This is a genomic window from Novosphingobium kalidii (genome assembly GCF_040534015.1).
In the GTDB taxonomy this organism is placed as follows: Bacteria; Pseudomonadota; Alphaproteobacteria; order Sphingomonadales; family Sphingomonadaceae; genus Novosphingobium; species Novosphingobium kalidii.
Map to the genome: position 1 here is coordinate 1 of NZ_JBEWLY010000014.1, position 56,881 is coordinate 56,881.

Genomic DNA, 56,881 nt, shown 5'->3' on the forward strand with positions numbered 1-56,881 from the left:
CGGTCTTCCCCTTGAACGAAACGGCCCATTCCAAAGCCTCCCGCAAATGCGGGAAAACTCTAGCACAGCCTCGCGTTTTTACACAGCCTCGACCAGAGCTCGTCGTTCGCTGGCCGGGCTTGAACGGCAGCTTCTGTCGGAACCTGCCAATCGCGCTGCGAAGCTTTCCGGCAGTAACGCGCCCCAATTTCGATCATTAGAGACCGTTCTTACTACGCCAACCGGCTTTGCTGATCAGGCCATGCTTGCACAATGTTCGCGCGTCAGACGGGGGCTCGGCGGACTGCTGAGCATCGCCTGATCGTGTTGAAGCCGTGATGAACAAGGAACCTGAAGGACCGGGCTGGCCAGAGATCCTGACAGGAGTTGGGACGTTCGCAGTGCTGCTGATCCCGTTCGGACTGCTTCTTGCCCTCCTGCCGCAGGATCGGCCTGTTCTCATGGGAGTCGTTGGTTCAACGTTAGGCGGCTTCCTCGGTGTCGGCGGTTTCGCAGCGGCCTTCAGTCTCCGGATACGCGCTCTGCGGCCATTCGGGTTCACGCCCGTCGGCAACTGGTGGCTCATCATTGCCGCTGGCGTGGGTATTGGCGGCTATGGCCTGAGCATCATCATACAGTCTGCCTACCAGACGTGGTTCGGTAACGATGACCCTCAGGTCGTGCTGCATGCCGCGGCGCGTGGCGGCGCGCTCCCCTTCATCGCATCCTTGCTCGGCGGCGCGCTTTTCACTCCGTTCGGCGAGGAGATCCTTTTTCGAGGCGTCGTCGCCAATGCGCTCAATAGGTATGGTGCTTGGGCGGGTGTCGGCCTTAGCGCGGTGATTTTCGGACTAGCGCACGGCGTAAGCGTGATATTGCCGGTGGCGATTATGGTCGGCGTGCTCTCCGCCATTCTGTTTCGTCAGACCGGGTCTGTCTGGCCCAGCGTCGTCCTGCACTGCACCTACAACGGCGCCAACAGCGTCGCTTCGGCACTGGGCTTCGCACCAGTGCAGTGACCCCTTCCCCGCGGCCTTGGTTGTCTACGAGCTGGCTCGATATCCGGGTGAGCTGAGTGAAAGAAAAAAATGTCCAGCTTTGATGACAATTTGCTGCTGCGACCCGACAGGGTCATAGAAACACCCTGCGTGCCTGCGGATGTGGAATACCATCGTGTCTACGCAGGCGAGAGTCGCCGGATCGTCCGAGGCCTCGTGGCAATCGTGCTGCTATTTGTCGGCATGATCGGCTTCGCGCAACTGTGCCTCGTCAGCGCCTCGATAATCGACACTCAGCTACTGGGGCGGACCGGCTTCACACCTCTGCGACATGCTGCCGGGGCATTCTCGTTAGCCCTGCTTATTCCCTACAGCATGCTGCTCCAGCATCTGCTCTATGCGGTTCCCGCTCGCTCGTTGCACTCGGTCGCCGGATGCTTCCGGTTTGGGGTGTTCGGCCGCGCATTTCTCGCCTTCGGTCCACTCGTCCTCATCGTCATACCTATCGGTTTTTTGACGCCTGAAGACACGATCCCTTGGAGCACGGCTGACCTAGTCGCATTCTTTGTCATCGGCATGACGCTCACCCCGCTTGCGGCTGCGGGTGAGGAATACGGACTGCGTGGCCTGATGTTCCGCGTTGTGGGCAGTTGGACTCGTGGAACCCATTCTGGCGCAGTCCTAGGCATCATTCTCACGACCGTCCTGTTCTCTCTCGTTCATGGTTCGCTTGATCCCTACATCCTCGGCTCATATCTCCTGCTCTTCTGCGCCTTGGCGATCATAACCTGGAGGACGGGAGGCCTTGAGGTCGCCATCGTGCTGCACGGCGTTTACAACGTCAGCGCCCTCGTCCTTGGTACGACGCTCCACCTCGACCTCGGAGGCGCACTCAGCAGCCGGGGCGAGGTGGCCGGAAACCCCGCCAACCTAGTGCCCGGCGCTGCGCTTGCGGTCATCACCGCAATCGTCTGGTGGACAACGCGGAAAAGCGGGCCGGCGCGAACGCCGAAGGTGCCTAGCAACGAACCCGAAGGGCTGGGGAATGGCCAGCTGGGGCTTGGGCGTGCCGATCTGCCCAGAAGGTAACGGCCACAGGAACTATTTCCCAGGCAGAAGCGGAGCACCTGCGAGGCCGGATGGCAGATGCTGAGCAGGGTGCCGCAGTCCCGCACAAAGCACGTCAGCTTGGTTCAAGTTCTACCCGAACGATTGTGCCGCCGCCGGCTGCGGCATGGACGGACACCCGGCCGCCGTGTCGTTCGACAACCTGCTGCACCAGACTGAGGCCTAAACCACTCCCGGTGGAGCGCGGACGCAGACGGTGAAATGGCTCGAACACCCGCTCTCGCTCTTCGGGCGGTATCCCGAGGCCATCGTCCTCAACCTCGAAAGCGGACCCGACGACGCGGACCGTAACGTGGCGACCACCGTGCTCGATCGCATTCTGCACGAGGTTCGTCACCACTCGTTCCAGCGCAGCCGCATCGCCGCGAGCTGGGCGGCGTGCGTCAATCAGCACCTCGATGCTCCGGTCAGAAGCGATCAGCAGTGGCGCCAGATCGCCAACGACCTGTCGAACCAGGGCTGCAAGATCCAGCTCCTCGTCCTTACTGTCCGCGTCAAGCCGTTGGAGATCAAGCAACTGCTCTGCCAGGGTGGCCAGTCGCTGCACGTCATTCCCTAGCCTTCGGGTCGCTGTGTCCGAGGTCGCTTCGACCTTGGCGCGAAGAACCGCGATCGGCGTTCGCAGCTCGTGGGCAGCGGATGCGATGAACCGTCGCTGGCGCTCATATCCTTCGTCGAGACGGCGTAGCGCATCGTTCACGGCGCGGACCAGCGGCGCGATCTCCGCCGGGACATGTTCCTCGCTAAGTTTACGCCCGCGCCGGTCCGTGTCGATCTGCTCCGCTTCCTGGGCGATGCGGGAAACACCGGACAGCGATCGTCGGACGATCCATGGCGTGACGATGAGCGAAGTGAGTACAAGAAGCAGAAACGTCGGGATGAGTATGACGTTGGATGCCATCAGAACCATGAAGCTCAGCTCGGTGAGCTTGCCATGGCCGAGGATCGTCAGTGTCCCGGCCGGCGCAAGCTCGCGCCGAACCACGGCCACGAGGTCATAAGGCGCCTCGCGATCACGCAGCTGCGCGTAGGAAAGGTCACTTAGCCTGCCGATGAGTGATGCATAGTGCTGAGGCACGCGTCCGAACGATACGCTTCGACCTGCATCGTCCTCGGCCACAAACCAGAGGTCGGATGTGGTCGCGCGAAGCTCGGCGAGCCCGGGGGTCATCTGAACGGCAAGGCGGCCATCATGCTGACGAATTATGGCCCGGGCAATGATCGGCGTGATCTGTTCATCGACATACGGGCCACCGCTGTCCACGCGGAGCGCCACAGCTAGCAGGATGCCGAATGAGATCAGCAGCGTCACGAAATGAAAGGCGAGCGGGAGGACGATCAGCGGGCGTTTAAGCGAAGGATGCTTCGTCATGGCACTTCACGCAGAAGGTAGCCGACGCCCCTGATCGCATGAATTTCGACACCCGCTTCTGCCTCGGCAAGCTTTCGACGGAGCCGCGAAACGTGCGAGTCGAGCGCGTTGGACTGCACCTCGTCATCGAATCCGTAGACGGCTTGTTCGAGCGTTTCTCTCAAGACCGTTCTGCCCCGTCGCTTGACCAGTGTTGCCAGAACGCGAAGTTCGCGACGGGGAAGCTCCAGCCAGACCCCCTTCACGGAGACCTCGTCACTGGACAGATCGTAGACAAGTGAACCTGCGACGATCTCCTCACCCGCCATGTCAGCAGGACGCCGCCGCACGGCGCGGATACGAGCGAACATCTCGTCGAGCGAGAATGGCTTGATGAGATAGTCGTCGGCACCTTCATCCAGGCCGGCGATGCGGTCGGAAACCTCCCCACGCGCGCTCAGCACGATGATCGGCAGACCAGGATACCCGGCGCGCAGGGCTGGGATGAGCGACAGCCCGTCGCCATCAGGAAGGGTGCGGTCTAGCAGGACCAGATCGAAACTGGCCAGCAGCGCTGCTTCGCGGGCAACCGACAGCCGGTCGGCGTGATCGACGACGAAGCGTTCCCGCTCCAGAGCTCCTCGCAAAGTCTCGGCCAGCCCAAGCTCGTCCTCGATCAGCAGAACTCTCACCCATGCACCTCATGCGAACGCCGCCACTGGCCAGCAGGAGGCCAACTCCTGCAGCCCGGGCGGTTCACGACGAACCTGCGGAAGGGATATAGGCTCTTCATTGTGGCAACATTGCCTCGAGTGGTCGGGGGGGAACCGCCGTCCGGTCGCCAGGACATTTCCAAGCCCCATGCTTCCAGGTTGAGCGCGGCGCAAAGAGAAGCCGCACAAGATCGTTATAGTCGTGCAGCGTCGCGCTGTTCTAGCACCTGCGACAGAGCAGTGTGCGTCCTTCTTGGCCGGCTACGCGCCACGAACTGTATGCCTTCACTTCCAATTTCGCACCATGTTCGCGCAACCTTGGCCTGCTTTTTAGGCGCTTCGCTGATCACGGCGACATCCGGTGGACTGTCACAGGCGAACGTCAGGCCAGTGACCCACCAACGCTTCAAACTCAGGAGACAAACGCATGCTGCAACGCCCCCTTGCTAATCGCACTTCGCCCTCGTTGTCGCTAGGCATGGTTGCCGTCTTTGGCGTCGCCCTATCAGGGTGCATGTCAGGCGCCGAGCGGCGACACGTGAACCTTCAGGAAGATACAAACACGTGCGCCTCTTTCGGATCACGCTACGGCTCGCCCGCTTACAATGAATGCATGCTCACGCAGCAGCGGCGACGTGACGTCAAGGAACTTGAGTCGCTCGAGAAAACGCGACTAACGACCGAAATCGCCAGAGACGCTCAAGTCATGGCCGATCGCGCCCGCCGGGACCGGTGTCGCCGCGATCCCGACCGCCGCGAATGCGGACGGTAGGTCGCGCGCGTGAAGTCACGGCATCCGCCGAGGGCAGAGCGCTTGCCTGCCCCAGCCATGTTCGCCGGCTGAACCGATAAAGTCTGCCTCGCGGCCGGGGCGGTCATCGCAGCCCCATCGAGCGGCAAACCGGCTGCGAGGGCAGGTCCCCCATTCGCCCGTGGTGGAGCATCATCTGGAAGATGAGCGGTCACCATGCGTCAAGCGGTACGGCGTTCAACGGTTGGCTTCCCTCGCATGGGAGTCCAATAACGCGCCTCGGTCTGACGCGAGCGGTCTCCCGTTCCAAGGCGCTCAACTTTGCCAGTCACCTCGCTGCATGCACACGGCGACGCTCGATCTTGACGAGCAATACAAGACTCGTGGCGAGCACGAGCGCGCCGTTGGCAGGGTGATAGGCAAGGAACGGTTTGGCATTGCCAGCCGCCAGCACGAACTGGACGAGCATCAGCACGGCGAGGATTCCAGCCCACCAGCCGAAGCCACGCAGACGCGACACGAGCAGCGGCCCGAGAAGAAGCGCGAGCACGGGAAGTACAAGGAGCGTGCCGAGCACGGCGTGTACGCCGAAGCCGGTGTTACCGTAGAGTGCCTGCCCCGCCAGGAGGAACTGCGCGAGGACGCCAGCGGGAACCAGCCAACCGCTTGTCGTGAACCAGAGCGGCGTGCCGCGATGCAGGTCGCGCAGCGTGTCGTGAGCCTTCTCCATCATGTGGCCTTCGCGCGTGAGGACAATTCCGCGAAGCATGAAAGTGCGTCACGATAACCTTGTTCGGCTTCCGCAAGGGCGGGAGCGTCGAGTCCGTCGGCGTTGTAGACGAGGAAGGGATCGCACCAGTCCATTGCCAGGCGGTTGGCTGTTGCTCGCAGCGGCGCCAGGAGTTCCGGAACAGTGACCCGGTTGCGGCCGTCGCAACGGTATGTTTCCTCGGCGGCCCCCATGGTCGTAGCGATCATGATGGGCTTCCCGGCGAGACCGGCGCCTTCCGTTTCCGGGTAGATGTAGCCCATCCGGGTAAGCACCGCATCCTGCCAAGCCTTCAAAAGCGGCGGCGTAGAGTACCACTGCATCGGGAACTGAAGGACGATGCGGTCGGCGCCGAGCAGCCGAGCAGCCTCGCACTCGCCATCGCGCTCCATGTCGATCCCCATCGGGTAGAGGGCTGTCATATCGACGACCTCCAATCGTTGTTGGCCTGCAACAGCCTTCGCCAGCGCGGCATTGGCACGGGATCGTGACAAGTCAGGATGGAAGAGAAAGATCATGGTGGTCATCTGCGGTTCTCCTTCATCGATCCGCTCACGCCGGATCCGTTCGAACTCGTCCGCTGGGGACATGCGTAAAGATGCTCCTTCCAATCCTATGCTTCCAATCGATTACCGCTCTGATCTATTATCCGCCGTATGAATTTGAGATCCGTCGATCTGAACCTTCTCGTCGTGCTCGATGCGCTCCTCGACGAACGGCATGTCAGCCGCGCCGCTGACCGCGTCGGCCTTTCGCAGCCGGCAGCCTCCGCCGCACTTCAGCGTTGCCGCCACCTCTTCCGCGACGAACTGCTGGAGCGGGCACAGCGAAGCATGCGCCTCACGCCAAAAGGCGAAAGTCTACGGGCTCCGTTGAAGGCACTCCTCGCGTCCGCAACGGATCTCCTCGACCCGCCGGAGATCCCGCTTGAGGAGATCCAGACGACAGTCCGCCTCGTGATGGCGGACCTACCCGCGCTGCTAGTGATCGAGCCGCTATTGGCTGCCCTTGCTGGCTCATCACCCGGTATCGATATTGTGCTGCAGCCGTGGCATGGCGCCGATGCGGCCAAGCACGCCCTGACCGAAGGCTCGACGGATATCGCGGTTTCGGTGCTCGCTGCCTCGGAAGACGAACTGCGCCGTGAGACGGCCGGCGAGGAAACCTACCTCGTGGTCATGCGTGACGACCACCCCGCCGCACGGGACTTCATGCTTGACCGGTGGCTCGCATTTCCGCACGTCGTCGTCTCCGGTCGTGGCGAGGTGCGCACGCCGCTCGACGCGGATCTGGCGCGGCGAGGCCTCGCGCGGCGGGTCGGGCTTGTAGTCCCCAGCTTCGGCATGGTGCCGCCGGTCTTGTTCTCGACTTCCATGATCGCCATGCTGCCCACGCGCATGGCCGAAACCCTCCGCGGTTTCGCGACATTTACGCCGCCGATCGCTGTCGAAGGGTTCACACTCTCTGTGGTCTGGCACCGCCGGCGGGAACGCGATCGGGCCCTGCGGCATGTCGCTGACAGACTTTCAGCGTTCTTGCGCTGACCCGGCTACGAGCGAGAAAGTTATCTTCGGCTGGAGCCTTAACCGTGACCGGCCCAGCTCCCGTCGTCGGTGAGTGCCTGAACGAGGCAGCGTTCGAGGACCTAATCCGACCAATTCAAGTCGTTCTCGGACTGACGCTTGAATGACTGCTCGCGCCGGAACCAGTCATTCGCCCGCCGTGGAGCCGCGGGGCGGCTCTGCACCAGATCTCGGCCGTTCAGATTGTTCCGCTCCGCTCCTGTTACCGGAGATTCGCATAGCCGTGATGATTGCACATGGCACTCCTAAAATCCGCATGATGCGTGGATCCCGTCAGGTATCGAGGTTATCCCATTCGTCGCCGAGGACCCAGCGCAGCGCGCTGAGCTTTCCGCTCAACATGCCCCATTCGAAGTTGTCCCAAGGTCCGAGGTTTTCGAGACCGACCTCTTCTTCTACCCGCTTTGCAGCTGCGAGCGCACCGGTCCAGATCGTGTCAAGGATCTCGTTGGGTTTGTACGGATCACGCGAATACTCGCTTTCGGGCAGAACCTTGGTCTTGCCCTCGGCAATCATCTGCGCACGCAAGCCATGGCGGCTGTACCAAATCTGGCGCTCGAGCAGTCGTTCGGCAGCCAGAAGCTCGGACAGCTTGCGCGGCTCGATCTCGTCTTCGAATTCGGCACGGAGCTCCTCGACCCAGTCCGGCGCGATGTCGCCCAGCAGGTCGACCAGGTTGGTGGCATAGACCGATCGCTCGCCGTCGAAGAGGTCGGCGATGTCGGGATGCGGTGCGCGGTCGTCCGCGCCGACCGCACTGAAATCATGCTTGTTGTGGGTGACGAACGCGAAGACGTCGTCTGACATCACCTCATCGGCGGCGGCGGCAGCGTAGAGCTCGATCAGTACGGCATCCGCCATGCTGTTCTTGGGCTTGTGGAACGGCGCACGTTTGTCGATCGCGCGTTCGGCGGCGCGAAGCAGCGCGTCGTCGCTGGTAGCGATATGTTCGGCGCCAGCGAACAGCGCCTCGATCTGGGCGATCGACTCATTGACCGCTTCTCCCAGGATGGCAATGCGATGGTCGATGTCGCCGAGCTGGACGAGCGCGACATCCTTACCTTCGGCGTTTCCGAACCGGTCGACCGCATCGCGGACGCGGCGGAAAGTCGACGACAGGCTCTGCCCGCTTTCCCGGATAATGCGCTCCTTGTTCCGCGCAAACTCGGCCGAGACCTGGTCGGGCAGCAACAGGCGCAGGGCATCGGCCTTGATCAGTTGCTCGAGCGCGGCGAGCGTCGGCCGTTGCCGATAATCCTTGGCGAGATCGAGCCACACGCTGGTGTCGATCAACAAACGAACGACCCAGGTCTCTTCGGCACCGTCGACCGAGCCGCCCGAGTTACCCGTAGCCGAGACTGTCGGATCGGTCATTGCCCGGCCTCTTTCTTCCATTGGCGCTCGGCCTTGTAGTCGAAATGCCGGTCGATCGCGCCTACCAGCGGCATCTTAAGGAACGACCACCCCGGTGCGAACGCCGGCTCGAATATGTCGCCTACGAGGCCGTGATCGAACGCTTCGAAGTGGCTGGCGAGCGCAAGGTCGAGAACTTGGCGCAACAGGCGGGCAATGGCGTTCACGTCGGCGACGGTCTCGAAGGCAAAGTGCTTGCCCTTCTCGAAATTGGCGAGATCGCGCGATACATCGCGCGACGAGACATGGGTGGTCGTGGAAAGCGTGCCGTAGAGGCTTTTGGCAGATTGCCGATAGGCCGCGCCGGCGGCGGTATCGAGCATGCCGAAGCGCAGACTGTCGACCAGCTGATCGAACCGTTCGCGTCCCAGCCCGTCCAGCGCCGCGACCTTCTCGGCAACGTTGCGCGGCGGACGCTTCTGCGCGCCGTCTCGCTTGCCCGCAATGGCGGGGCTGCCCTGATCGAGCCAGAGCGCCTTGACCGAGGCCTCGACGAGGAAGCGCATTTCGCGCCGCGCAGGGTCGTGAAGCCCTTCACGGATCATGTGGCTGGCAGCGATCATCGACTGGACGAGATGCGGCTTGATCCGCAGCGAAATGCGTTCGTCGAAGAAGGCGTGCCAGCGCGTCGCCATCAGCTCGATCATGTTGATGCCGAGCCCGTAATCGAAAATATAGCGATCGAGCTGCCGCATGGCGCCACGATAGGGCGCGCTATCGCGCAGGGTCGCATGCGCGTCCGCCCGGCGGTTCCGATCGGCGCCCAGCTCGGCGAACATCCGTGCCAACGGATCGCCCTCGCCGGCCGTATTCTCGCTCTCGCTCATGCCTCTTCCTCGTCCGTGGCCGCCCGGCGCCGCGGAAGATACATTTCGGGATCCTCATGCAGATAAGGCGCGCGCTTGATCTCGATCCGTGCGCCACCGAAGCGTAGCTTATGCTCGGCGACAGCGCCAACGCCAGCCACGACCTTGAGCGTGGTGCGATAGCGGGCGAATGCCTGCGCCGTGCTGATCGCCGGGCCACCGCCATATCGCCACTCGGCCATCAGCTGCCAATTGGGGATGCCACGTAGGACGGTGCGCTTGAAGGGCGACGGGCCGTCAGGAAGGCTGTCGTAGAGGTGATAAAGATCGTGGCTTTCCTTGAAGCTGCCCGAGCGCTGCTCGGACAGCAGTTTCAGGGCGAGCTCGCAGGCCATCTGCAGATCCCATTGTGCATGTTTGCGCTCTTCGGGCCGGTCGCGCGCGATAAGCGATGCGGCGCGATCTAGATGGGGCAGGATCGCGTCGCGCATGCCTTTGACGCGCGTGGTCGGAAGTTCGATTGCCATGATCGAGGTCACGATCGCCCGAACGGCATTGGCGATCTCGATCGCCTGGCGGCGCGCTTTGAGGCCATCGCTGCGCGGCAGCTCGCGGACATTGGGGCCATCGACGATCCATTCCAGCGGGTCTTCGTCGTCTTCGACTTGCTTGGGGAAGCAGACCCAAATGGTCTCGCCGGGTTGGCCAGGCCGCTTCGTCACGACCGGGATGCGCATCGCAAACGGCGTGTCCAGCACGAGGGTGCAGCCTGTGTGGGATTTGCCGGACCCTGATTTCACCGCTTGGCCGTAGCGCGCGGTATACCAGCCTATGGTGCGGGCATAGATCGCCTTGAACCAGTCGCTCGCCATGTAGTCGAGGAATTTGCCGGGCTCGGTGATCTCCTCGCCCACCGCGACCTGCATCACGCAATAGGTCACGAAGTCTCGCGCTGCCCGCAAGGGCCGGTCGCGCAGCGGCACCTCGTCCTTCGCCAATTCGCGGTCGATGACGTCGAGCGACTCTCCGAGCGCGTCTTCGAAGTCCGGGGGCACACTCATCTCAGCCGCGTCCGCGATCCATCTGCCGCTTCAGCTCGGCCGACAGATCTTCGATCACCCCGGCATGCACGAAGTAGCGCATGCTGTTGTCCTCGGGATCTTCCGAATGCTGCGCGATATCGACGAGCAGGTCATACTGCTCATCGCCATAAGTGATCTGAAGGATGTCGCCGACCCGCGGCGCGACCTCGAACTCTCGCTCGACGGAGACCCCTCCGGCGCCAAACTGCACGCTGATCAATGGCATGATGCCCGTCCTTTCTTGCTCGCCCTGAACCATCAGGAAACCCGTGAGTGCGGCCCTGTTCGCCCCAAAATAGCAACCTTCGGCCAACGTTTGACGATTTATTGTCAAACTGGCCGTATATCTCTATATCTAATGCGCCACGGGAATGATACATGCTGTACGAACTTGAGATCGAGAATTTCTACTCCATCCGCGATGCGCAGCTGATCGACCTGCGCGTGGCGGCCAACGCGCCCGACCTGCCGGGACGTTTCGCGCCGTTATGGGCGGGGTCGAAGGATCGCGCACCCAAGGTGGTGGCGATCTTCGGTCCCAACGCCTCGGGCAAGTCCACGGTGCTGCGCGCCTTGTCGTTCATCGCCTGGTTCGTGCGAGATAGTTTCAGCATCGCACCCGGGGCTCGCCTGCCCTTCGAGAAATTCAACAGTGTCGGAGGACGTGAAGATGTGACGCGCCTTGCCGTGTCGCTCGCTGGACTCGTCGACCCGGCGGACTCGAGCGAGGATGCCCTGCAATGCCGCTACCAATATGAGCTGGAGATCGGCCGTGATCACACGGTGCTGGGCGAGGCAATGTATTATTGGCCACCCGACACCGGCCGCAAGGTGCGTCTCTTCGACCGCGACGCCGATGGCAAAGTAACGGCGGCCAGTGCGTTCGGCCTGTCAGGCTTTCGGCAGGCGCTGGAGAAGGTGCTGCGGCCCAATGCCAGCGTCATTTCGACGCTGGCGCAATTGAAGCATCCATTTGCAACGTCGATCTGGGAAGCTGCCACAACGGTCTTTTCCAACATTCTGATCGAGCGGACCGACGGGATCGAGGAGCAGATGGTTCGACTCTATGCCGATAATCCCGCCCTTGTGCAGGCGCTGAACCGCGAGATCGAGCGGATCGATCTGGGCATCCGGTCGATGAAGCTCGAGATGGGCGCGAACGGCCCGATCGCACTGTTCGCGCATGAGGGCCATGATGGTCTCGTGCCGCTGGTGCTCGAAAGCCATGGTACGCGGACCTTCCTGAAGCTCTATCCCTATCTGCTTCGCGCGCTGGAGACCGGCGGGATCGCAGTGATGGACGAGCTTGATTCCGCGATCCACCCGCTGGTGCTCCCGGAGATCCTGCGCTGGTTCTACGATCCGCTGCGCAACCCGCATGACGCGCAACTCTGGATGACCTGCCACAATGCGTCGCTGCTCGAGGATCTGGTCAAGGAAGAGGTGATCTTCTGCGCCAAAACCCATGAAGGGCGCTCGGAGGTCTACGGCCTGTCCGAAATTCAGGCTGTGCGCCGCGATGACAATTACTACCGCAAGTATCTTGGCGGCACCTATGGCGCGGTGCCACAGATCGGATGAGGCCGCCACGACGACACCCAGCCCGCCGGGCCATCCCGCAGCGCCGCCGGCTGTTCGTCGGATGCGAGGGTGAGAGCGAGCAGGCTTATGTCGCGCTCCTAGCGCGTCTTGCCGACGAAGCCCGACTGGCGGTCCATCTCGACACTGTACTGCTGCAACCGGGCGGGGGCGATCCGCTGGCGATCGTCGAGCGTGCGGCACAGCGCGCCGACGAACGTGAAGGCCGACGCGGCGAACCCTATGCCCGGCGTTTCGTCCTTCTCGACGATGATAAGCTCGGCCAGGCATCGCAACGCGACCAGCGTATCGCCGGCGTCTCCGCCGCCGCAGGCTTGCATCTGATCTGGCAAAAACCTTGCCATGAGGCCGTCCTGCTCCGGCATCTTGAAGGATGCAGCCAGTTTCAGCCGCCAACGACGGCGGTCGCGGGCCAACAACTCGTGCAACGCTGGGCGAATTACGAGAAGGCGATGCCCTCGGCGCGCTTGGCAGAGAGGCTCGATCAGGCCGCGATTGTCCGGGTGAGCGCGGTCGAAGCCGAGCTCGCGGCGTTCCTCCAGGATATAGGGTTGATCTGATGTCGCGTTCGCTCGCCGCGCTGGTGATCGGTAATTCGAAATACAAAAAGGCGGGTAAGCTCAAGAACCCGGCCAACGACGCCACCGACATGGCCGCGGTCCTCACCGCCTGCGGTTTCAGCGTGACCAGCGTCGTCGACGGCACGCACAAACAGATGGACAAGGCGCTCGGCGATTTCAAAGCCGCGCTCAAAGGCCATGATGTCGGGCTGTTCTTCTTCGCCGGTCACGGTGTGCAGATTGGGGGCGAGAATTTCCTCGCGGCGATCGATGTGAAGACGGCCGACGAGACCGAGGCGAAGCATTCGTCGCTCGCGCTCAACAAGGTCATCGATACGATGGAGGCGGCAGACACCAAGACCAACATCATCATTCTTGATGCCTGCCGCAACAATCCCTGGGCGCGGGCGTGGCGCGGGGGCGAGGAGCGCGGTCTTGCGCCGGTCTATGCGCCGCGCGGCACATTGATCGCCTATGCGACGTCGCCCGGGCAGCTCGCCGGCGACGGCAAGGGTCGCAACGGCGCCTATACCGCTGCATTGCTCGAACATATGGCCACGCCCGATGTGACCGTCGAAGCAATGTTCAAGCGCGTCCGTAACACGCTCAGCGCTACGACCGCGCAGAAGCAGATTTCATGGGAGCACACATCGCTCGCCGGCGAATTCTACTTCAACCTGAGCGTCGCCGCACGCATCACCGATTATGGTGCTGCGGCGCTCGGCGATGACCTGTTCGAGCTCGATACGTCCAAGAAGAGCCACAAGATCATCGCCTCGTTGAAGACGCTGACCTGGCCGCGTCAAAACCCGGCGATCGACGAGATTACGCCCGCGCTGATCGCCAAGGTCGCGGCCGACACGTTGTTTGTGCTTGGCCGCAATATCTACCAGTCGGCGGCCGGCAACGCGAATTCCGCGATCGCCTATATCAACGACTTCACCGCCAAGACGACCGGCACCGACAAGAATGACCGCAAGGCCCTGCTCGATGGCATGTTGTTCGAAATATTCTTCGACAAGACCGGGACGCTCCGCGATCAGCCCAAGTTCCGCCGGTTCAACGAGGTGTTCGATCTGCAACGTTTTGCGGCCTGCAAGCCGAGCTTTGATTTCATCGCCGCCTGCCTCCTGCCCTATGCCGGGCGCTATTATGCGATTCCCGGCAAGGGTCACAAGGTGATCGCCGACGTACGGTTGGGCGAGAAAGAGAAGGATGCGGTGCTCGAGGTGTTCGTCGCCGGCCAGCAGGTACTGCGCCGCGATAGCGACGATCTTCCGGCATGGGACGACGACGAGGACAAAATCTACTATCGCCAGCGCAGCAAGGCGCAATTCAAGGCATGGCTCGAGGAAGAGCTGATCGTGCCGGCGCGCCTGTTAAAGATCGGGTATAGTCGCGACGTCGCCAGCGGGGAGACTCTGCGTGTCCCGATGGGCTGGACCTGCCGCCTGCCCGCTTGAGCGCCGCGCTCAGCGGGAGCGCGCTCGCCGCGCTTCGGCGATCGCCTCCTGCTCGTCGTACCAGGCGTCGATGCGCCCGCGTTGAGCGCTTCACTCGATTGCACAATTGGTAGTCTTCTGAATGTCCGATCATGTCGATAGCGGTCGTCCCGGGGAGTAATCGGAAACGACAGTTTTTGTCCCACGATGCGGCGTTCCGTTTCCAGTGGCACCCGACCAGGCGCGGACGTTACGATCAGCTACCGCGAACGTCCGCTCTCGACAGAAGCTGCCGATGAAGTGTTCTGGAAAGGCCCGACAGGTCTCGCCCGGTGGCGTTTCCGCCCAACCGAACCTCGATTCCGAAGACCGCCGTCACTTTGCAGGTGTTTTCGACGCGGTTGTGGGTGCGTGAGTAGGCGGTCGGCCCGACCATGTTACCGTCTCGAAGGGGCTCCAGATTGCCGCTTGCCAGGGAGGATGCAGGATGTTCCACTACGGAGCGGGGAGAAACTGATGGCATCGCTGGATTTCGAAGCAGAAAAGGTAGCTTTTCGGACCTATTATCAGGACAACGCGGCGCTATTCGAACAGGGCAAGGAGGCATTTCTAACGCTTCTGCGGTCGCTGCTCGGCGACGCCGGACGGAACGCGGCCAGCTTCTCTGGGCGGATCAAGGACTGCGACGAATCGCTGAAGAAGTTCACCCGTAAATACCAGGGTGCGCTGGAGAAGAGCGCGACCCCGTACGAGATAAAGGACCACATCACCGATCTCATCGGTCTGCGTTTGGTCTGCCTCTACGAAGACGACGTCGACCCGACAGGGACGCTTATCCGCGATCAATTCGACGTGATTGACGTGACCAACAAGACCGCGCAGATCGAGGGAACTGAGAACGAGTTCGGCTACAAGGGGCTGCACCTCGATCTGCGCCTCAATCCGATTAGAGCGGTGATGCCGGAGTACCGGCAGTTCGCGCCACTGCGCTTCGAGCTTCAGATCAGGACAATCGTTCAAGACTCGTGGAGCACGCTCGACCACAAGATCAAGTACAAGAAGTCGATTCCTCCGGCGCTAAAGCGTCGCATCAATACGCTGGCCGCCTTGTTCGAGCTCGCCGACCGCGAATTCAAGCAAATCCGCGACGAGACTCAGAGCGAGATCGAAAAGGCGGTTGCCGAGGCGGTCGGCGACGCAGCGGGGGGCGCCGAAGTCGAGGGCGTCGCTGGGGAGGACGTGGAGCGCGGGCAATACGCGCCGCTTGACGCGTTCAGGCTCCTACGCATCGCTCACCACTTCTTCCCGGAGGTCGAATTCGAGCCGAGGAAAATCGATGGCTTTACTGCCGACATCGTCGATCGCGAACCTGCGATCAGCCGGGGGAAGTTCAACCATTACCTGCGGAGTACGATCGGCCTCGTGCGCCGGTACAAGGCTGATTTCCTTGCGGAAGGAAAGGGGGAGACCTTCAACGCGTTCACCGAGATGCGGCATTGCCTGTACGCCGCCAACCCGGAGATCTTTTCGGGAATGCTCACCAACGTCGCGCGCGAGAGCTTCGACGCTTGGGTAGCTCAGAAGGGTTCCGAGCCGGCTGAGATCGCCGCTTTACCGGCCGCGCCAAGGGGCCGTCCCAGGCGCCGCTGACATGAAAGCTGCGAAGTTAATCGGCGAGCCCTCCGCAAGGCAACGGGTCCACATCGCTCCGTAGTGTGCCGGTAAGCTCGTTGATGGCTGGCCCAACAGGCATAACGATCATGCCGACTTTTTCGCGCGCTGTTTAACCTTTTTTGCTGTGCTGCGGCTATCCCCCGAATCTCAGGACCCAAGCGCAACGCGCGGTCGCAAAAGAACGCCTTCGGCAAAAGCCGACGTTATCGGCTGCAGCTTGGAACGGCGGCTTCGTCCCACGACGCGACGGCAGTCGACCAGATCGAGCCGTTTCCGGCGGGCTCCAGAACGGCTGCTCTTGCTAGAACCCGTCATTCCCGCTTCATTAAGCGGACCGCAACAGTGCGCTTAATCTCGGTCATCCTCAGTCGCGCCAACTGATCGAGCGCGCCGCCTAACGCGCACGGTGCGTTGCTCGCAAAGCGAGCGCTACCGTGGCGAAGGCGAGCAGCATCGCAAGTGTCAACAGCGCGCGCTGCGGGTCCCGCACCAGCAGCCGCTACTGCCGGCGCATGACCACGGGTAGGAGTGAGGTCGCGATCAATAGCTGGCGCGCAACGTCAGCAGGAAATTTCTGGGCTCTCCATAGAAGTTGTACGTGTTGAGCGATCCCACGCGCTGATAATAGACCTTGTCGAACACGTTGTTGACGCTGATAAAGGCACGAAGATAGTCGTCGAAGCGCCAGCCTAGCTGTGCTCCCGCGATTGCGAACGGCCCCTGTTCGCGGACTCCCTCCACACCGGCGCCGACGACGCTGCTTTGCCCACTGGCGCTGATGGCGCCGAATGCCCTGCCAAGCGCGGCGGGCTCATAGCGAGCATAGAACTTGTACTGATGACGCGGCGTGAAGATATCGAACACGGTACCTACCTGCGCTTCCGGGCCCGCCTCGATCTCGGTCTTCACATTGGTGTAACTGGCGACCAGGTCTAGCCCGGGGGCCGGCCGGCCCGTGACTTCGAACTCGAAGCCTTTGATCGTCGCAATGCCGGACTGCACGAAGAATCCGGGGTTCGATAGATCCGTCACTGCACGATTACGTTCCGTGCTGCGAAACACCGCTCCGCTCGCGTTGAGCGCGCCGTTCAGGAAGCGGCCTTTCAGCCCAACCTCGTACTGCTCGCCGACCCGCGGATCCAGCACGCTGCCATCGCTGCGCTGGAGCGACTGCGGATTGAAGATGTCCGCGTAGCTACCGTAAAGCGTGACATCGCCGAGCAAGTGCAACACCGCGCCAACGCTGGGCGTGAATTGCCCGCGCTCGCGTTGGCTGACGCGAAAGTCAGTCGGCGTCGACGGCGCGATAGCACGGCTTTTGCTCGTATAGTCGCTGACGCGCCCGCCGACGACGATCGTCAGCGGTTCGAGCGGACGCAATCGCAGTTGCGCATGAAAGCCGCTCTGGCGCAAATCACTCTCGCTGCCCGAGGTAAACTCCGGCCCCGGTTGAGGGATTGCGTCGGCGTCGAAGATGGAGAAGCGGCCGACAGACCGCTGGCTACGTTGTTGGAAATCCGTCGTGCGCTTGTCGAAGCTGTACCCGAACGCGAGTTCGTGTTCGCGGCCCAGGAACGTGAACGGCCCCGCAGCATAGGCGTCAACGGCTGTCTTGCCGTTCTCGCCTCGGCTGCGGCGGTTAACATATTCCGCGGTCAGCGTTTCCGGGTCAACGCCGGTTCCTGGCCGGATGAATGCGTCCGCGAACTCGCGGGGAATGTCCCGATGCAGCGCGCGCACGACAATCGACCACTTGCCCAGGCGCTGCTTCACTTCACCGGCATATTCGACCGCCGTCTCGGTGAACAGGTTCCAACTCGGCAGATGTTGGGAATCGCGCGGGAAGTTGAGGAACTGCTGGTTGGCAAAAGCCGGCTGCCCCGCCATTGGCGTTTCGGCCTTGGTGTCCTGATAACTCAGGGAGCCGCCGACCGTGGTCGTAGGGGTCACGTCATAGTCTGCCGAAACGTAGGAGGTCAGCTTGCGTGTGTGTGACTTCTCCTGGAAGAAGTCGCGATCCTGTAGCGCGCCAACGGCGCGTATGCGCAGCCGTCCTGCGGCGTCGACCGGCCCCCCGATGTCGAACTCGCCGCGATAGTGGTTCCACGACCCGGCCGAGAGCGCCGTCGAGGCCGTAAACTCGGTCTGCCCGCGTTTGCGGATAAGGTTGATCGTGCCGCCAGGAGAGCCGGCCCCGCGGAACAGACCAGTTGGCCCACGCTGGACCTCCAGCCGCTCATAGATGACCAGGTCGAATTCGGGCACACCGGATGAGAAGGTGGAGGGCACGCCGTCATAGGCGTAATCAAGCACGAACCCGCGCGAGCGGTAATCGGGGTTGGTGCCGTCGAACGGCATCACCGTAACACCGGCAACGGTCTGTACCGCTTCGCCGATGGTGAAAAGGTTGCGGTCTTCGATCTGCGTCCGTGTGACTACGCTAACGGACTGGGGGATCTCCAGCAGCGGTGCCGGGGTCTTGCCTGCCACTGCGGCTGTTTCGGGCGCGTAGCTATCGTCCTCCGCGATACCGGCGACAACGATGTCGGAGCGCGAAACAGCTGCCGCACCGCTTGATTGCGCCTGCACCGGCGCTGCAAGCAAGGGCAAGCTGAGCGCCACTCCGGCGCTCAGCGTTCTTACAACAACCACGAGTAACCCCCCTACTGAATGAAATGATATACCATCTCTTCAGTAGAGCTTCTACCAAGGTTAGCAACGAAAAAGAGCGGGAGTGCGGCTCCGTCAGGCCGCGTTTTCTCGCGGCGGGTCAATTGTGAGAAGCAGCCTCCGCTCTCCAGTGGCTTCAATCGGTGGTGAACGATGAAGGATCGTCGGTTCCGTCATGAGCAGCCGCCCCTTGAGTACCGCGACTTCCCCCCGTTCAACCTGCTTTACAACTTCTGGCGACGCCGTTCGGAACCACTGCGTGGCAGGTCCGCGGTACGTCGTGAGAAGGCGCAAGGTCACATAGTCGGCGTGGAATTTGCGGCAGGCATCGGTCTCGACGACCTCAAGACGCATGCGAACCTGCTTTGCGCCTGCGAAAGACGCGAGCTGCCGCGCCATCCTCAACATGTCGTCGGCGAAACGCATGGCGGCGTCTTCCGGATAACCGCCTGCGAGCAAGCTGGCCGCTAGCGTTGAAATAGGGCCCGCGACTTCCATCATCACGTCCACATCATCGACACCGTTCAGATCGATCCGATCTATCAGGTGGAGAAGGCTGGAGGGTAGCTCCCGTTTCCACACTGCCAATGCGACGTGCGACTCAAGCACCCTTCGCGTGTCTTTCAGCGCGTGGACGACGGCAACTGCATCTTGCGTGTCCTGTTCCGAGCGAGACAGCGCGTCAGGCCATGCAGTCGCTGCATGAAGTTCGTTCTCTCTTGCCACACGCATCTCGATTGTTATGTGATAACATAACTCGAAGGTACTGGATGCCTGATGCGGTGTCCAGCGACTCCACAACCAGGATGCCAACCATTTCCAGTAAATTGACAACGTTCGACGCACTTGCGGTGGCAGCCTCGACATTGTGCCTAGCGCATTGCTTGATGCTGCCGCTCCTGCTCGTTCTGGTGCCAACGCTTACCGCGCTGATCGCCGTACCGGATAGCTTTCATCAGGGTATGCTGTTGTTCGCCCTTCCGATGAGCATGATCGCACTTGCAGCCGGCTTTCGAAGGCATCGCCAGCCTCTGCCTGCAATCGTCGTCGTACCTGGTCTTGGCCTTTTGATTCTGGGTGGGCTGGCGACGGAGGAAAGTTTGGAGGAGACGCTCCTCACTGTTGCTGGCGCACTGCTGCTGTCGATTGGCCATACAATAAACTGGCAAAGGTCCAGCCGTAGAGCAACCGACCGGCCTTCAACGTAAAGCAGCGCGCCGTCGAGCGCTGAACACGCACACAGATCGATGAGATCATTCTACGGCAACGTGCTTAAGCAAGCCGTCCAATGAGCGCCCACGAGCAAATACAATCGATAGCAGGGCCACTCGCCAAGCTTAGCAACCAGCCCAAGCCGGCAATCAATGATGGTCTTTTGCAGAGCCGGAGGCCGCTTCTGCCGAAAGCCGTCGTTTAAGCGGCAAGCGTGGAACCACGGCTCTGTCCCAGGTGCCCGTGTCCGGCCCTGTACCGGAAACGGGCACCCCAAGGTTCAAATCTCCGTGTTTTCGGCAAGGGCAAGCGCGTCCTCTACGTCGATCCCGAGATAGCGCACCGTATTCTCGATCTTGCTATGGCCGAGAAGGATCTGGACAGCCCGTAGATTGCCGGTCGCCCTGTAGATGATCGATGCCTTCGTTCGCCGAAGCGAGTGGGTGCCATACTCGCTTCGCATCAAACCGACTCCTGTCACCCATTCATCGACGAGCCGAGCATACTGGCGAGTGCTGAGATGCCCACTATGATCAACTCGGCTCGGGAACACATAATCGTCCACCGTGCCGCCCCGGCGTTCGAGCCATGCTAGCAAGCTCGCCCGAGCATCCGGCAGCAGTTCGAATTGAACGGGCCGGCCTGTTTTCTGCTGCATGACAATTGCCCGCGTTCGGATCTGACCGCCGCTGACAAGGTCGCCGATCTTCATCCGCACCAGGTCGCAGCCTCGAAGTTTGCTGTCGATCGCCAGATCGAACAGGGCCCGATCTCGCAGGCGGCGGCGCTGATTGAGGTAGAAGCGGATTTCCCAAATCTGCTTCGGTTTCAAAGCCCGCTTTGCACCCACGGTCCTTCCGGCATTCCAAACCGGGCGCTTGGTGGCGGTGAGTTCTGTTTCAGGCATCTCCATGATCGTTCTCCTATGGCTACATTGGCCATCTGAAGAACGCTTGCCGGCGACGATGCGTCGGAATGGCTTTGGGGCTCGTGCCGACCACTGCCGGCCATTCCAAGGTCGCTGCAGCAACGACTGTTTTGTTGAAACCGGCCATTCGCCTCACGCGATCCCGCCTGTCGGCAACGCGCCTCGACCTCAGCCGTTGGAACGTCGCGACGCCGGTCCTCAAAGCCGCCGTAAGTTCATTTCCGATGTCAGCTCGTCTCGAGCGAGCAACTTTGGCGCCACTGACGACGACGCGATCCGCACCTGCGGCTGAGGCCCCTCAGCAGCGTTCGCAACCAACCCTTACGGCCGCCGTTCCCATGGTGACAGAGGTGGTGAGCGCAATGGCCGGACAGGCACAAGCCGAGGCGGCTCATCCGCGTTGACCGGTTAGCTTGAGATGAGACGAAGGGATCACTGATGACCACAAGACGCAGCTTACTCGGCGCTGCAGCCGGACTTGTAGCCGCCGCCGGCGTAACACCTGCGCGGGCGCAGTCGGGCACCCCTGCACCGCTCCCCAGCAATGACCGTAGCGGTAGGCGTTTTCGTCCCAAGGGAAAGCTGGGAATGGGCGGAACCCAGGTCGGCAGCAACCATTTCCGCACTCCTGCCGAGCAGGCGGCCATGACCTTGCAAGCGTCATGGCACGAGGGCGTGCGCTACTTCGATACCTCGCCCTGGTACGGGTTGGGCTTGTCCGAACGACGCTTTGGCACGTTCTTTGACGAAAAGCCGCGCGACGAATGGGTGCTTTCCACCAAGGTCGGACGCGTGCTCGTTCCCGATGCACGCGTTGCGGGAACCAAGGTCGGCAACTGGGCACAAGTCCCGCCGATGCGCCACGAGTACGACTACACTGCCGCTGGAGTTCGCCGGTCGATCGAGCAAAGCCTCCAGCGCATGGGGCTTTCGCAAATCGACATCGTGTTCGTGCACGATCTGTCGCCGGACAATGGTGACATGGGCGAACGCTGGACCGAGTATTTCGAGCAGGCGCGCACCGGTGCCTTTCCCGAACTGACCCGGATGCGGGAAGAGGGCATTATCAAGGGCTGGGGCATGGGCGTGAATACGCTTGAGCCGATCCTGCGCTGCTTCGAAGTGGCCGATCCGGACATTCACTTATCGGCGACGCAATACTCGATTGCCAAACACGCGGACGCCTTGAACCGACTGATGCCGGAGGTGAAAAGGCGCGGCGTCTCGCTGGTTTCCGGCGCGCCGCTCAACGACGGTTTCCTCGCGGGCAAAGAGCGTTTCAATTACGGCCCCGTTCCCGCCGACATGCGCGCCAAAAGGGCCCGTATGGCGGCTCTGGCGCAGGAGCACGGGACCGATCTGCGCACCGCCGCACTCCAGTTCGTGCTGGCGAACCCGAATTTTTCATCCATCATCCCCGGTGCGCGGTCGCCTACCCAGGCGGTCCAGAACGCGAACGCGGTACGGGCGAGCATCGCACCCGAGTTCTGGGCGGCGCTCCGGCGGGAGCGGCTGATCGAAGCAAACGCACCGGTGCCCGCATGACCTTGTGTTGTTGTTCAGACGCGTCGCTCTGAAGCAGACGCGATCGGATCTGCAGGCGCCAGCTTCGGGATGCCCTGCTAACCCGGTCGTTCGTTCTTAAGGCGGCGCTCTTTACCCGCCGCGCCGGCACGACTGCTCTAGGGGATCATTCCGGTTGCAAACGACACCCGGTGCGCGGCAAGGCACGGCGGTGCAGATATGTAATCCCAGCGCAGGCCGCCGCCTCCTGTTCGTCTTGGTGATCCTGAGCGGCAGCTTCCTGCTCTTCCTGGTCCAGCCGATGGTGGCCCGCATCGCACTGCCACGGCTCGGCGGAGCGCCGGGCGTGTGGAGCAGCGCCATGCTGGTGTTTCAGCTGCTTCTCTTGGGCGGATACGCTTACGCTCACGCGATTTCCCGGTTCACCATTCAGCGGCAGGCGTGGATTCATCTGGGTCTCTTGTCGCTATCCGCGCTGACGCTGCCGATCACCCTAGCTCAAATCCCTCCGCCCGCGCCGGGTTGGGAGGTCCTGTGGGTGCCCGCGCTCTTTGCCGCGACCGTCGGGCCTGTATTCCTGCTGCTTGCTGCACAAGCCTCGCTGATGCAGCGCTGGTACGCGGCGGGTTCCGGCTCCAGCAACCCATATCGACTCTACGCCGCCTCCAACCTGGGCAGCTTCGCCGGCCTGCTGGCCTATCCGTTCTGGATGGAGCCGGAGATGACACTGGGCGAGCAGACCCGGGCTTGGGCGCTGGGCTATGTTGTCCTGATTGCCATGGTCGGCTTGGCCGCGGCCTCTTGCTGGACGGCGTGCGATCGCGCCGACACGTCGGAGCCAAACCAGAAGGTCCAGCCGATGACCCGGTCTCGCCTGCTGCTCTGGCTGGCGTTGGCGGCCGTGCCATCGGGGTTGATGCTCTCCACCACCACGCTGCTGACCACGGACGTAATGGCGATGCCGCTGCTCTGGGTCATTCCGCTCGGCTTTTATCTATTGAGCTTTTCGGTGGCGTTCTCCGACGCAGGCGATTGGGCGCGGATTCTCAGCCGCGCCGCGCCGGTTCCGCTGCTGCTGGCTGGCGGCCTGGCGATGATTTCGGGCGGGCAGGCAAATCCGGCGATCGCGATAGCCATGGTCGCCCTGCTGTTCGTGCTGGCGGTGGCGCTTCACGGGCGGCTCTATGCCCTGCGTCCGCCTGCGAGCCAGCTGACCTACTTCTACTTGGTGGTGGCCGCAGGAGGCGCTCTGGGCGGCACGTTCACCGCGCTGATTGCGCCGGTGCTGTTCGACTGGGTGTACGAGCATGCCATCCTGCTCCTCGCCGGAGCGTTGCTGATCCCTCAGTTCGCCCTGCTGCCGTTCCTGGGTCGGTTCTGGCAGACAGGGCAGTGGGCCGGTACAGTCGCGCTGCTGCTCGTGCTTGTCGCGGCGATCCTCGCCTGGCGCCTCGCCGCCGCCGTCGAAGTGGGCCTCGGTTCGCAGATCCTGCTGCTCGTCTGCGCGATGACAGTGGTGGGCCTTGTGCTGATCGGAAAGCGCTGGGCCTTCACGGCCGTACTGGCCTTGCTCATGCTCGGCCATGGCGGCCTCTCGACACTGGAACTGAGCGCGGCCGGAGCCCGGTCCCGCAGCTACTTCGGCGTCTATACCGTTCAGGTTTCCGACGAGGGCCGCACCATGCAGCTGACGCACGGCACGACGATGCACGGGCGGCAATGGCTCGATGCAAGCCGCCGCCATCAGCCGACAGCTTACTACGGCCGCAGCTCGGGCGCAGGCGTGGTGCTGGCTCAAGCAAAACCCGACGCGCGCGTCGGTGTCGCGGGATTGGGTGTGGGGACGCTGGCCTGCTACCGCAAACCAGAACAGAACTGGACGTTCTTCGAGATCGATCCGCAAGTCGTGCACTATTCACGCGACGGCACATTCACCTTTGTGACCGACTGCGCGCCGCAAGCGAACATCGTGATCGGAGACGCGCGGCTGGAGCTTGCCGCAGGACCTTCCAAGCGTTTCAACCTCCTCGTCGTCGATGTCTTCACATCGGACGCAATCCCCATGCACCTCCTGACACGCGAGGCTTTCGACACATATGGCCGCGCCCTTTCCGATGACGGTCTGCTGCTGGTGCACGTCTCTAACCGTTTCGTGAACCTCGCCCCGATGGTGTCGGCGCTGTCCAAAGCCGCAGGATGGCATGGCCGTATGCGGCGGGACACGGATGACCTAGGCGAAGGCTTGTCGCAGTCCGAATGGATCGTGCTGGCGCGCAGCAAGAAACGGCTGGATCACCTGGAAAGCGCCAGTCCCCTGCCGTGGGAAGCGCTGCCGCCGGCCGCTTCGCACGCGTGGACGGACGATAGCGCCTCTTTGATTTCACTGTTTCGCCACTAGGACTGTCACGGCCTCGATGCCGCCATTGCCCTTCGGACAAGGGGGCGGAAGCCAGTGCTGGGTTTATCCGGAGCGCTTCCTATCTCGGAGCGATGACCCGTTTCTCACGCTCTGCGATCCTGCTGTGTGCCGCATCGGTAATCGCCTGTTCGCCGCCACCCGCACAAGACTCCGGTGCGTCGTATACGGTTTCCCGGACCGCCCAGCCGGAGACCCCCGGGCTTGACCCGGAAATCATGCGAAGGACGGTTGCCGCGGCCGAGGCACTGCCGCGTCTTCATGCACTGATCGTGGCGCGCCATGGCGAGACTCTGGCCGAGCACCGGTTCCGCGGATCATCGCTCGACCGGCCCGTCAACATCAAGTCGGCTTCCAAATCAGTCCTAAGTGCATTGGCCGGGATCGCTATCGAGCGCGGGGTTCTCAGAGGGACGGAGCAGAAGATCGCACCAATCCTGCGCGCGGACATCGCCGCCGGTGCCGACCCGCGCGTCGAAGATATCGAAGTCGGGCACCTGCTTACCATGCGAGCGGGGCTGGATCGCACCTCGGGGCCGAACTACGGTGCCTGGGTCGCCAGCCCGAACTGGGTGCGCTACGCGCTCTCGCGCCCGTTCGTGGATGAGCCGGGCGGAAGAATGCTCTATTCGACCGGCTCCTCGCACCTTCTCTCTGCCGTACTGACGCGCGCGTCAGGACAAAGCACTCACACCTTGGCGCAGGACTGGTTGGCGCGGCCGCTCGACATCACCCTTCCGCCTTGGCCACGCGATCCGCAGGGGATCTTTTTCGGGGGCAACGACATGCTGATGTCGCCAAAGGCCCTATTGCGATTCGGCGAGCTCTATCGCCAGGATGGCGTGATCGACGGAAAGCGCATTCTGCCCCAAGGTTGGGTGGAGGAAAGCTGGCAGCCGCGCACGACGTCTCCCTGGAGCGGCACCCCCTATGGGTACGGGTGGTTTTCGGAGGAGCTGGGCGGACATCCCGTCCACTTTGCCTGGGGCTATGGCGGGCAGATGCTGTTTATCGTTCCCGACCTGGAGCTGACGGTGGCAATGATTTCCGATCCCTCGCCTCACCCCGGAAGCGAGAGCCATGTGCCGCAACTCCATGCTCTGCTCGCACGAGGGATCATCCCAGCGGCCGAGCGCGGTGCGGCAGAGGAGCGTTCCTAAAGCCTAGCTTGATGATCTTTCCGACCACCTGGAAGGTCGGCTTCAGCAGGGTAAGTGCACGATCGCTGCTGTTGCGCTTACGGCCCAACTTGCTCGTATTCTGTCGATTTTCAGAATGTCCGAACGGCCGGTTTATTCAAGACCTGACTTTCACGGCCGTGCTCGGAAACGACGGTTTTGTCCCAAACCTCGCCTTTAAAACGTTCGCCGGCGGAAATGAACGAACGGCGGGTGTTGGGTATCGCCATAGCGTCGCTGAGTGACCGGGATTGGGCGATGCCGTTGAAAAAGTCGTCTGCTGACGGGGCGGACGACCGCGAGCGGCGAGGTGGAACTCGTCTCGGGCACCGTTTGGGCCACGTAACCGCAGCCGGTCGAGCCGCATGATGCGCTTTAGGTGAGCAAACAGCATCTCGACCTTCTTGCGCTCGCGGCGCGAGGCAATCCATTCGTCTTCCTGCGATAGGACGCGAGCCATGTCGCGTGCGCCTTCGTGTATTGAGCGGGTCACCTTGCGAGCGGGCAGGATGGGCGTACATCGTGGCTTGAGAACGCAGCTGCTGCAGTCCTGCTGCCGAGCTCGGTAGCGGATGAAGCCGTCCTTGTCTGCATCGGGCCGGGGTGATGCGAAGTTGCGGTTGCGTGGCCGGAGGCGCTTGCCTGCCGGGCACAGGTAGCTGTCGTCCTTGTGATCGAAGGCGAAAGCGCTGCGCTCGAAAGCGCCATCGCTCCTGGCGGATTTGTCGAAGACCGGCACGTGCGGCTCGATGCCACGCTCGTGCACGAGCCAGGCGAGCATGCCGGCAGAGCCATAGCCGGTGTCGCCGATCAGCTTGCGTGGCCATAGGCCGTGGCGGTCGGCCGTACGCTCGATCATCCGCTTGGCCGCAGTCACCTCCGCCTGGCGCACCGCAGTGCTCGCCTCGACATCCACAATCACGGCGTTTTCGACGTCGATCAGGTAATTGGCGGAGTAGCAGAAATCGGCGCGCGCGCCGTGCGCCGAGGTATAGCGGGCCGCTGGATCCACAGGCGAGACGCGCTTGGGCTCGACCGGAGTTGCCCCACCGAAGACGGCATCATCGAGAACGGCGAGGTACTCATCGACGGCGCGTCTTGGCAGATCAGTGGGAAGACCCTGCGGCCCCTCGACATAGGTCGGCCGATTGGCCTCGGCCCGGATCAGGCTGGCATCGACAGCAAAGCCGTCTCCTCCGACCAGTCCTTCATCGATGCAGCGCCGCACGGTGGCTTCGAACAGCTGGCGGAACAGATCACTCTCACGAAAGCGACCATGGCGGTTCTTCGAGAAGGTCGAGTGATCCGGCACGTCGCCCTCGAGACCCAGGCGGCAGAACCAGCGATAAGCCAGGTTGAGGTGCACCTCTTCGCACAGGCGCCGCTCCGATCGGATCCCAAAACAGTACCCTACGATCAGCATGCGCAGCATCAGCTCAGGATCAATCGAGGGACGACCGATCGCGCTGTAGAAACCCCGCAGGTGCTCGCGCATCCCTGACAAGTCCACAAACCGGTCGATCGCCCGAAGCAGATGATCGGCAGGAACGTGCCGGTCCAGGCTGAACTCGTAGAACAAGGTCTCCTGCGCCACTCGGCGCTCGCCCATCATCGCTTGGCGTCCTTCAGCATGAAGATACTGAATCAGAGCCTCACCGCGACTTCAAGGCTGACTTTTTCAACGGCATCGGGCGAGAGCGGCCATTCAGCCTTCCCGATTTGGATGGTACTTTGGGAATGGCCGGGTCTGGGAGAAAGCGGAATAGCGGCTTTCAGCCGCGGATTGCTTTGAAGTTGTCGCAACTCACCCGGTAAGTCTTCTGAACCACGCCGTCTTGCTCTCGGTAGGTTTGAAAGCCCAAGGCATCGTAATAGCGCAGTGCACCTTCATTATCAGCGCCGATATACGCATCAATGTTAGCGAGCCCTGCCTCTTTGGCAGCAAGCCTGCTCGAAGCGAAAAGAGCCGTCCCCACTGAACCGCCCCGGGATTGTCGGAGGTCCCCACTCCTGAGAGGAAGGGCTACGATGAGCAAGACGACGAACAAGTTTGCACCGGAGGTTCGCGAGCGGGCGGTCCGCATGGTGCTGGAGCACGAAGGCGACTATCCGTCTCGCTGGGCGGCGATCACATCGATTGCTGAGAAGATCGGCTGTTCGGGTCACACGCTGCTGGAGTGGGTAAAGAAGGCCGAGGTGAACAGCGGCAAGCGGGCCGGCGTGCCGGCCGATGTGGCTGACAAGCTCAAGGCGCTGGAGCGCGAAAACCGCGAGCTGCGCCAGGCCAACGAGATCCTGCGCAAGGCTTCCGCATATTTTGCCCAGGCGGAGCTCGACCGCCCGTTCAGGCGATGATCGCGTTCATCGACGAGCATTGCGGTGATTATGGGGTCGAGCCGATCTGCCGGGTTTTGCCGATCGCCCCATCCACCTACTACGAGCACGTCGCGCAGCGACGTGATCCTTCACGGCTACCGTCCCGCGTTCAGCGTGATCAGATGCTGAAGCCCGAAGTCTTGCGGGTCTTTGCTGAGAACTTCGGCGTTTACGGCGTGCGCAAGGTGTGGCGACAGATGCGGCGCGAAGGCTTCAATATCGCGCGATGCACAGTGGAGCGGCTGATGCGCGATCTTGGCCTGCAGGGCGTTACCCGCGGTAAGGCGGTGCGCACGACGGTGAGCGACAAGGCCACGCCGTGCCCGCTCGACCAGGTGAACCGACAGTTCCATGCGCCAGCACCGAACATGTTGTGGGTCTCGGACTTGGCTTCGCCGCCCTTCGGGTCACGTACGTCGCGACGTGGTCGGGGTTCGTCTACGTGGCCTTCGTGATCGACGTCTATGCTCGCTATATTGTGGGTTGGCGGGTGAGCAGGACGGCGCACGCCAGCTTCGTGCTGGATGCCCTCGAGCAGGCGATCCATGATCGGCGCCCTGTCCATCGCGGCGGCCTGATCCACCACAGCGACCGCGGCAGCCAATACGTCTCGATCAAGTATACCGAGCGCCTTGCCGAAGCTGGGATCGAGCCGTCGGTGGGCAGCGTAGGCGACAGCTACGACAACGCTTTGGCCGAGACGATCAATGGCCTTTACAAGGCCGAGGTGATCCACCGACGAGGGCCTTGGCGATCCTTTGAGGCCGTTGAATACGCCACGCTCGAATGGGTGGACTGGTTCAACAACCGCCGGCTCCTCGCGCCCATCGGCAATATTCCGCCCGCTGAAGCCGAGGAACGCTACTATGCCATGCTGGACGACACTCCCATGGCCGCATAACTTAAACTCAATGGCCTCCGGCAAACACGTGGCGGTTCACCTGGTCATTTCAAGGAAGTCCCGTGCTTCCAGGCGATTGGAAGTCTTTCCGCTGGCAAGTGCGAGAACCATGGCCTCATAACGGGTGAGTGACTTGCCGTCGCGCGTTCGAACGACTTCACTCGCCACCCGGAGATTGATCCTGTGAAAGTCGGCAAGAGTGTGCAGCGTCTTTGACTTGGCCGTCGTGCGCCATCGGGATTGCCAGACTACCCGGCCGCAAACTGCCCGTTCTCGTCCCGCTTGATCTCGCGGCTCATGCGGCATCCTCCAGCGCTAGCTCACCCACACTGACGTCCCCCCAATTTTTTCATCCATTCTGAGTGAGAGTTTTCTCGTCATTTAGCCGCACGAGAAACCGGGAGCCCCTCAGGCAACAATGCACCAATATTTTATCTCGGACCACTCAGTAGGGGCTGATCGTGTCCACGTATAAAGCTAGGTTTTGCAGCGCGTCTGAGATGGGGGGTCTCGGTCCGCTTTGAGGAACGCGAATATTCAGGCGCTCACCAAGAGGCAACCTCGGGCGGCCTTCACTCACGAACTGCTATTATTCTGCAGCAAATGCCCTGCCGCACCTCGGGAGATCACTGTTAACCGAGGCTTGCGAGGGCTGTATCGACTGCGGAGCGTAATCCGGCAAAGGTGAATGGCTTTGCCAGCCACCCCAGAGGCTCTGCCTCTTCTCCAGATGATCTAGTTCCCGGATCAGAGTGGGCGCTTGCGAAGAGGCTAGGGATCCCAGCAGCCCTCAGCGCAATGGCTGCCTCTATTCCAGTCATCTTGCCGCCTAACCGAATGTCCATCAAAGCGAGATCGGGACGCAGCTTAGTTCCCTTCTCCACGGCCTCTTCACCGGTTGTAACCAGCGCGATGACGTCGTGACCCGCCTGGAGGAGCGTCTCCTCGATAGCCATTCCCACAAGGTAGTCATCCTCCACAATGAGGATCCGCGCCTTGCTTGCCGTGGTGATCGCGAATGACTGTGGGCCTGCCTCCGGAGCTTGGCCGCTGGGAGGCACGGTCATTCCATAGTGGACGGTTGCGGCAATCAATGGAGTATCCTTGTCGCAGCCGCTTTAGGTTCCGGAAAGGTAACAGTGCAACAGCTTCCGCCTGACCGCTGCACCTCGATAGCTCCTCCCAGTTGCCGAAGAAGCCCTCGAACAAGTCCGATCCCAGAGGCTCGCTTGCTGGTCTCTGCGAGGTCAAATCCAGGCCCGTTGTCCTCAACGGTGAGCCGAAGAACCCCGTCGTGCCGGCCAAACGCCACGTGTAGAGATTGAGATCCTGTTGCTGGGCGGCCGTGCTTCAGTGCATTTGTCAGCAACTCGTTCAGTATGAGGCCTATCGGCACTGCGACGTCTATGGGCAGTTCAAAGGGATCTACGACGACATCCGCCTTCAGCGACTTGGATGCCAGTGTGGAGACCGCGTCAGTGAGGGTCGAGACCAGAGCCTGCGACTCTATCGTTGCCAAGCTTTCGGAACGATAGAGAAGCTGCTGGACTGCACTCACTGCCGAGAATCTGCAAGATGCGTCTTTCAATGCCGCCTTCGCTTCAGCTGAGCTGGCCTCGCGCTCTGCCCCGCTGAGCAGTGCAGATAGCATCTGCATGTTGTTCTTCACCCGGTGCTCGAGCTCCCGAAGCAAAAGCTCGCGCTCAGAGACCGACTCCTCCAACATCGCCTCAGATCGCCTACGCTTTCTCAGTTCCTCCTTGAGCTCGGCTACAGTTTGGGTGAGCGCCACGAATCTTGTCTCGCTGGAAAAAGTCAGCCGCAGCAGGATCAGAGAGCCCTCCCCGTTACGAACGGCACTCCCTTTGCACTGCGCCTTTTTCACTTGTGCTCCGACCCATAGATCGAGCGCTCCAACCAGCGCGTCACTGGAACCAAGGCAGCGTGAAAGATAAAGCTCAAGCGCATCAAAGCTAGAGTTCAGAAGCTCGGAAAGCTGGCGCTGGGAGGCATCGCTTCCGAGTGCCCGCCGGAAAGCGCGATTTGCGCCTACGATGGTGCCTGTGCGGTCAACGACTATCGCGGGCTCGTGCAGTGCATCGAGCAACGCAGCTGCTTCTGATCCGATCATTTGAGATCAGCGCCTAAAGTATTCTCTGGCGGAAGCTGGAACAGAGTCGCTCGGCCGTAGATAAACAACAACTCTGCAGCCTGCGGCCCCTTGAGCGATCGTCTGCTCCAGATCTACTGCCGCATATCTAAGATTTTGGCCTGCGATGTGACCGAACACGTTCGAGGTCATCATGCAAAGAGATGGCCTGTCGAGTACCTTCTCGCCGAATGGGCAGACCCGATTGCCGAGGACGATCCGATCCTCGGTGTCCTCAAGAATGAAGAAGTCTCCTTGGATACGCCTCTTTAGATCCACAAGAACATCCGCCACCTGATCGCGCGATAGACGGTCGACTGCCAGCGCACTTCGATAAGCACCGTCTATTTGCTCTCCAATAGCCATTCCGACGACGCTGATGTAGCCGGACGCATCCTCAAGGCCAACGACGTCCTCAAGAGTGCCCGCCAGCTCGCGGATCAAAGTGCGGGTAAAAACATCTCGTTCCAGAGGGAGATCGGCCTCAGCCGCTCTGACCGGCGAACCATTCATCCTTATTCTCCTGTGGCCGCTGTCTACTACGCAACCCGTAGCTTCCCAGTTGCTCTCTTATGCATGTTGCCGCACGGCGTACGCTCGTCAATGGGGTTCGCTAAAGGCAAACAACGTGCCGGCACTCGAGGCCGTACCGCTCCTACAGGCACAACTGCCGCCTGAACATTTCAGTTGGACTATTTAATGGCCGGTCAAAATTCTATCCAAGCGCAGACGGCAGCCGATACCATGATGATCGGAGCCTGCGCCCCGCACTGTGCGGCATGCCACAGCGGCCCATTCGGCGCTCACGAAGACATGGTCTATGCCGATAATGGCCGGAAGAGGCAGATGCGCGGGGTAGGTTGGACGGAAGCCCTCGATAGCTGTGAGCCCACTTGCCCGTGCGAACCGCGACAGGCTGAAGCTATTGACGACATGATTGAAATCGCCGGCCACGATCAGCGGTGGTTCCTTGCCGGCCTCGATTTCGGCAAGCAGTTGCGCATTTAATTTCGACGCGTTCGCCCTGTACGGCCGCGGCAGATGGACATTGATCAAGCGGAAGGACCCGAATGGCGCATCCACGTCGGCGATCAGCATATCCGCGAGCGGACCATCCCTCGCGCGTGTTGCAATCCGGCGAAGTGGCCAGCGCGAGATGATGGTGAGGGAGCACACCGCCTGCGAGCAGGACCGGACGCGGTGATAGTCCGGCAGGACGCCTGCGACCACTCGCGAAGCGCTGCCATCGGTCTCCTGCAGGACGACGATATCGGCCCCCTGTGTTTCGAGGAACCGCTGCAACTGCTTGGGGTGCTTGTTGTCGTGCCAGGTGCTTTGCGTAAGAAGGCGCAAGTCCGCCGCACCCGACGTTTGAGCATGAGATACCGCCATCGGGTTCGCAAATTGGAGTGCGGCAATGGTGAGAGCGACGGCCGTAACCACAGCAGTCGGCCGGTCCTTCAGCTTTAGGGCCAGCGCCAAGAGAACGACGAGAAGAACCAGCAGCGGCGCTAGGAAAGCGTTTGCGATATCGAGGACGGGATAGAAGCGTCCACCCTGCCCGATAGCCAGGAATGCCACTGCGGTGGCAGCGACAGACCTGATCGCGATCAGGGCTGTCCCGGCGTTCGGGCTTTCGGTGGTCACGCCCGCGACACCGCCAGACGCGCACGCATCAGTTGGAGCAGCGCGCCAGGCGGCGTGAAGCCGAGGAGGCGGCGTACCAACCACAGAGCACCGCTACTCGCGACAAGTGACGCAACCAGATTGGCCAAGGCGGCTCCTGTGCCTCCCGCAAAATAGCTCAGAACGACGAGCACTGGTGCATATATGACGGTAGCGGCAACATTCACGAGCTGCATTGCGCGCTCGTGACCGGTCATGCCCAGCAGCTCTGGTGCAGTCGCTGCCAGCATCAGCGCCGCTTGCCCCAGCAGAAGCAGCCGCAATTCGGTGGCTCCTGTCGCAAAGCCCTCTCCGAAGAGAGCCAGCCACCAGGGAGCACCGATGGCCAAGATGATGAGCGGCAGAACGCCCAGAGCAAGGACAAGCCCTAGCGAATAGGCGGCAGTGTGGCGCAGGCCGACGCCATCGGTCCTTGCAGCGCAATGAGCGAAGCGGGGCGACGCCATTGCCGCTACGGAGACCACGAGGAGATTGAGAATAAGCGCCAGCCGCCAGGCCATGGCATAGGCGCCGACAGCCGCCGCCCCGGCGAAGATGCCCAGCACCAGCCCCGGCAGAGCCGCCATCAGCAGTTGGACGATCTCGGTCGTGAATAGCGACAGCCCCAATTTGAAGAGCGGCGGAGCCATTTGCCTCCGATCCTTCCTGGCCACGGGGCGGTGGCGAACCAGCAGCACCAGCGAAGCGAGGGCTCCCAGAGCGGTCGCAGCGATGATCAGCAGCAGCGCCAGGTTGAGCGTCAGCGGCACGGCAACAGCCAGAAGGCAGAACAGCGCAGGCCAAAGCCAGGAATAGACCATCTGGCTCGCGCTGACCTTGTGCAGGCCTGCAAGTGCTCCAGCTGCGCCTCCACTGATGCTGAGCGGTACAATAGCGATAGCCGCAGCGATAAGTGGCGTGGTCAGGCGGGGGCTGTCGAACAGGCTCGTCGCCAGCACGGGGGCGATCAGCGCCAGGAGCAGCCCTGCGCCAAGCGACAGCAGTGTTATCAGGGTCATGCCGTGCCGAATGGCCGCTTGCGCCTGCGCATCATGCCCGAGCGCCAAGGCGCGTGCGACCTCCCGGGTCATGGCGCGGTCGATGCCCAGCCGCCCCAGCCCTGCCGCGAGCGTCAGGACGGAAAAGACGACGTAGAAAGCCCCTGCGTCGACCAGGCCGAGCTTCCAGGCGATAAGGAGGTGGAAACCGTAGCGGCTGGGTATATCGATGGCACGCGTGCCAATCGTGGCGGCAGCCGAACGCCATATCGAGGGCGCCGGGACTGCGCTCGAGGAGATCGCTTCAGCGGTCATGGGCAACCAGCACGTAGAGCGCGACGCTCTGGCGTGGCATCCGGTCTGTAAATGAAGCTCGCCTCAACATGATCCGGGCTGGTGGAGCGAGCGCCCCCTCAGCGAAGCGATGGACCTCTCCGGTCGATGCGAAGCTGTCCGCCCCTTGCAAGGTCATGGGGATCGAGGAGATCGCCACTTTCCGTGCCTCGGTGTTGGCCTCTGGTTTCGCCCCGGCCTGGCTTGGCCAAAGACAAAGGCCTGCCGCGAGGAGTACGACGTGGGTCATGTCGGCCGCGGCTTCCGGAGCTGCACGTTGCGCCGCATGATCGCCAGGTAGACGAAGATCGCCGCGACCACCGCGATCTCACCGGGCTGCAGCGTCATCGTCGAGTACAGCGGCGACTGTATCAGGGTGAACAGCACGTAGTCCTGCATACCAGCTAAAACCGGACTATTGAAGGACTGGCGAACACGCCTGGCGTAGTTCCATGTTCGCATCAGGAGGATGAGCATGATCGCAGCGCCGACCAAACCGAACTCGAACACGATGCCCAGCCAGCTGATGTCAGCCAGAAAGAAGAAGTGGTTGAAGAACTTGGGCAAGCCGCCAGGGTCCAGCGGCGTGATCGTGCCCACGCCGAACATCCAGCGCAATACGCTATCGCCTAGGAAGGCGATGGATTTGTCCGCAGTTATCTGACGCAGTTGGATGCCGGAGGCCGCACTCGTGTCGAATGCACTCTGAACATAGGGAACTTGCAGGAGAACGAAGCCGACGATGGCTGCAGCAGCCACGGCCACCACGCGCCAGCGCGGCGACGAAGCCATGAAGGCGATGAGGGCCAGCGTCGCCACGCACCCCAGAACGACCGCGCGCGTGCGAACAACGCCGGCGATCAGGGCGAGCGCGAAGACGAACAGCACTGCCGTTCGTAAGTCCGGCTTTGCAAGCAGACGACGGTTCAGGCTGAACAAGGCGATAAGGCCGAAGTACATCGGCATGCGGATGCGATTCCCGCGGTCATCCACGCTCAGCAGGGGCGCATCGCCAAACTCATATTTCGTGGAGTACCACGATTGCGGAGCAAAGGCCCAGAGCAGGAAGACTGCAGCGAACGTCAACACGGCCCACACCTGAATGGCTTTGACCAGTTGGTCCGTGCTTGGCCGGACGAGCAGCAGCAGGCCCAGGAACGACAGTGCATAGAGCATGGGCAGCAGCTTCACCTGAGCCGTCAGCCCGAGCAGAAAGTTCTGATCGAACGTGAGAACGCCGGCGAAGCTGGAGACGAGCACGAGCCAGAGAAATGCCAGCAGCCAGCCAAACACCTGTGGCACCCGCCGATATGTCAGCACCGGCAAAACCAACAGCAAAGACAGGAGCGGAAAGGCCTTGGATAGCGCCCAAAGCGGCTTCAGATCCTTCATGTAGTGAAACGTCTGGCCGAATAGCGGAAGCGCTGCGATCAGGAGCACGAGTCTCCAGCTCCCTCCCCGCGAGGCGGCCGTGGTCATGCGAGTTCGGCCAGAGCCTATGCCCGAGAAGGTCAAGCCTTCATCTATAGGTCTGTTCACCGGAATGACACTGGTCTGATTGTGTTACCGTTGCCGAAGCTGACATCCAAATGAAACAAATCGGACAATGCGTTATTAACGTACTGATCGATGAACCGGCTGACTTCGGCGATTGTCGTGCTGAAAACAAAGACGACGTCGCCGGGCGCTAGAACAAGCGTGGCATCCCCACCGGCGATTTTTTGGAAGTTGCGAAGGTTTACGGTTTCGATCCGGCGCGCAGCCTTCGACGCTTGCCTTACAATCAAGGGCGTTTGCGAGGCAGGCGATATTCGCGCCGCCACCGGTGCTGCTCCCAGCAGCACGAGCATCGTCGTGAGTATGCTGAGCATCGCGGCGATGGTGGCGTTAAGGCCTGTTCTGGCTCTGTGTCCCGGTCGGGTACCACAAGCTAATCGGCGGCAATTTACGCTCACCTGCGCTTCTCCTGGTCGAAGGCGGCGGATATATACCTAATCCGCAGGCAGGCAAATGCCCGCACTTCCGCCGGCCTGTTTCGGGACGAATGCAAGCCTATGGATGAACTCGCCCCCCTCTTCAGGATGCGCCGGGATAACGGATGAAGTCGCGCCAGAGCTGGGGCAGCATCCTGCACAGTGTACTCTACATCGCCTAGAGTGGTCAGAGAACCCGCTTGCGGACTTGTGAGCGCACATCGTCCAGTATTGCGGCCGCAAACCCCGCTGCGGAGGACACATAGCGCTTCCACAGGCGGCGCGGTTCCAGCGCGAGCCGCCATGCCCATTCGGCGTGCAGCATCACGCAAAGGCGAGGCGGTTGCCTGACTAGTCCCAATGCAACACGAACAGCCTGGCCGATGCACAAGACCCAGCAGTTGCCAAGTTCGAGGCGGTAGCGGCTGGCGAAGATCTCGGACTTGGGTGCTCCTACACCGAGGAACAGGATTGTCGTGCCCAGGGCGGCAATATGCTCCGCAAGCCGAGCGCACGCGGCGTCGTCTTCGCCGAACCGCGGTGGTGCCACTATTGCGAAAACCTGCTGGGAAAGGCCGCGCTGCGCCGCCCAGGTCCGGATGGCTCCAGCCGTTTCCTCGCTGTCGATGAGGAAGACGAGGACGTGGCGGCGATCGAACTGGGTGTGCAGCATCAACTGCTTCACAACCTCCCGGCCGGTGATCCGGCCTGGTATGCGCACACCGCTAAATCGCGCATAACTGACGATGGGAAAACCGTCACAAGTCACCAGATCCGCTTCGCGTACCGCCCGCTGCAGCTCGCTGTTACGCCGCATCTCGGCCACATGCTGGATATTGGGAGTGACATAGATTCGCGCACCCGGCTCCCATGCCTGTGGGGATGCAGCAATTATCTGTGCAGTTTCAACAAGATCGGTGCAGTCGACAGTAAAGCCAAGGAGGGACACGGTCCTGGCTTCCGTCGTGAGAGGAGCTTGCAGAGTTATCGGAGACAAGGTGGACATTCTACTGCGGTAGTTTAATTAACCCGCAATTAGTAGTATGATTCTCTAGCGACACCTTCCCTGATAACCCCCGCATATTTTTTAGTATCAATATATTGATTATGCGTTATGCTTAATAAATTTCCACAGCTCCAAGATATTTTCTGAATATACTTCATGTAGAATTCAACACGTGAAGCCAAGCTACTGTCCCACGATGGGATTCAGGCCGAACCTGCCTATTGAAGAGCGCGTGCATATAGAAAGCACCTCTCCACTGCGGTTGCGACAGTACGCAACTATGACGCCGGAGAACATGCGCATTCGCGATAACGCCTCTGCGGTTGCCCAAAGAATTCGAGGGTGAGCTGCAGGTTCGTCTGTGAGCCTCAACGCGGCTGATTACCTTCTTCTCCACACACCTTCGACCGTGAGGAGTGACTTCAGCGGAGTGCTTCAAGCACCACGCCGGCCATGCCCTCCCGAAAGCGCTCTGCGCTGAACCGAGCGGCCCTGCGCTGTATCTCGCAGCGGTCGAAACGATCCTCCTCCGCCTCGAACTGCACGATGGCACCCTCGACAGCCGCACTGCTTTGCTCTGCGAAGAAAACGGCATCGGGAGTAGTCCCTTCGGCACCATCGCTCAGGATTTCCAATGATCCCCCATGGCCGTAGGCAATCGCCGGGAGGCCGTACGACTGGGCTTCTACTGTTGCGATCCCGAAGTCCTCGTCGGCCGCGAAAAGAAAAGCGCGCGCGCCAGCATAGAGTTCCTGCAGACGTGTTTCGCTGACGCGGCCAAGCACCTCGACTGTTTCACCAGCAAGCGCCTGCAAGGCAGCTAACTCCGCCCCCCCCCCTGCTACGATCAATCGCCGCCTCAGGCGATTGCACGCCGCGATGAGAAGCTCCGTACGCTTGCCGGGCACCAGACGGCCTACGGTCAGATAGTAGTCACCAGCCCGCTCCATGACCGGCGCGCTGCTCAAGCTGACGGGCGGGTAAACCACCGCGCTGTCCCGCCCATAATACCGTCTTATCCGAGCTGCGATGTAGCGCGAATTGGCTACGAACGAGTCGACGCGGTTTACTGCCGCAAGATCTCGCTTGCGCTGTCCTCGAACCGAGAGGGCGAACGCTGGTCGAATGGCGAGCGGTAGACGCTCCAACCAGGTTTCATGCTGATCCCACAGATAGCGGACGGGCGAGTGACAATAGTGGATGTGCGGAATGCCGCCTGGCACGGTTACCGTCTTGGCTCCTGGCCCCCCCGAACTGATGACGAGGTCGAATCCTGAAACATCGTGGCGTGCAGTCGCAAAGTCGTAGAGCGGCGACAGGTGCTGATAGTATCGCCAGGCGCGTGGCCCCCGATCAAGGACGGTCGTGTGAATGGGGCGTTCTAGGAGCAGCGGAGATAACGTGCTGCGATCCGCCATCAGTGTGAAAAGCTCGGCCCGTGGGAACGTCGCCACGAGCGCTTCGACGACCTTCTCGCCGCCACCATTGCTGATGAGAAAAGGGTGAACAATCGCGACGCGCAGCTGGCGCAGATCTCTGGTCCGCTCCTGCACGCTCAGGGAAGAACCAGAGTGCGCAAGGTCATCTCGTGCGCGTCCGGCTTGCGCCAGACCACGGGCATGCTGGCAGGCACTGTCCGCCAGAACCCTTCATCCTGCTGGATGATCTCTCGGCCATACCGGTCGCAAGTGGCCGCCGTGAGAGATTTGTCGGCAAACACGCTGCCAACTGGTCTGTGCAGGCGAAATCCGCAGAGCTGTGCGAAGCGAAACATGAAGTTGCAGTATCAAAACGGGGACCGGCTTGAAAGCGATCGTTAGATTGCTGCGCCGCAATGGCACAGGTGCAAACGCCAGGTCGGTGCAAGATGCAGGACGAGTTAGCAGCGGCCGGAAGGTTCGTGTGATCACGAGCCTACGATCGCCGCACAATCAGCTTAAGCGCCTGCTCCCGAAAACTGCTGCTGACTGTTTGATTGAAACCCAGATGCGCGTCGGCGCATTCATCACTTGATCATGACCTCCTCTTCGCATCCCCTGCGCCAATTCCTCCACCGCGTGGCCCACGAGCTGGAGGGGGACCTCGAAGGACTTCAGAACCTCCTTTCTGGAGACAGGCGAGACGATCAACTCCGCATGCTGGCCTTCGCTGGCTATCGCAACGACGCCGAACTGCGGGTGCGAGGGCGGATGGTCAGATCCAGGAATCTGCCGACCCCGAACGACACCACCTGGTCCAAGTTCAGGGCAATGCTGGCAATCTACAACAGTCACGAGGTCTCTGGCGTGAGGGTTCGCTGCGAAGCAGAAGGCCAGATCGCGGAGACAATGAGCGATGAGGAGGGATACTTCAGCTTTGCTGTCCCCTTGGACAAACCGCTGCCGCAATCGACAACATGGGAAGCAGTTCGACTCGCGACGCCTGGCCATGTGATGCAGGCGCCCTCCATCGTCGTGCCGGTGCTCGCGCCGGGCCGCGACAATCACTGGGGCATCATCTCGGACATCGACGACACCGTGATTGAGACGGGGACTGTCGATTTCCTGAAGAACTGGCGCCGCATTCTCGCTGAGCGGCCCGAGGACAGAATTGCAGTACCGGGCGCTTCGGACTTGTACCGCGTGATAGCCCGCGACCATGTAGCTCCGACGCGGCCGTTCTTTTATGTCTCTTCAAGCCCCTGGAGCTTGTACGAGTTCCTTACCGAATTCATGGAGCTGAACCGGATACCGCACGGGCCCATGTTCCTGAAGGATCTGGGCATCGACGCGACAAAGCTGATCGATTCCGGTCATGAAAAGCACAAGATCCAAGCGATCCGGACTATCCTCGAATTCTATCCTGGTCACAAATTCCTGTTGATGGGAGACAATGGACAGAAGGATGTGGAGATCTACTCCGAAGCTGTTCGCGCTTTCCCCGATCGCGTCGGAGCCGTCTTCATCCGCGACGTCACGCAATTTTGTGCCAGCGGCGCCAAAGCAGAATTGCTGGCGCAAATTTCTGCAGCAGGCGTGCAAACGTACTGTGCACCTGATTTCGCTGGCGCTGTATCAGTGCTTGAGACTTTAGGTGTCGAGAGGCCTGTCGAAGCGACCAAGGCCGCGGGCCAAGATGCTGACTCCGGCGGGAGCATCGTTAAGCTCGCCCCGTCGCTTTAAAACGAGATGGGCTCCACATGGGGCGGTGTCACGGGAAGTGCACAAGCAGCCTCACGCCCATCGAGTCCATCCCTCGGTTCTGGCCGCTGAATATCGTCGCATGACTAAGGTGGATCCAGGAGGCCTCGACCCGATACCGAGCATCGATCCGCCAACCCACGGCAAGCTCGGGCTCAAAGGTGATCGGCGAGCCGAGATCGACCCTTTGGCCATCCCTGATCGCCCGTCTAGGTCCGTTATTGAGTGCTAGTCCGATGCCTGGACGTGCGTAAAACTTGCTACCCAAAGTCCAGTTCAAACCAACCGCTACGTAATCGGTTTGGCCGGACAGACTTTTCGAAACGAGCACATGTGGCGCCGGGCGCCCGATCGATTTCAAGCCATCGAGCGTCTCGCCGATCCAGCCGAGCTTGATATCCTGCCCGGTTTCGAAACGAACCTGCGCGAGCGTGACGTCGTGCTGATACACTCCGATCCACACGTCGTCGGCATACGCCGCCGGCGCGATGACGAGTGTTGCGGCGCTCGAACACCAGGCAAGGCAGTGGATCAGGCGCATGTTGTTCCTGAAGTAGTTGGACAGCTAACGCGCGGTCAGACCGCCAGTTGCAAACAGGCCTTCGCCAGCCGTAGCGATAAGCAACTTCCAGCACTGGCTTAGCGGGACTGAGGGGACGAGCTTTGGATTGTGATCTCTGATCCGCTACTACCTTTTGGAGGGGTGTTGAACCGATGGATTCAGCACCATTGTTCGACCAAGTATGCACGGGTGATTGAGCGGGCAGTTCGGGTTCAGTGCCGCGAGCGAGCCTTGAGATTGCTGTATTGCTGCTCGTAGACGCTGTTCGGGCCGGCGACCGGATCAGAGACGTCCGCCAACGTCGTTCGGGCGAGGACCTGCGAGAACGCGGCTTCGGCCTGATCCAAGACTCTGCGCAGCCGACATCCGCTATCCTGGCGGCACCCCGTGCAGTCGATCAGCGGGGAGTCCGGCTCCGTCGCCCTGACAACATCCGCGATCGTGATCAGCTCAGGCGCGCGTCCGAGTGCGATCCCGCCGCCACGGCCCCGCGTCGCCTTTAAAAAACCGGAGTTGCTGAGGAGATTCGCGATCTTCATCAGGTGCGTACGCGACAATCTTTGAGCCGCTGCGATGTCAGAGATGGACGTCTGCGCTCCCTTGAGATTCGCGAGATGGATGAGCAGCCGCAGCGCGTAATCTGTCTGCCTTGTGAGTTGCACGAGTGAAGCGCCTCCGTTCTTCGTGCGCCATGCAGCGACATCGCGCCCACGAGTTTGACCGAAGTCAAAGTGCTGCTCGCTCGTGCGTCTAAAGAGGAGTTCGTCACTCATATTAAAGCAGGCAGAAGCGATGTATTGCGTTCAGTGCGAGCAGTCGAACAAAGGTGGTTGTGCGGTCAGGATCGGCTCCTGCGGAAAAACGGCTGATGTTGCCGACCTTCAGGATGTCCTGCTGCGGATCATGCAGGGCGTGTCGGTTTTCGCTGATCGTACCGCCCGCAAGGGCGCGCATTTGCCAGCGGTCGACGCGTTCACACCCCATGCCTGGTTCACCACGCTTACAAACGTGAACTTCGACGCGAGCCGGTTCGAGACTCTCATCCGCGAGGCCTTGGCGATGAGGCAGGCTGCCGAGCGCCTCGCCGTCGAGGTTGGAGCGGACCTCCACGATCTGCCGGAACCTGCAACCTGGCAGCCGGGCACGAGCCTTGCTGAATTGAGCGAGGCGGCACCGCTTGCCGGAATCCAGCGGTTCATGGATCGCGACGGCCCCAGCATCGTCGGCCTGCGCAACCTGATTCTCTATGGGCTCAAGGGCACGGCGGCCTACAGCGAGCATGCGCGCGTGCTCGGTACCGAAGAGGCAGCGGTATGCGCTGAGTTCCACCGGATCAGCGCATTTCTCGCTGGCGATCCGAACGACATGGACGCGCTGCTGCGTGAAGCACTCGCCGTCGGCGCGCTGAACCTGAAGGTGATGGAACTGCTCGACGCCGCGAACACTGGCCGCTTTGGCCATCCCGAGGTCAGCATGGTGCGCATGACCCCAAAAGCGGGCAAGGCGCTGCTCGTCTCGGGCCATGACATGGGCGACCTCGAGGCGATCCTGCAACAGACGGAAGGAACGGGCGTCAACGTCTATACACATGGCGAGCTGATGCCGGCGAACGCTTATCCGGGCCTGAAGAGGTATGCTCATCTCGCCGGCAACTACGGCGGCGCCTGGCAGGACCAACAAAAGGACTTTGCCGCCTTCCCCGGCGCGATCATCATGACCTCGAACTGCCTCATCAACCCCAATCTGCGCGGTTACGCCGACCGCTTGTTCACTGCAGGACCGGTCGGGTGGAATGGCATCACGCATATCGCCGATCACGATTTCACTCCCGCGATCGATTGCGCCCGCGCGCAGCCGGGCTTCGCCAGCGATGCAGCGGAAGTAACCGTGCCGGCAGGCTTCGCACGCAACACGGTCATGGGTGTGGCGGACACCCTGCTCGGCATGATCGCCAAGGGCGAGGTCAAGAACCTGTTCCTGATCGGCGGATGCGACGGCGCGCGGCCCGGGCGCAACTACTTCCACGACCTTGCTGTCGCCACTCCGCAAGATAGCCTCATCCTGACGCTTGGCTGTGGCAAGTTCCGCTTCAACCGCGAGGATCTCGGCGCTATCAACGGCGTACCGCGGGTGCTGGACGTTGGGCAGTGCAACGATGCGTATTCCGCCATTCGGATTGCACAGACCGTCGCCGACACACTGGGCTGCGAGGTGAACGACCTGCCACTTCACTATGCGATCAGCTGGTTTGAGCAGAAGGCCACGGCCGTGCTGTTGACGATGCTTCATCTCGGCATCCGCCGCATACACCTGGGGCCGACGCTGCCCCAGTTCCTCACGCCGGAGGTGCTTGGCGTCCTGATCGACTTGTTCGATATCCGTCCTACGGGCGATGCACAGGAAGACCTCGCCCATATGCTCCAGGCCGCGTAGCAGGAGGGGGCCTGCCCCTCTCGTGGAGCAGTTTCAACGACGTGTCTGCCGCCTGACCGCCGTGGTCATCCGGAACTGAAGTGGACTTCGTTGTATACTGCCTCACGAGGGGGGCAGCGTCGCGGCCGGGGAAGCTGCCAGGCGATCCGCTATCGTGGGCAGTCTCCGCGGTATCGCTAGCCTCTTAGCTCCAGCCGCTCAACAGCGCCTCGGTGCTCAGCCAAGCACAATCAGAACACGGAGCATGGCAAATCCCCTTCGTCGGCGCGGCTTGAGACGCCTCGCGGCTAGAAGCTCGCCCTGACGGACGCTCGGATGCTTCGAGGGGTGCCGGGTACCGTCCAGACGTTGGAGTAAGAGCTGCTGACGTAGTAAGCGTCGAACAGGTTGTCGACATCGACGCGCACCGAGACGTCGTCGGTCACGGCATAGCTGAGCACCGCCCGCGCTGTGGTGTAAGCCGGCAGGCGGTAGCTGGTGCCGAAGGGATCGCCCGCCCGTCGGCCGACGTGAGTCAGTCCTCCGCCAATACCGAAGCGGCCGAGCGTCTTGAGCGCGAACACGCTGCCGCTGTGCCTTGGAACGTTGGACAAAGGCTTTCCGATCAGCGTACGATCCTGATCATTGCGGATCTCAGCATCGACGTAAGTGTAGGCAGCCGTGACGTAGAGGTCATCGGCGCGAGAGTAGGTGATTTCTGCCTCTGCACCGCGGGAGCGTTGACGGCCTACTTGGCTCTTGACGAATGGATCGACTGCGTTGGGATTAAGGACGTTTCTCTTGCCCATGTCGAACACGGCCGCGGTTCCGGTGAGGCGATCGTTCAGAAGGGAAACTTTCATCCCCGCTTCGGTCGACCGGCTGCGCTCGGCATCGAATACGGCGTTACCGTCTGACGGGTTGAGCCGCAACGACTCCCCCCAGCTCGTGTAGACCGATACGCCGCGTGCCACCTGCCACGACAAAGCCGCCCGAGGCGTGATGCCAGCATCGTCGGTGTCTAGTTCGCGACGGGTCAGTCGGTTGAATACGTCTTCACGAAAGCTGTTCCAGCGTGCGCCCAGCAGCAGCGTAAGCTGTCCGTAACGGACGACGTCCTGGACGTAGACGCTCTCGCTACGGAACGATGCCGTGCGGCTCAGAGCGGCGGGCGGGATCGGCAGCGGCTGACCGTAAACCGGCGCGAACAGGTCAATCACGAGGATGGGCTGCGCCGGAGTGCCTCGTGCGCGATCAAGCCTGAAGTCGAGCGCGTGGCGTACTCGATCCACGCCAATCCGCAGATCGTGCTCCAGCCCGAAAAGCTCCGTCGTGGCCGTGAGTTCGGCGCGCAGCGACAGGTCGTTCCACGAGAAGTCGTGATAGCGGCGGTCGCGTCCGGCGGTGCGGTTGCCGGGCTGCAACCCGCGTGCACCAGAGTCCACCATTGTCCCGAAGCCGCGCAGGGATCCGTCTCGATGACTGCCGCCGATTTCGAGCGTCACGCCGTCCCCCAGATCTGCAAAGGCGCTAGCCTGCTGCCAGAGGATCTTCTGCGTTATCCGTCCATCCGCTGGCTCTCCGAGGAAGGTGGAGCGGTTCATGGCACGGGCATCACCCGCGATGCCCACCACGCCGCGATCGAGCACGGTGGCGTTGCGCATGTACTCGGCCTGATAGAGCAGGCGGAGCCCTGCGGTCGGCTTCCACGAGATCGATGGAGCGATCAACTGTCTCTCTCCGGAAACATAATCGCGGAAGCTGTCGCGGCTCTCCATCACGCCGACGAGCCGTACCGACAACCTGTCGTCCAGGCCCCCCCCCACGTCACCAGTCACGCGCAGAGTGTTCCAGCTCCCGTAGCTCAGCGTGGCGCTGGCATGCCGATGATCGAGAGGCGCCTTGGTGACGATGTTGATAGAACCGCCCGGTTCGCCGCGCCCCGACAGGGCGGCGCTGGTGCCTTTCAGCACTTCGATGCGGTCGATCGTCGCAGTGTCGACCGGCGCGTTGAAGCCAAGGTTGCTGCCGAACCGGTTGACCAGGATGTCGGGGCCGGCATTCTCGTCACCCGCGAAGCCGCGGATCGCGTACTTGTCCCAGAGACCACCGAAGTCATTCTGGCGCGACACACCTCCGGCATAATCGAGCACATCCTGTACTCTGCGCGCGTCGAGAGCGGTCAAGACTTTGCGATCGATGACGCGTACCGACTGCGGGTAGGCAAGAAGAGGCGTCTGGCTGCCGATGATGCTGGCGCTCGCGTCGCGTGCTGTCACCACGATATCGTCTTTCGAGCCGCTCCATTCCTGCACGGCTTCCTCCGTGCGACCGGCTTCCGGACGCTTCTCGTCGGCAAGCGCCGGCGAAGCGCAGACGAGCGCAAGCGCGAGCGCCGTGCGGCGCGGGAGGCTCGATCGATTGAAAGCCGTCGTCACAGGTACATTCCTTCCTGGAGGCGCAAGATGGTCCCCAGTCTTGGCGCAGCGCCGTTAGTTTAATTGCGAGGCATTCGCAAGTGTAGTGATGTAGCGCGCCAGCGCTTTGGGGAATGACCCGGTATCAAGGGCGATGAGGGCAGCAAGGACGAGATCGTCGAGGAAGGCAGCTGCTCTGATCGTCACCTCTCGACTGCGCCCGCTCGGGCACTCCGAATGTTTTGAACCAAATCAAATAGTCGAAGTGGTCAGGCCGGGGTTATGCCGCGTTCGGCCTTCCTCACCCATGTCGCTACACGCGACAGCAGATCGTAGATGTGGCGCCGTTAGGTAGACTGCCATCCTAAGGAGCCCAACCGCATGTGTTGGTGATGCAAATAGACTGGCAGCCGCCTCAATTCCTCTGCTCGATCTTGGCAACGCTGAGCCCGCGTGCTTCGAGACGCTGACGCAGGGCCTCTTCGTCCGGCGTGGCCCCGCTGCCGTCTTTCGAGGAGCCGCTCTGGTAAGCAAACGACATATTGCCGTCGGGATGCCCTGAGATCGTCACGCTGGTGACGGTGAAGCGGGCGGGGTCGAGCAGCAGTTGAATTTCACCGCCTGAATGTGCTGCAAGGGTCAAACGCTCGGCAAACTTCGCCGCCATCGCGGCACCTGACAGGTCTACCGATGAGGGTGCAGGGGCTTCTACGCTGACAACAGCGCCTTGTGCCAAAGCTTGAGGGCGATTCCACACGATCGCCTCGCCTCCTTCTGCGTTCCTCTGCTCGGGACGCACGGTCTGGTCGGCACTCAGCGGCTGGGCCGCGGTCATGGGAGGGCACGCATCGGCTTCGAGCTGGTCAGGCGCGCGAAGTTTCCGTGGCCGCCCCCCTTCCCTCTCGCCGAGCGCCTGCAGCGCGTCGCGAAAGCTGCTGGCGATGCCCGGGGGCGAAGCGGGACGGGTATGCGCGCCCGAGCCGGGTGCATGCGTATCCGCGGCACATCCGGACTGCGTATTGGCAGCCGGCGGGCCGCTTAGCATGGCGATGCGAGTGCGCTCAGCAGCGGCTGCGCTTCCTCGCGCTTGCGTTCGCTGCGACGGCGCTCCCGGCCCCGGATCGCCGCGTGCTCGGTTTCGAGCACATCGAGGCGGACCTGCGCGCGCTGCCGCTCGAACCGAGCAGCGGAGACCGCGCGCTGGGCGGCGGCCAGCATCTCGGCACGGGAAGCGGCCTCCTGCCTGCACAATTCGAGCCGCTCGTGCTCAGCGTGGACGTAGTCGGCGACCAGTGTATCGCACGGTGAAGCGGCGCGGGCGCGCTGGGCATTCTCGCAAGTCCGGCATGCTGTGTCGACTGCGTGGCGCGCGCGCTCCAGCTCGGCTTCCGCGGTCTCATAGGCCTCATGCGCGAGGCGTGCCTCGGTCTCGCGACGATCGCGTTCGCGGCGGCGGATGCCGATGACCTGCAGGAATTGCTCGGCTGTCTGTCCCATCACTCGAATCCTCTCAGCAAGGCTTGGGTCGTTCCCAATGGAGTATGTTCGTCGCTCGTCTGGCGCAGGAAGGCGTCGATGCCTGCACGCGCGGCCATGGCACGGTCGGCGGCGGGGTCGTGGCCGGGCTTGTATTCGCCCAGCTGGACGATCAGCTCGATCTCGTCGAGCTTGGCAAGGCTGGCGCGCAGCCCCGTGGCAGCCCGGCGCTGCTCGGGCGCGACGATCTGGCCGAACAGGCGGCTCTGGCTCGCGAGCACATCGATGGCCGGATAATGCCCTTTCGCCGCCAGCTTGCGCGACAGATAGATGTGCCCGTCGAGTAGCGAGCGCACTTCCTCGCCAACCGGGTCGTCCTCCTCGTCTTCCAGAAGCACGGTGTAGATGCCGGTGATGGCGCCGTTCGCGTCGCAGCCCGCACGCTCGAACAGGCGCGGCAATTCGGCGAAGACCGAAGGCGGATAGCCACGGCGCACCGGCGGCTCACCCGCCGACAAGCCGATCTCGCGCAGCGCGCGGCTGAAGCGGGTCACCGAGTCCATCAGCAGCAGCACATGCTTGCCTGCGCGGCGGAAGCCCTCCGCGATCGCCGTGGCCGCATGCGCGGCGCGGGCGCGTTCGAGAGCGGGGCGATCGGAGGTAGCGACGATCACCACCGACCGGGCCAGGCCTTCGGGCCCCAGTGTATCCTCGACGAATTCGCGCACTTCACGGCCACGCTCGCCAATCAGAGCAATGACGATGACGTCCGCCTCGGAGTGACGTGCGAGAGTGGCCAGCAGCGTGCTCTTGCCGCCGCCGGCCGCAGCGAACACGCCCATGCGCTGGCCGCGGCCGATTGGAAGCAAGCCATCGATCGCGCGCACGCCAGTCTGCACCTGCCGGTCGATCCGCTGGCGGGCCATCGGGTTGGGTGCGGGGGCATGAAGCGGTTGGTGCGCCTCACCGGTGATCGGCTCACCAAAGTCGAGCGGACGCATCCGTGCATCGACCACGCGGCCCAGCAGGGACTCGGCGACGGGCACGTGATCCTCGCCGACGCGCACTGTCACTTCCGTTTCGCTCGAAAGCCCTCGCAAGTCGCCCATGGGCGCCAGCAGGACGTCGCCATCAGCCAAGCCGACCACCTCGGCATAGAGGCTCGGCTTTCCGGAGCGATCAAGTAATGCGCAAGTCTGGCCGACCCGCGCAGTGATGCCGCGCACGCGGATCGCGGTGCCCACCGCCGCCTTGACGCGGCCGCGCTGCTCAAAGGGAGGCGCCTCGTCGAGCTGGCCGAACAGCTCCTGGACCTGCACTTCAATCGACATGAGTGAGGCTCCAGCGTTTCTCGATCTCGCCGAGCTGGACCGCCAGATCGGCGATAATGCGGCCATCGGTAGTCGTGACGCGGCACTGGTGCTCGGCAAGGCTGGGATCACCGTGGACGGGCACTTCGCGCGTGCGCTCGTCGGCGGCGAAGCGGGCCGAGACGACGTCGACGAGCGCAGGCGCGACCTGAACATGGGCATCGCTGCCAGGCGCCACTGCGGTGACGGCGCGGCGGGCGATGCTCGCCATCATCGTCTCGTCGCCGATATCGTCGACCATGCGCCGCAGCGCCGCCAGTGCGAGGGCGGCGACCTGCCGCTCCTGCGCCTCCCGCCAGCTTTCCAAACGTCCGGTGAGGTCGGAAACTGCGGCAGCAAAGTTCCGGCGACCTTCCTCCAGGCCTTGCTCCAGACCGCGCTGCCGAGCTTCGCGTTCAGCGGCATCGCGACGGGCGCGAGCCTGCGTCTCAAGCGCATCGGCACGTGCCAGCAAGGCAGCGGCGTCGCGCAAAGGGCCGGCCTCTCGCGCTTTCAGAAGTGGACGGTCTGTGGATACGAGGGCCTTGCCGTCGCGGTGGATCAGGTAAAAGGTCATCGCCCGACTTCCAGCACCGGCGCGCGGCGAACCATGGTCTCCGCGTCCGCGACATGGCGCGCAGCTTCGCGGTCATGCACGGGTTGCAGACCGAGCCTCAGCGCCAGTCGGTGCGGCAGGGCGCGCCGCGCATGCGCTTGTCCCGCAGTGGTGAGCGCTTCAGCCGTAGGCAGCGGCGCCCCGCCCGGACCGGCATGCGTCAGTATCTCCTCGAGCAGCGGCTCGCTTACCTTGTCGGCATAGGCGCGTAACGTGTCGCCGGAGATCACCCTGCCCAGCGCATCGTTGCTCGCGCATAGGGCGGTGACCGCAAAAATCCGCTGCCGTTCGGCCTCCGGCTCGCGAAGCCACTGCGGCCAGTCATGCAGTTCTGCAAGTAAAGGCGGAGCATCCTGTCCAAGCAGGCGGCGGCCGCGCGAAGACGCCAGATCGAGCTGGCGGGCGAGCCTCGCCGCGCTCGACAGCATTGCCCTCACCTGAGCCCCACTCACTCCGCAGGCTCCGGCAAGTGCTCACGTCGGCGCGGTTGCGCCCGCCGGTCGCGCACGAACACGGCGCCTAGGCCCCCGAGGCCCAGCAGCGCGAGCAGGCCAGCCATTGTAAACGAGCTCGTGCCCTGAAGCGCCATGCCGTCATCCTCGCGCGCCACTTGACTTGCGACCATGATCACGGAGACGCGGTCGTAAGCCAGCCCCTCGACGCTGTTGGTAACAAGCGCCTTGATCGCGCCGGTTTCGCCGCGCAAGTCGAAGCCGGGCTGGTATTTGACGAAGACCGCAGCGGAGGACGGTTTGACGTCTTGCGACAAGGGATCGGCCTCTGGGATCGCGAGGTGAACTCGCGCTTCGACCACGCCGTCGATCTCGCTCAGGGTATGGCTGAGCTCTTGCGACAGGCCGTAGTTCAGGCGGGCGCGCTCCTCGATCGGCGAGGAGACGAAGCCCTTCTTTTCGAACACCTGCCCCAGCGAGGCGTATGTGTTCTTGGGCAGGCCCTTGGCGCGCAGCACGTCGACTGCGCGAGCGAACTGATCGTCGTCAACCGCGACGCTCCAGCCTTCCTTCCCTGCCTCGCGCTTGGAAGCGGAGATGTCCGCCTGGCCAAGGGCGGCGACGATCTCGTTCGCCTCGCTTTCCGAGAGCTTGCTGTAGATATCCTGCTGCCCGCACCCCGCGAGGGAAAGCGGCAGAATGAGCGCGGCAAGGGCAAGGCCACAACGGCGCAAAGCGAGGCGAAGCGAATGCATGGGTTGTCAGCCTTGTTGCTTGAACAACTGCTGGATGCCGTCCGAACTGCGGTTGGCAATGTTGGACGTAAGCTGGCAGTGGAACATGAATTCCTGGCAGCGCATCGTCAGCTGCACGATCTCGCCAGGCGTCAGTTCACCGCCCGAGGCTTCGGCGGTGCGGGCGTAATCGGTAACGCCTTTGGCCTCGCCGTTCACCCTATCGAGTGTGGACAGCATGGTCTGGATCGCCGGCGGCACTCCACCCGCCGGCGAGACGGCGCCGGACTGCGCCAGCGCGGCATCGAATTGCCCGGCCATCTGCGGCGTGGGCTCCTGCGGAATAGCCGAGCCGAGCTCGACCATCCGCGGAGGCGGTGCGGCAGTGGCCGCCGCGATGCTCTCGACGGCCATGGTCAGCCCTTGCGCGCCATGGTTTCAAGCGCCTTCCCGACGCTGTCGAGCGAGCTGTGCGAGCTGTTCGACAGGAAGCTCATCTTGAGCGATTCAGCCGTCAGTTCGGTGATGGCCGAGGGGTTGTCGCCGCCTTCGTTGAGCGCGCCAGAGCGCTGCTGGATCGTTGAGGCTTGCTTGTCGAGCGCGTTACCCCAAGCCTGCGCAAAAGCCTCGAACCAGCTGTCGGCCGCGTTGCGATTCTGCGCGATGCTCTGGCCGGTGAGCGGGGCCGCAGCAAGAGCGCTGGTGTCGTTGATGGGAGTGATGCTCATGAAACTTCTCCTTCAGAGAGGGCATTTGGTTTCTTGAAAGGTCAGAGGTGGACGTCCTCCATGCGGCCGTCCTTTTCGAGGCGGACGGTGTTCTTGCCGACCAAGACCAAGCGATGGCCGGTGGGCAGCACGGCTCCGGGGAACCAGCGGGAGCCGTCGGCAGTGACGATGTGCGCGGGATTTTCCACAAGCGTGGCGATGCCGGTGGGCCCCGATCCAAAGAAGCTCTGCAGCGGGCTGCCGCCGCGCGCGTCATCGATGCGGAACTCGACATGACTCAGTCCCGGCACGTCGCGCTGGAGCATTTCCCGCAACGCCTGCTGACGATCCGCGGGCAGGTAAGCCGCTGCGACGACCACGCTGTGAGCATCGCCGGGGGTCGGCTCGGCTTTGGCGTCGAGACCCTGCGCTTCGAGCACTTCGGTTGCGGCGGCGGCAAGTGCCGCGGTCGACGTCACGTCAAGTGCTACGGGCACGCCGGACTCAGCGACGAGACTGCGAAGGCGCGCCAACTGCGGCTCGCCGGGGACCACGCCGCTGACGATCAGACCACCGCCGGCGCTGCGGGTCACGGACAAGCCCGGAAGGTTCTCGGCCGCAAGCCGTTGCTCAAAACCGGCGGGATCGGCACGGCGCGCGCTCAGCGACTGGCTGAAGGTGACTGCAGCAGCACCCAGCAGAATGATCGAGACGGACACCATCGCCAGCCTCGGCGTACGGAAGCGACCGTCGAAGGCCGCCAACTGCTCTCGGCCGAGCCGGACCAGGCGGTCGCTGAGGTTGGGCGCAGGCAGCGGCGCGACCGGAGTCAGGCAAGGGGAAGCGGCGACTTGTGCTGCGCTGTCCCACCGGGCGGAGCCGCTGACACCGTGGGCGAGAACGAACTCGCCGATGCGGAAGGGCAGGTAGGCGGGTAGCTGCGCCTCGTCACCCTCGCCCAGCTTGCGCCCGAGCAGCTCCGCGCTGCCCCCCAGCACGCGCAAGCTGGCTACATCTCCCTGCAGCCGCAGCTCGACCACGACGCTACGCGTGCCCGAGCCGCGCAGCACGACATCGTTGGCAAGGCCGTGGCCGATGCAGACGCGCTGGCCATTCTCCAGCGCGAACTCCTTGCCCGCCAGACGACCATCGACGATCCGCAGCACGGCCGACGACCGCGCCGGCACAACCGGCTCATGCAAGGCAAAAGGCTCAGGCGCGAGAGTAGCCATCACTGCACTTTGAGCGGAGTTATGCGGGGCGCTGTGCTGGCCCGCTCGACGCCGAACCTGGCTCCGCTGGATGTAGCTGCGCTCATGCGCGCCGGATCGTCTAGGCGAACCAGGCGCGGCGTAATGAGGAACAGCCGCTCGATATGCTGGCGACGCTTGCTGGTCGACTTGAAGAGGTTGCCCACCACCGGGATGTCCTTGAGGAAAGGGATGCCGCTTTCGGAGTCGTAATCGGCGTTGACGGTCATGCCGCCCAGCAGCACGCCCTCGCCTTCGTTGATCAGCGCCTGCGTGTTGATGCTGGCGCGGTCGACCACGGGGATATCGTCGACCTCCTGGCTGGTGACGGTGCCATCTTCGACGCCAATCACCATGCGCATGCGCACCTTGCCCTCGTCGTTCAAGACATGTGGATTGACGCGCAGCACGGTACCCGCGGTGACGTTGAACAAGTCCACCTGGCGGTCGCCCGCGACGCGCACATAGAAAGTGCGGGTGCGGTCGAACACTGCCTCGACATTCGACAGCGTGACCAGCTGCGGGCGCGATACGATACGCGCGGCCCCCTTCTCGGCGAGCGCTTGGACGCGCACGATGAACTCTTGGTTCGACCCGATGATGCCGCCGATCGACAGCCCGCTGTTTGCCGCGCCGTTGTTGAGGATGTCGGTAGCCGGAACGCCGGTGCGCCGCACGATATCGCGGCCGAACAGCGAGCTAAAGCCCTCGCTTTGCAGGCGCCAGTTCAGGCCCAGCTGGCGCAGCTTGTCGATGTTGAGATCAATGATCGTCGCTTCCAGTTCGACGATTTGCGGCCGCACGTCGAGCGCCTGGACGAGCCCTTCATACGCGGACATGTTCTCGGGCCGATCCCGCACGACAACGGCGTTAAGCGAGGGGTCGATGGCGATGCGCGGGCCGCCCCCGACATTGCGGGGCACCTCTACAGTGATCTCCGGCGCAGCCGCTACTGGTGGCAGGCCAAGATACTCGTCGTCGTACGGCGTTGCCTGATTCGCCGAGGGTGGAATCGCGTCGAGCCCGCGGCCGAGCAGGCGCGGTTGCGACTGGCGCACGATCCTGTCGCCGTATCCAGCAACGATGCCGCCTGCAACCGGGCCGCCATCGCCCATAATGCGCGAAAGCGTGGCGCCAACGCCGGGCACGCGAACCTCGCGCCCACCGGCATTAAGCGCGGTGTCGTCGGCACGAGCATAACGCAAGTAAAAGACGCGCAGCTCATATGGTTCGATCGGCGGCGGCGCGTAGGGCTCGCGTGGCTGTACCGGCCTTGGCGAAGGCGCAATCGCGGCATTGCGCAGAGGCGAACTGTCGGGGCTGCTAGGCCGAATGGCGCCGGCGAGCTGCTGCACCTGATCCAGGTAGCGCGGCACGCCGGTGGCCATGATCATCTCGGGGCTGGTGGCGCGCATGCGGTTATGCGCGTCATCGAGTCCCGCACGGCGTGCATTGGCGATAACGTCGCTAGCCCGGCCAGAGGGGACCGCAATCGGCCGGCTCTGCACTTGCGAAGCGGCATAGACGGTGAGCACCGAGCCATCGAAGTAGCCGACCAGGTTGAACGCCTGGGTGAGCTTGCGCCAAGTCTCCGCGGGCGAGCCGCTGAACTGTCCGTTGATCTTACCGCGAACGCTGGGATCGACTTGCACCGGCACGCCCGCAGCCGAAAAGAAGCGCTTGAGAAACTCGCCAATTTCCTGATCGCGAGCCACGAGATTGACATTGCCGGCGGCGAACGGTGGCTCGGCGGCACGGCCGATCTGTGGCGCCATCACGGCACTGAATGCAGCGGCAGAGGCCAGAACCGCACTTAGAGACAGGAACCTCATTCAGCTGCTTCCATTCGGGAATCATCTTCCACGGCAAGAGGAGTGCGATCGAGCTGGCCGACCACGTCCAGCGGGATTGTGGGCGAGAGTTCGTTGAACGAGAGCACAGGCACTTCGAACAGGTCTGGCCCGAGCAGGCGGCGCAACGGTCGGCGCAGATCGTGCGCCACGACGACGGCCCGCGCTTGGCTGGTGTTCACCTCATGCCGAATCATGTCGATCAGCGTGCGGGCATGCTCGGGCTGCATGGCGAGACGGGCGACACCGTCGAGCTGGCGCACATTGTCGCGCAGGAAGTGCTCCAGCGTGAGACCGATGATCAGCACCTTCATCCGCCCGTTCACGCAATGTGGCGGGCTGAGATATCGCTTCATGGCAAGGCGCGTGCGATCCGCGATCGGCAGTGCGTTGCGGTCGGCCTGGCCAGCCTCGGCGATGGCTTCGAGCACATCGCGCATGTTGCGCAGCGGCACTTCCTCCTCGGCAAGCAGGCGCAGCACTTCGGCGATCTTGGCAGCCGAGACCGCGCGCACCGCTTCCTTGACGACATCGGGATAGTCGACGCCGAGTGTATTGAGCATACCGGTCACTTCCTGCAGGCCGAGGAACTGACCGAGGTTGCGTCGCAGGATCGCCTCGACAGGAGGGCAGATCGCCTGGTCCAGGTCGTCGCCCTCGATGTGACCGGCGCCCGCCGGGGCGTCGTAAAGGTAGAGTGCCCAGGCATTGGCGTTCTGCACCGATGGTACATGGACAATCTCGGCCGGGGGCAACGGCAACCCAAGGCGGTGCTGCAACCGCTCCAGCATGGCGCCGCACGCCTCGCGCAAGCGGCGCATCTCTTCAGCCGGTAATGGTTGGCGCGAGATCTCAATCACCAGCGGACGGACGGGACCAAGAGGCGCGGCGGCGATTTCCATCCGCTCGGGCACGGCCTCTTCGCGAGTGTCGAAGCGCTTGAACTTGCCGTCGATCCAGCCCTTGCTGACCGGCGTACGCATGGCCCCGCTGGCGCCCAGCGCGATTGCGATCCCAAGAAAGACCAGCGTAGGGAAACCCGGAATAAAGCCGATCAGCACGCACATGCCGGCGGCGGTGAACAGCACCCGCGGCTTACTGGCGATCTGGCGGGCGATCGCCGGGGCGAGCTCACGGTCGTTCTCCTCATCGGTCGTGCGCGTCACCAGGAGGCCAGCGGCCATGGCGCTGAGCAGCGCGGGCAGCTGCGCGACCAGACCATCACCGATGGTCAGGATCGAGTAGGTGGTGATCGCCTCGCCCACAGGCATTCCGTGCGAGATCACGCCAATCGCCAATCCACCGATCAGGTTGACCAGCACGATGATGATCGAGGCAATGGCATCGCCCTTCACGAACTTCATTGCGCCATCGAGGCTACCGTGGAGCTTACTTTCCAGCTCCAGTGTGCGGCGTCGGGCGCGCGCCTCGTCCTTGCCGATGAGTCCAGAGCGCAAGTCGCTGTCGATAGAAAGCTGTTTGCCAGGCATGGCGTCGAGGCTGAAGCGCGCGGCGACTTCGGCGACGCGCTCGGCGCCCTTGGAGATCACCACGAACTGGACGATGGTGATGATCAGAAACACGATCAGGCCGACGATCAGGTTGCCACCGGCGACCATGTTGCCGAACTGCTGGACGATGTGCCCGGCCTCTGCCTGTGTCAGGATCATGCGCGTCGTCGCGATCGAGAGCGACAGGCGAAACAAGGTACTGAGCAGCAACACAGTCGGGAAGGTGGAGAAGTCCAGCGGCTTGGCGACGTAGAGCGTGCTCAGCAGCAACATCACGCCCAGCGTGATGTTGACGGCGATCAGGACGTCGAGCACCAGCGTCGGCAGTGGCAGGATCAGCAGGCCGACCACCGCCATGACGACGCAGACCAGCATCACGTCGGCAAAGCGCAAGGCGCCGGCGGCGGGCAGGCCCGAGACGAACGCTCGAACGTTCACCGGGCGGAGCTCAGCAGCTTCGCCCGGGTAAAGCCGGTGCGCAGCGCGCCGTAACGGTTCATCACCTTTACCACATAGGCTTGGGTCTCGGCATAAGGCGGCACCTTGTTGCCGTAGCGCTCGACGGCGCCGGCACCTGCATTGTAGGCGCTCAGGATCAGGTCGAACTTGTGGCCGTAACGCTTTTGCAGCTGCTTGAGATGCCGCGCGCCGGCGTCGAGATTGGCCGCGGGACTGAGCAGCGCAAGGCGATCGACGCCGAGCCCAGCACCCGTCGCGGGCATGATCTGCATCAGCCCCAAGGCACCAACGCGCGAGCGCGCTTCCGGCTTGTAGCCGGACTCGGTGTCCACCATGGCATGAAGGAACAGCGGGTCGATTTTATAGCGCGCCGCGACGGTTCGGATTTCACGGTCGAACGCAGGCGGGCGCTTTAGCGTAACTTTGTGGGTGCGGCTCTTCGCGACCGGCTTCCTGGCGGTCTTCTGTTCCTGGACGCCGATGATGCGCACAACAGCGGTACCTTCGGGCATCGCAGCAGCAGCGACAGGCGCGCCCCCACCGACAATGAGATGAGCGCCGCAACCGCTCAGCGACTGGAAGCGGCCAAGTGTAGAGAGATCGCCAACGCGCATCTGGAAGTCTATTGGACAGTCAGGCGGCAGTTGTTCTTTCGCATTGTCTTTCGCCATGGCTGGCGAAACAGCCACTCCCATCGATAGTAAACATGCGTTAACTACAAGTATGCAGG

Annotated in this window: 51 protein-coding genes, 3 pseudogenes and 1 other annotated feature; of the genes and pseudogenes, 15 read left to right on the plus strand and 39 right to left on the minus strand. The window is 62.5% G+C overall.

Annotation, left to right across the window (positions count from 1 at the left end):
• Positions 1-317 precede the first annotated feature (317 nt).
• Together ABVV53_RS09810 and ABVV53_RS09815 are read left to right on the plus strand one after the other, a co-directional pair.
• Positions 318-998 carry a CPBP family intramembrane glutamic endopeptidase gene (locus ABVV53_RS09810; protein ID WP_353984238.1) on the plus strand — a complete coding sequence of 227 codons (681 nt, stop codon included), beginning with the start codon at positions 318-320 and terminating at the stop codon, positions 996-998.
• A 69-nt stretch (positions 999-1,067) separates the two neighbouring features.
• Positions 1,068-2,066, plus strand: coding sequence for a CPBP family intramembrane glutamic endopeptidase (locus ABVV53_RS09815; protein ID WP_353984240.1), 999 nt, complete (start codon positions 1,068-1,070; stop codon positions 2,064-2,066).
• A 94-nt stretch (positions 2,067-2,160) separates the two neighbouring features.
• Here ABVV53_RS09815 and ABVV53_RS09820 read toward each other — a convergent pair whose 3' ends face one another.
• From ABVV53_RS09820 to ABVV53_RS09835, 4 genes are all read right to left on the minus strand, one after another.
• Complete coding sequence (locus ABVV53_RS09820; RefSeq protein ID WP_353984242.1) at positions 2,161-3,477, minus strand: sensor histidine kinase; 1,317 nt, start codon at positions 3,475-3,477, stop codon at positions 2,161-2,163.
• Positions 3,474-4,148, minus strand: coding sequence for a response regulator transcription factor (locus tag ABVV53_RS09825; RefSeq protein WP_353984243.1), 675 nt, complete (start codon positions 4,146-4,148; stop codon positions 3,474-3,476). Before ABVV53_RS09825 ends, ABVV53_RS09820 begins: the two co-directional genes overlap by 4 nt.
• Before the next feature lie 1,100 nt (positions 4,149-5,248).
• Positions 5,249-5,689, minus strand: coding sequence for a DUF6220 domain-containing protein (locus tag ABVV53_RS09830; RefSeq protein ID WP_353984244.1), 441 nt, complete (start codon positions 5,687-5,689; stop codon positions 5,249-5,251).
• Positions 5,650-6,279, minus strand: a complete 630-nt coding sequence (locus ABVV53_RS09835) for an NAD(P)H-dependent oxidoreductase (protein WP_353984246.1) — start codon at positions 6,277-6,279, stop codon at positions 5,650-5,652. The genes ABVV53_RS09830 and ABVV53_RS09835 overlap by 40 nt, the downstream gene beginning before the upstream one ends.
• 66 nt (positions 6,280-6,345) lie before the next feature.
• Here ABVV53_RS09835 and ABVV53_RS09840 point away from each other — a divergent pair, with 66 nt between their 5' ends.
• Positions 6,346-7,233: a LysR family transcriptional regulator gene (locus tag ABVV53_RS09840; RefSeq protein ID WP_353984248.1), complete on the plus strand. Its 888-nt coding sequence runs from the start codon at positions 6,346-6,348 to the stop codon at positions 7,231-7,233.
• 312 nt (positions 7,234-7,545) lie between these two features.
• Here the strand turns inward: ABVV53_RS09840 and ABVV53_RS09845 are convergent, their stop codons facing one another.
• The 4 genes from ABVV53_RS09845 to ABVV53_RS09860 form a co-directional block, all read right to left on the minus strand.
• Entirely contained in the window at positions 7,546-8,568 is a 1,023-nt protein-coding gene (locus ABVV53_RS09845; protein WP_353984249.1) for a PIN domain-containing protein, read from the minus strand.
• A gap of 74 nt (positions 8,569-8,642) precedes the next feature.
• The gene (locus ABVV53_RS09850; protein ID WP_353984250.1) at positions 8,643-9,512 is read right to left on the minus strand and encodes a hypothetical protein; all 870 of its coding nucleotides are present in this window, start codon (positions 9,510-9,512) and stop codon (positions 8,643-8,645) included.
• On the minus strand, positions 9,509-10,552 hold the full coding sequence (locus ABVV53_RS09855) for a hypothetical protein (RefSeq protein ID WP_353984251.1): 1,044 nt from the start codon (positions 10,550-10,552) through the stop codon (positions 9,509-9,511). Before ABVV53_RS09855 ends, ABVV53_RS09850 begins: the two co-directional genes overlap by 4 nt.
• 1 nt (position 10,553) lies before the next feature.
• A complete protein-coding gene (locus ABVV53_RS09860; protein WP_353984252.1) occupies positions 10,554-10,799 on the minus strand; it encodes a hypothetical protein in 246 nt (81 codons plus the stop codon).
• A 152-nt stretch (positions 10,800-10,951) separates the two neighbouring features.
• Here ABVV53_RS09860 and ABVV53_RS09865 point away from each other — a divergent pair, with 152 nt between their 5' ends.
• The 5 genes and pseudogenes from ABVV53_RS09865 to ABVV53_RS09885 all read left to right on the plus strand — a co-directional run bounded on the left by ABVV53_RS09865 (position 10,952) and on the right by ABVV53_RS09885 (position 15,824).
• The gene (locus ABVV53_RS09865) at positions 10,952-12,154 is read left to right on the plus strand and encodes an AAA family ATPase (RefSeq protein WP_353984253.1); all 1,203 of its coding nucleotides are present in this window, start codon (positions 10,952-10,954) and stop codon (positions 12,152-12,154) included.
• Positions 12,151-12,570, plus strand: a pseudogene (locus tag ABVV53_RS09870) (RloB domain-containing protein); the annotation flags it as partial. The gene ABVV53_RS09865 and the pseudogene ABVV53_RS09870, both read left to right, overlap by 4 nt.
• Positions 12,571-12,594: 24 nt before the next feature.
• On the plus strand, positions 12,595-12,732 hold the full coding sequence (locus ABVV53_RS09875) for a hypothetical protein (RefSeq protein ID WP_353984419.1): 138 nt from the start codon (positions 12,595-12,597) through the stop codon (positions 12,730-12,732).
• A complete protein-coding gene (locus tag ABVV53_RS09880) occupies positions 12,732-14,195 on the plus strand; it encodes a caspase family protein (RefSeq protein WP_353984255.1) in 1,464 nt (487 codons plus the stop codon). The genes ABVV53_RS09875 and ABVV53_RS09880 overlap by 1 nt, the downstream gene beginning before the upstream one ends.
• 495 nt (positions 14,196-14,690) lie before the next feature.
• Positions 14,691-15,824 carry a GTP pyrophosphokinase gene (locus tag ABVV53_RS09885; RefSeq protein ID WP_353984256.1) on the plus strand — a complete coding sequence of 378 codons (1,134 nt, stop codon included), beginning with the start codon at positions 14,691-14,693 and terminating at the stop codon, positions 15,822-15,824.
• A gap of 564 nt (positions 15,825-16,388) precedes the next feature.
• On the opposite strand, the gene ABVV53_RS09890 is transcribed toward ABVV53_RS09885, so the two are convergent.
• Both ABVV53_RS09890 and ABVV53_RS09895 read right to left on the minus strand, forming a co-directional pair.
• Positions 16,389-18,500, minus strand: coding sequence for a TonB-dependent siderophore receptor (locus tag ABVV53_RS09890; protein WP_353984257.1), 2,112 nt, complete (start codon positions 18,498-18,500; stop codon positions 16,389-16,391).
• A gap of 93 nt (positions 18,501-18,593) precedes the next feature.
• Positions 18,594-19,244: a DUF1826 domain-containing protein gene (locus ABVV53_RS09895; protein WP_353984259.1), complete on the minus strand. Its 651-nt coding sequence runs from the start codon at positions 19,242-19,244 to the stop codon at positions 18,594-18,596.
• Positions 19,245-19,324: 80 nt separating this feature from the next.
• On the opposite strand from ABVV53_RS09895, the gene ABVV53_RS09900 reads away from it, so the two are divergent.
• On the plus strand, positions 19,325-19,726 hold the full coding sequence (locus ABVV53_RS09900) for a MerC domain-containing protein (protein WP_353984260.1): 402 nt from the start codon (positions 19,325-19,327) through the stop codon (positions 19,724-19,726).
• Between the two features lie 284 nt (positions 19,727-20,010).
• Here the strand turns inward: ABVV53_RS09900 and ABVV53_RS09905 are convergent, their stop codons facing one another.
• Positions 20,011-20,643 carry a tyrosine-type recombinase/integrase gene (locus tag ABVV53_RS09905; RefSeq protein ID WP_353984261.1) on the minus strand — a complete coding sequence of 211 codons (633 nt, stop codon included), beginning with the start codon at positions 20,641-20,643 and terminating at the stop codon, positions 20,011-20,013.
• A gap of 453 nt (positions 20,644-21,096) precedes the next feature.
• On the opposite strand from ABVV53_RS09905, the gene ABVV53_RS09910 reads away from it, so the two are divergent.
• From ABVV53_RS09910 to ABVV53_RS09920, 3 genes are all read left to right on the plus strand, one after another.
• The gene (locus tag ABVV53_RS09910) at positions 21,097-22,203 is read left to right on the plus strand and encodes an aldo/keto reductase (protein ID WP_353984262.1); all 1,107 of its coding nucleotides are present in this window, start codon (positions 21,097-21,099) and stop codon (positions 22,201-22,203) included.
• A gap of 154 nt (positions 22,204-22,357) precedes the next feature.
• The gene (locus ABVV53_RS09915) at positions 22,358-24,580 is read left to right on the plus strand and encodes a fused MFS/spermidine synthase (RefSeq protein WP_353984263.1); all 2,223 of its coding nucleotides are present in this window, start codon (positions 22,358-22,360) and stop codon (positions 24,578-24,580) included.
• A 236-nt stretch (positions 24,581-24,816) separates the two neighbouring features.
• Positions 24,817-25,758: a serine hydrolase domain-containing protein gene (locus ABVV53_RS09920; RefSeq protein ID WP_353984265.1), complete on the plus strand. Its 942-nt coding sequence runs from the start codon at positions 24,817-24,819 to the stop codon at positions 25,756-25,758.
• Between the two features lie 298 nt (positions 25,759-26,056).
• Here the strand turns inward: ABVV53_RS09920 and ABVV53_RS09925 are convergent.
• A pseudogene (locus ABVV53_RS09925) lies at positions 26,057-27,388 on the minus strand (transposase); the annotation flags it as partial.
• A gap of 416 nt (positions 27,389-27,804) precedes the next feature.
• Between ABVV53_RS09925 and ABVV53_RS09930 the strand changes: the two are divergent.
• Positions 27,805-29,053 (plus strand): annotated as a pseudogene (locus tag ABVV53_RS09930) (IS3 family transposase).
• Positions 28,086-28,202 (plus strand) — a sequence feature (AL1L pseudoknot). It overlaps the preceding pseudogene by 117 nt.
• A gap of 632 nt (positions 29,054-29,685) precedes the next feature.
• On the opposite strand, the gene ABVV53_RS09935 reads toward ABVV53_RS09930, so the two are convergent.
• The 11 genes from ABVV53_RS09935 to ABVV53_RS09985 form a co-directional block, all read right to left on the minus strand.
• Positions 29,686-30,147: a response regulator gene (locus ABVV53_RS09935; protein ID WP_353984266.1), complete on the minus strand. Its 462-nt coding sequence runs from the start codon at positions 30,145-30,147 to the stop codon at positions 29,686-29,688.
• Positions 30,144-31,184, minus strand: a complete 1,041-nt coding sequence (locus tag ABVV53_RS09940; RefSeq protein WP_353984267.1) for a sensor histidine kinase — start codon at positions 31,182-31,184, stop codon at positions 30,144-30,146. The genes ABVV53_RS09935 and ABVV53_RS09940 overlap by 4 nt, the downstream gene beginning before the upstream one ends.
• A gap of 6 nt (positions 31,185-31,190) precedes the next feature.
• Positions 31,191-31,715, minus strand: a complete 525-nt coding sequence (locus tag ABVV53_RS09945) for a methanogen output domain 1-containing protein (RefSeq protein WP_353984268.1) — start codon at positions 31,713-31,715, stop codon at positions 31,191-31,193.
• Positions 31,716-31,898: 183 nt separating this feature from the next.
• Positions 31,899-32,849 (minus strand): endonuclease/exonuclease/phosphatase family protein, encoded by a 951-nt coding sequence (locus tag ABVV53_RS09950; RefSeq protein ID WP_353984269.1) that lies wholly within the window; start codon positions 32,847-32,849, stop codon positions 31,899-31,901.
• Entirely contained in the window at positions 32,846-34,180 is a 1,335-nt protein-coding gene (locus ABVV53_RS09955; protein WP_353984271.1) for a lipopolysaccharide biosynthesis protein, read from the minus strand. Before ABVV53_RS09955 ends, ABVV53_RS09950 begins: the two co-directional genes overlap by 4 nt.
• Positions 34,170-34,448 (minus strand): hypothetical protein, encoded by a 279-nt coding sequence (locus ABVV53_RS09960; RefSeq protein WP_353984272.1) that lies wholly within the window; start codon positions 34,446-34,448, stop codon positions 34,170-34,172. The genes ABVV53_RS09955 and ABVV53_RS09960 overlap by 11 nt, the downstream gene beginning before the upstream one ends.
• Complete coding sequence (locus tag ABVV53_RS09965; protein ID WP_353984273.1) at positions 34,445-35,638, minus strand: hypothetical protein; 1,194 nt, start codon at positions 35,636-35,638, stop codon at positions 34,445-34,447. Before ABVV53_RS09965 ends, ABVV53_RS09960 begins: the two co-directional genes overlap by 4 nt.
• Before the next feature lie 95 nt (positions 35,639-35,733).
• A complete protein-coding gene (locus ABVV53_RS09970; protein ID WP_353984274.1) occupies positions 35,734-36,048 on the minus strand; it encodes a hypothetical protein in 315 nt (104 codons plus the stop codon).
• A 310-nt stretch (positions 36,049-36,358) separates the two neighbouring features.
• Positions 36,359-37,120 (minus strand): WecB/TagA/CpsF family glycosyltransferase, encoded by a 762-nt coding sequence (locus tag ABVV53_RS09975; protein WP_353984275.1) that lies wholly within the window; start codon positions 37,118-37,120, stop codon positions 36,359-36,361.
• A gap of 479 nt (positions 37,121-37,599) precedes the next feature.
• Positions 37,600-38,730, minus strand: a complete 1,131-nt coding sequence (locus tag ABVV53_RS09980; RefSeq protein ID WP_353984276.1) for a glycosyltransferase — start codon at positions 38,728-38,730, stop codon at positions 37,600-37,602.
• Positions 38,731-38,732: 2 nt separating this feature from the next.
• Complete coding sequence (locus ABVV53_RS09985) at positions 38,733-38,951, minus strand: hypothetical protein (RefSeq protein WP_353984277.1); 219 nt, start codon at positions 38,949-38,951, stop codon at positions 38,733-38,735.
• A 241-nt stretch (positions 38,952-39,192) separates the two neighbouring features.
• Here ABVV53_RS09985 and ABVV53_RS09990 point away from each other — a divergent pair, with 241 nt between their 5' ends.
• Positions 39,193-40,338: an App1 family protein gene (locus ABVV53_RS09990; protein WP_353984278.1), complete on the plus strand. Its 1,146-nt coding sequence runs from the start codon at positions 39,193-39,195 to the stop codon at positions 40,336-40,338.
• Between the two features lie 28 nt (positions 40,339-40,366).
• Here ABVV53_RS09990 and ABVV53_RS09995 read toward each other — a convergent pair whose 3' ends face one another.
• On the minus strand, positions 40,367-40,897 hold the full coding sequence (locus ABVV53_RS09995) for an acyloxyacyl hydrolase (protein WP_353984279.1): 531 nt from the start codon (positions 40,895-40,897) through the stop codon (positions 40,367-40,369).
• 233 nt (positions 40,898-41,130) lie between these two features.
• Entirely contained in the window at positions 41,131-41,580 is a 450-nt protein-coding gene (locus ABVV53_RS10000; protein ID WP_353984281.1) for an RrF2 family transcriptional regulator, read from the minus strand.
• Positions 41,581-41,710: 130 nt separating this feature from the next.
• Here ABVV53_RS10000 and hcp point away from each other — a divergent pair, with 130 nt between their 5' ends.
• Positions 41,711-43,351 (plus strand): hydroxylamine reductase, encoded by a 1,641-nt coding sequence (hcp, locus tag ABVV53_RS10005; protein ID WP_353984282.1) that lies wholly within the window; start codon positions 41,711-41,713, stop codon positions 43,349-43,351.
• Positions 43,352-43,638: 287 nt separating this feature from the next.
• Here the strand turns inward: hcp and ABVV53_RS10010 are convergent, their stop codons facing one another.
• From ABVV53_RS10010 to ABVV53_RS10075, 14 genes are all read right to left on the minus strand, one after another.
• Entirely contained in the window at positions 43,639-45,768 is a 2,130-nt protein-coding gene (locus ABVV53_RS10010; protein ID WP_353984284.1) for a TonB-dependent receptor, read from the minus strand.
• A gap of 54 nt (positions 45,769-45,822) precedes the next feature.
• Positions 45,823-45,954: a hypothetical protein gene (locus ABVV53_RS10015; RefSeq protein WP_353984285.1), complete on the minus strand. Its 132-nt coding sequence runs from the start codon at positions 45,952-45,954 to the stop codon at positions 45,823-45,825.
• Between the two features lie 208 nt (positions 45,955-46,162).
• The gene (locus ABVV53_RS10020; protein WP_353984286.1) at positions 46,163-46,582 is read right to left on the minus strand and encodes a hypothetical protein; all 420 of its coding nucleotides are present in this window, start codon (positions 46,580-46,582) and stop codon (positions 46,163-46,165) included.
• A gap of 203 nt (positions 46,583-46,785) precedes the next feature.
• Positions 46,786-47,244 (minus strand): hypothetical protein, encoded by a 459-nt coding sequence (locus ABVV53_RS10025; RefSeq protein ID WP_353984287.1) that lies wholly within the window; start codon positions 47,242-47,244, stop codon positions 46,786-46,788.
• On the minus strand, positions 47,244-48,554 hold the full coding sequence (locus tag ABVV53_RS10030; RefSeq protein WP_353984288.1) for a FliI/YscN family ATPase: 1,311 nt from the start codon (positions 48,552-48,554) through the stop codon (positions 47,244-47,246). Before ABVV53_RS10030 ends, ABVV53_RS10025 begins: the two co-directional genes overlap by 1 nt.
• Positions 48,544-49,149, minus strand: a complete 606-nt coding sequence (locus ABVV53_RS10035) for a FliH/SctL family protein (protein WP_353984289.1) — start codon at positions 49,147-49,149, stop codon at positions 48,544-48,546. The genes ABVV53_RS10030 and ABVV53_RS10035 overlap by 11 nt, the downstream gene beginning before the upstream one ends.
• On the minus strand, positions 49,146-49,640 hold the full coding sequence (locus ABVV53_RS10040) for a hypothetical protein (RefSeq protein ID WP_353984290.1): 495 nt from the start codon (positions 49,638-49,640) through the stop codon (positions 49,146-49,148). Before ABVV53_RS10040 ends, ABVV53_RS10035 begins: the two co-directional genes overlap by 4 nt.
• Complete coding sequence (sctJ, locus tag ABVV53_RS10045; protein ID WP_353984291.1) at positions 49,637-50,395, minus strand: type III secretion system inner membrane ring lipoprotein SctJ; 759 nt, start codon at positions 50,393-50,395, stop codon at positions 49,637-49,639. The genes ABVV53_RS10040 and sctJ overlap by 4 nt, the downstream gene beginning before the upstream one ends.
• 6 nt (positions 50,396-50,401) lie before the next feature.
• Positions 50,402-50,788 (minus strand): hypothetical protein, encoded by a 387-nt coding sequence (locus tag ABVV53_RS10050; protein ID WP_353984292.1) that lies wholly within the window; start codon positions 50,786-50,788, stop codon positions 50,402-50,404.
• 2 nt (positions 50,789-50,790) lie between these two features.
• Positions 50,791-51,102, minus strand: a complete 312-nt coding sequence (locus ABVV53_RS10055) for a hypothetical protein (protein WP_353984293.1) — start codon at positions 51,100-51,102, stop codon at positions 50,791-50,793.
• Between the two features lie 41 nt (positions 51,103-51,143).
• A complete protein-coding gene (locus ABVV53_RS10060) occupies positions 51,144-52,313 on the minus strand; it encodes a hypothetical protein (protein ID WP_353984294.1) in 1,170 nt (389 codons plus the stop codon).
• Positions 52,313-54,163, minus strand: a complete 1,851-nt coding sequence (gene sctC, locus ABVV53_RS10065; RefSeq protein WP_353984295.1) for a type III secretion system outer membrane ring subunit SctC — start codon at positions 54,161-54,163, stop codon at positions 52,313-52,315. Before sctC ends, ABVV53_RS10060 begins: the two co-directional genes overlap by 1 nt.
• On the minus strand, positions 54,160-56,130 hold the full coding sequence (locus ABVV53_RS10070) for a flagellar biosynthesis protein FlhA (RefSeq protein WP_353984296.1): 1,971 nt from the start codon (positions 56,128-56,130) through the stop codon (positions 54,160-54,162). Before ABVV53_RS10070 ends, sctC begins: the two co-directional genes overlap by 4 nt.
• Positions 56,127-56,765 carry a lytic transglycosylase domain-containing protein gene (locus ABVV53_RS10075; protein ID WP_353984297.1) on the minus strand — a complete coding sequence of 213 codons (639 nt, stop codon included), beginning with the start codon at positions 56,763-56,765 and terminating at the stop codon, positions 56,127-56,129. The genes ABVV53_RS10070 and ABVV53_RS10075 overlap by 4 nt, the downstream gene beginning before the upstream one ends.
• Positions 56,766-56,881: the final 116 nt, after the last annotated feature.

Excerpts from the sequence above, each read along its gene's own strand:
- ABVV53_RS10050 (WP_353984292.1), bottom strand. The coding sequence starts at position 50,788 with ATGGCCGTCGAGAGCATCGCGGCGGCCACTGCCGCACCGCCTCCGCGG.
- ABVV53_RS10020 (WP_353984286.1), bottom strand. The coding sequence starts at position 46,582 with ATGACCGCGGCCCAGCCGCTGAGTGCCGACCAGACCGTGCGTCCCGAG.
- ABVV53_RS09840 (WP_353984248.1), top strand. The coding sequence starts at position 6,346 with ATGAATTTGAGATCCGTCGATCTGAACCTTCTCGTCGTGCTCGATGCG.
- ABVV53_RS09900 (WP_353984260.1), top strand. The coding sequence starts at position 19,325 with ATGCCAACCATTTCCAGTAAATTGACAACGTTCGACGCACTTGCGGTG.
- ABVV53_RS09810 (WP_353984238.1), top strand. The coding sequence starts at position 318 with ATGAACAAGGAACCTGAAGGACCGGGCTGGCCAGAGATCCTGACAGGA.
- ABVV53_RS10035 (WP_353984289.1), bottom strand. The coding sequence starts at position 49,149 with ATGACCTTTTACCTGATCCACCGCGACGGCAAGGCCCTCGTATCCACA.
- ABVV53_RS09955 (WP_353984271.1), bottom strand. The coding sequence starts at position 34,180 with ATGACCGCTGAAGCGATCTCCTCGAGCGCAGTCCCGGCGCCCTCGATA.
- ABVV53_RS09830 (WP_353984244.1), bottom strand. The coding sequence starts at position 5,689 with ATGCTTCGCGGAATTGTCCTCACGCGCGAAGGCCACATGATGGAGAAG.
- sctJ (WP_353984291.1), bottom strand. The coding sequence starts at position 50,395 with ATGCATTCGCTTCGCCTCGCTTTGCGCCGTTGTGGCCTTGCCCTTGCC.
- ABVV53_RS10025 (WP_353984287.1), bottom strand. The coding sequence starts at position 47,244 with ATGGGACAGACAGCCGAGCAATTCCTGCAGGTCATCGGCATCCGCCGC.
- ABVV53_RS09860 (WP_353984252.1), bottom strand. The coding sequence starts at position 10,799 with ATGCCATTGATCAGCGTGCAGTTTGGCGCCGGAGGGGTCTCCGTCGAG.
- ABVV53_RS09865 (WP_353984253.1), top strand. The coding sequence starts at position 10,952 with ATGCTGTACGAACTTGAGATCGAGAATTTCTACTCCATCCGCGATGCG.
- ABVV53_RS09945 (WP_353984268.1), bottom strand. The coding sequence starts at position 31,715 with ATGAATGGTTCGCCGGTCAGAGCGGCTGAGGCCGATCTCCCTCTGGAA.
- ABVV53_RS09905 (WP_353984261.1), bottom strand. The coding sequence starts at position 20,643 with ATGGAGATGCCTGAAACAGAACTCACCGCCACCAAGCGCCCGGTTTGG.
- sctC (WP_353984295.1), bottom strand. The coding sequence starts at position 54,163 with ATGAGGTTCCTGTCTCTAAGTGCGGTTCTGGCCTCTGCCGCTGCATTC.
- ABVV53_RS09970 (WP_353984274.1), bottom strand. The coding sequence starts at position 36,048 with ATGCTCGTGCTGCTGGGAGCAGCACCGGTGGCGGCGCGAATATCGCCT.
- ABVV53_RS09960 (WP_353984272.1), bottom strand. The coding sequence starts at position 34,448 with ATGACCCACGTCGTACTCCTCGCGGCAGGCCTTTGTCTTTGGCCAAGC.
- ABVV53_RS10055 (WP_353984293.1), bottom strand. The coding sequence starts at position 51,102 with ATGAGCATCACTCCCATCAACGACACCAGCGCTCTTGCTGCGGCCCCG.
- ABVV53_RS10060 (WP_353984294.1), bottom strand. The coding sequence starts at position 52,313 with ATGGCTACTCTCGCGCCTGAGCCTTTTGCCTTGCATGAGCCGGTTGTG.
- ABVV53_RS09855 (WP_353984251.1), bottom strand. The coding sequence starts at position 10,552 with ATGAGTGTGCCCCCGGACTTCGAAGACGCGCTCGGAGAGTCGCTCGAC.
- ABVV53_RS09815 (WP_353984240.1), top strand. The coding sequence starts at position 1,068 with ATGTCCAGCTTTGATGACAATTTGCTGCTGCGACCCGACAGGGTCATA.
- ABVV53_RS09820 (WP_353984242.1), bottom strand. The coding sequence starts at position 3,477 with ATGACGAAGCATCCTTCGCTTAAACGCCCGCTGATCGTCCTCCCGCTC.
- ABVV53_RS10075 (WP_353984297.1), bottom strand. The coding sequence starts at position 56,765 with ATGCGCGTTGGCGATCTCTCTACACTTGGCCGCTTCCAGTCGCTGAGC.
- hcp (WP_353984282.1), top strand. The coding sequence starts at position 41,711 with ATGTATTGCGTTCAGTGCGAGCAGTCGAACAAAGGTGGTTGTGCGGTC.
- ABVV53_RS09985 (WP_353984277.1), bottom strand. The coding sequence starts at position 38,951 with ATGTTTCGCTTCGCACAGCTCTGCGGATTTCGCCTGCACAGACCAGTT.
- ABVV53_RS09940 (WP_353984267.1), bottom strand. The coding sequence starts at position 31,184 with ATGATCGGATCAGAAGCAGCTGCGTTGCTCGATGCACTGCACGAGCCC.
- ABVV53_RS09885 (WP_353984256.1), top strand. The coding sequence starts at position 14,691 with ATGGCATCGCTGGATTTCGAAGCAGAAAAGGTAGCTTTTCGGACCTAT.
- ABVV53_RS09990 (WP_353984278.1), top strand. The coding sequence starts at position 39,193 with ATGACCTCCTCTTCGCATCCCCTGCGCCAATTCCTCCACCGCGTGGCC.
- ABVV53_RS10030 (WP_353984288.1), bottom strand. The coding sequence starts at position 48,554 with ATGTCGATTGAAGTGCAGGTCCAGGAGCTGTTCGGCCAGCTCGACGAG.
- ABVV53_RS09850 (WP_353984250.1), bottom strand. The coding sequence starts at position 9,512 with ATGAGCGAGAGCGAGAATACGGCCGGCGAGGGCGATCCGTTGGCACGG.
- ABVV53_RS09920 (WP_353984265.1), top strand. The coding sequence starts at position 24,817 with ATGCGAAGGACGGTTGCCGCGGCCGAGGCACTGCCGCGTCTTCATGCA.
- ABVV53_RS09835 (WP_353984246.1), bottom strand. The coding sequence starts at position 6,279 with ATGTCCCCAGCGGACGAGTTCGAACGGATCCGGCGTGAGCGGATCGAT.
- ABVV53_RS09995 (WP_353984279.1), bottom strand. The coding sequence starts at position 40,897 with ATGCGCCTGATCCACTGCCTTGCCTGGTGTTCGAGCGCCGCAACACTC.
- ABVV53_RS09910 (WP_353984262.1), top strand. The coding sequence starts at position 21,097 with ATGACCACAAGACGCAGCTTACTCGGCGCTGCAGCCGGACTTGTAGCC.
- ABVV53_RS09880 (WP_353984255.1), top strand. The coding sequence starts at position 12,732 with ATGTCGCGTTCGCTCGCCGCGCTGGTGATCGGTAATTCGAAATACAAA.